Raw genomic sequence first — 57671 nt, forward strand, 5'->3', positions numbered from 1 at the left:
GTGAGCGGTACGCCCACCACCACGCACACCTACACGAACCCAGGAACCTATACCGTGACCCTGACCATTACGAACCAGGCCGGCCTGACAGCCAGCACCACCAGCACGGTCACCGTATCGGCTCCTCCCCCTCCACCCCCGACACAGGCAGCCCCAACGGCTGGGCTTCAGTTCGTCCCTGTGACCCCGTGCCGGGTGGCGGACACGCGCAATGCAACCGGGCCGTTTGGCGGTCCGGAGCTTAGCGCGGGAAGCACGCGCGAATTCGACATAGCGCAGAGCGCTTGCGGCATCCCTTCAACGGCTATGGCCTATTCACTGAATGTCACTGTTGTACCGAGCGGGCCACTCGGTTTTCTGACGCTGTGGCCTACCGGTGAGATGCAGCCCAATGTCACCACACTGAACTCGGATGGACGCATCAAGGCCAATGCCGCTATCGTTGGCGCCGGCACCAACGGCGGGGTCAACGTTTACGTCTCGAATGCAACGCAGGTGATCCTCGACATCAACGGGTACTTCGTGCCCGCAGGGACAGCGTCGGCCTTGGCCTTCTATCCGATCACACCCTGCCGTGTGGCCGATACCCGTAACACGACTGGGCCGCTGGGTGGGCCCTATATCAGCAGCGGGAGCAGCCGGTCCTTCCCGGTTCTGTCCAGCAGCTGCAATATTCCTGCGACGGCTCAGGCCTACTCGGTGAACGTGACCGCTGTGCCGCACAAAACGTTGGGCTACCTATCCCTGTGGCCTACGGGAGAGACGCGGCCCGTGGTTTCGACGCTGAACTCCTATACCGGAGTGGTGACAGCCAACGCGGCCATCGTGCCTGCCGGAACCAGCGGTGATGTTTCCGTCTTCGTATCCAACGACTCGGATGTGATCTTGGACGTCAACGGCTATTTCGCGCCTCCGGGAACAGGAGGACTGTCGCTCTATACCGGGCCATGCCGGACGCTGGATACGCGCAGCGGCGCGGGAGCCTTCAATGGAGCGTTAGTGGTAAATGTCGAAGGCAGCACGTGCGCACCGCCGTCGACGGCACAGGCATACGTGCTGAATGCGACGGTCATGCCTTCAGGCACCCTTGGCTTCCTGACCCTGTGGCCCAATGGAGGCACTCGACCGGTGGTTTCCACACTGAATGCATACGACGGAGCGGTTACCTCGAACATGGCCATCGTGCCGACGACAAACGGCAGCATCAATGCCTTTGCCACCAGCCCCACGAACCTTATCCTCGATATTGCAGGCTACTTCGCGCCGTGACCCATGGCGCAAAGGGCTCTCAAAAACTGCTCCTTCTAACTCCCCTGAATTCAACAGCCGGACCAATCCGTCCGGCTGCTCCATTAGGGTGTGGTTTTGGGAAACGCCAATAAGGAAGAAATTTGTCATTCAGATTGATTCCCCTATCCACAGGCTTTGCTGGGCACGGCAATTTCGGAGGCAGGACGAAGCCCATGAGGTCAATAAAGACCTGAAGCATCCCTAATACGAACTTCAATCGTCCAAGATGAGCAAGCCGTATGCCTCAGGGGGAGGAGCGCGGCTCGGGAGATGGCAGGATCACTCCTGGTTGCCTCTGGATTTGATTTCTGCCTTCTCCCTGAGCGTTTCACCGCGATGCTCTTCTCAGAAATCTTTCTTGAGGTTCTTTCTGCATCTCGAAGCATTGGGTAGAACCCGATAAAAATGCCTCCGTTTGCTATGTTCTCGAAGGATAACCAGAGCGAAATACAAGGTCAGCAAATACCCGCCACGTGTTCCGACATCTGATCTCCGGCGTGGTTATTCTTCCAATGAGACTTTGGCTAATGTCAAATCCTCGGAATATCCCGCAGGACGAATTGGATCACGGCGCAGGAACAAGCTGATGATGGCCGCTGCGAAGGCTACGCAGGCCAGACCAACGATAAAACTCGGAAGATAAGAGCCAGCACGATCATAAAGATGTCCTACCATCATCGGCCCGGTTGCGCCTCCTACTGCATAGGCGGTCCAGGTAAGACCGTACAGTACAGAGAAATGCTTCCGCCCAAAGTACTGCGCGAGCAGATACGGGGCAACGTCTGCCTCGCTGCCAAGACCAATTCCGAGCAGCGCGGAACCGAAAAGAGCTACTGATGCTCTTCCTGCAAAAGCAAGAATCAGGGTGCCTACAGCGGAGAGCAGAAGGATACATGTCTGAATGCGCTGCGGTGGGAAGCGATCGATTAAGAAGCCGGTGCAAAGCCTGCCGATGATGCCTGACCCACCGCGAACCGAAAGGGCCAATGCCGCAGCGGAAGCAGTGATACCGTGCTCCGTCAGTATGGCCGCCATGTTGGTTACCAAGCCATTTTCACTAAAAGCCGAAAGCATAATGATGATTGCGAGAATCCAGAAGGGCGCGCTTTTTAACGCTTTGCCTACGGTGGCGCCGGATATAAGACTCTCATCGAAATCCTGTATCTGGACTGGCCGATTCCGCACCAGAAGCGCCGTAAGTGGCAGACCGAGCAAAGCAATGCCGCCCAGTGTTAGGTATGCGTCACGCCATCCGTGATGTTCAATTACCCATTGCGTTATAGGAGGAATGACGATGGAACCGGTACCGCTGCCGGTCAGGATCAATGCCAGCGCGAATCCCCTATGTTTACGAAACCAGGTAAGAATAGTCCGCGTGTAGGCGAATTGCGCCGTTCCGTTGGCGACAAGCCCTAACACAAAGTAAGTCAGATAGAAGCGGTGGAGGTTGGAACTGAGCCTGCTCAGTGAAGCCAGCGCGATGGCGAATACGACGATGGAAGGCAGGATGATGCGGCGTGGGGCAAAACGATCAAGCAGGCCGCCGATTCCAGGAGAAACAAGCGCAACGGTTATCGCGGCCAATCCGAAGGTTCCTGACATGGCCTCTCTTTGCCAGCCAAAGGCAGCATGTAGCGGGTTCAAGAAAAGGCTGAAGGTATAGGGCACAATGGGCGCAAAGCTCGTCATGACGCCTACAAAAGCGGCAATCGCCACGGGCCAGCCGGCATAGTAAATGGAGCTTTCATTGTCGGGCACAGGCACGGCACGAGTGATCACTGATTGCCTCCGCCTATAGCGCGCGAGCAGCGATTCAATGCCGTTCTATGTGATAGAGAAGGAATCATGTCTGGTTTAACTGTTCTCCAGAGCGCCGGTATCGACCGTTGTGCCATCCCCTTCGCCGCCAGCAAACCTTGCGCCATCAGAAGCTGAATCTTGCAGCAACCTGGAAGGCCCGTGGACCTCCCGATCCAAAGACGCCTCCGCTGTAGAAACCGGTTGGCCAAAGCTTGATGAATACCCGTGATTGCTGTTGTCAGGCGATAAGGTGTTCGCGAACCCCGAATAATTGAGATTGCTGACGCCGAGAATGTTTGTAACGTTGAAGATATTGAAGGCCTCGCCGATCAGATCGAGATTCCATCGCTCTCCAAAATGGAAGGCACGGCTGAGCCGGAAATCGAGCGCGTTGAAGCTATCGTTGAAATGAGCGTGATCACTCACCTGCGGGAGGATCACATAGCTGTTCGTACTTGCCTCGTATACGCCACCAGCTGCGTTGGTTGTTGCAATGAAAGCATTGAGCTGCCGGGCGTTTTGGAATTCGCGTCCTCCAGCATTGCGCTGCATGGTTGGCACGCGCTCGCTCCCATCGGGAAGAAGAATGTCCATGGGAACGCCTGATGCGATGGTCCAGACCGGAGAGAACTGCAACTTATAAGGCAGGTTGGCAATGCCGCTCATTACTAACCGATGACGCTGATCGTTCGGCGGCGGTCCATATTCACGTTGAAGGTTGTTTGGGTCAATTGGAGAGTATTCAAACGGGATCTGGTCGTCGTTGGCATAGTTGAATGCCTTGGCAAGCGTGTATGCGGAGTCGAACTCGCCATATTTTCCGAGAAGCTGCCGCACGCTGATCCACAGCGCGTCGTACTTCGTTCCCACCCAGGATGCAAGATTGGTGATCTCATCCGGGCCGCCAGTCTGGGGGTTATAAACCGAACCGACCGGATCGCCGATGATGAAGCGCGTCCCGAAGTTATGAACACCATCCACCTTGACGGTCAAGCTTCGATGTATCTGTGTTTCCACGCCCAGGTTGAACTGCTGCACCATGGGATTGCGCAATCTATTGTCGATGATGTCGATACCTGTTGACCCTGCACCCGCAAAGAGAAATCCGCTGAATGGGCTCGACAGAACCTCCGGCGCTCCGGGTTTGAACGTCCCGTTTGGATTCAGGTATACGGGGGTGCCATCTGGATTTGTCACCGCGTTTCCTGCGGTCACATTGAGCGCAAGCGCGCGCCCGTCAAAGCCCTTTTCGAGCGACATGATCTCAAGCGTGATCCGGTCATAGTAGATGCCATAACCACCATGAATGCTGAGATTAGGGTTGACAGAGTAGTTGAAGCCGATGCGTGGGCCCCAATTGTTGTACTCGCGATGACGGCTTCCCTGGTAGAAGGACTGAACGATGGGGTTGCGTTGAGAATACCAGCTCAGATTATTGAGGTTCGTATCCATCTCCCAGCGCAGACCGAGATTCAACACTAAGTTGGGCAGCGCCTTCCAGTCGTCCTGGGCAAATCCTGCGACGTGATAGTTATCGTTGTCTGGCAGGTTTAACGGCTTAGTAGGCGTCGAACTTTGCAGGGCAACGGCGAAGAGCAAATCGTTATCGTCGACCTTGCCGTCGCCATTGCGGTCAAAATCGGGAAAATCCTCGACTGCCTGAATGTTGCCCTGTATGAAGACGGGCAGATAGAAGTCGGCATCGATCGACTGTACTTCGCCGCCAAAGCTCAAGGTGTGGTTCAGGTGAGACCAGGTGAGTGTGTCGTCTCCCTGCAGGCGGAATTGTCTTGTCTGTTGAGGAATGCGATAAGTTGCGCCATCGTCGAGGTTGGGATAAGTGATCTGGGGCCCAGTCACTATGGGGTTAGTAATGTTGAGGAAGTTATTGTCGGCGAAACTCATCCGGTTGATTAGCGTGGGTGTGAAGGTGTGCACCCAATCAGCGACCAGGCCCTGAAGATGATTCTCCGCAGTCTGGCGGTATGCTGCTGTGCCGAGCGCGCGATCAAGCTCGCTCTGGCTCAGATCGTCTTCCAACTGGAGTGAATAGCGGAAGCCGACACGATCACGCCTGCTTGCCTGCCAATCGAGCCGCGTTGTTGCCAGAAAATCGTGCAGTGGCGCAGTTGCGAAGGTTCGGCCGATAGTTTGAGTGGTCGTGTCACGCACGCCCACCAAGTCAGCGCCAAGCTGCTGGCGATCCTCCATTGCCACGAACCACCACGCCTTGTCTTGCTTAAAGGGGCCGCCAATGTCTCCTGCATACTGCTGGCGGTGGAACGGCGGCGTAGAGCCGATGCTCGGATCATAGGTAGCAGGTAGGCCTTGCAGGACTTTGTCGCGCTCATACATGGCGACCCCGCCGTGAAGGTCGTTGGTGCCCTGCTTTGTGACCACATTGGTTACAGCCGAGCCTGACCGTCCCAGTTCCGCCGAAAAGCGGTTCGTCGCGATCTGGAATTCCTGCACGGCATCTTCAGGAATGTTCACCAGAGATCCGCCGACCGCGTCGTCGTTATTGTCCGCGCCATCGATGGTTACATTGCCGCCGCGGCCGACCTGACCGGCGGTCGAGATGACGACAGTGTTCTCCTTCGTTGGATCAAAGTTGGGCGCCGGGGCATTTCCGGGCACCAGCAATGAAAGCTCCAGATAGTTTCGTCCATTAAGCGGAAGAGTTGAAATCTGTCGGGCATTGATAACTCCACCCAGCGCGGATGTCGCCGTATCCACTGCTGGGGGCGTGTCGGCTACGACTTCAACCTTCGTTTGGTTTGAAGCGATTGCGAGACGCACTGGAACGCTGAGATCCTGGCCGACATTCACCGTTACATATTGCTGGTATGGAGAGAATCCAGCCGGAGAAGACACTGTGAGCCGATACTTTGCGGCCTCGAGAGTCGTGAAGGAGAACGATCCATCTTCCTGCGTGTCGAGGCTCCGAACGGTGCCCTGAGCCAGATTCGTAAGCGTAACAGTTACATTTCGGATGGCCTTCCCCGAGGGATCGGTAACCACTCCGATGATTCTTGCGGACGCTAGTTGCTGCGCGCGTGATCCGGTGGCAAATAACAGCAAAAAGACCCAAAACAACGCGCAGGCTGTTCTAATGGGGATGGATCTAATCAAGACTTCCTCCGTCATGCTGGCCTAAAAAGGAATTGGGTTCAACGTGTAGCGCTCTTAGTGTTTGAGGGCTGGCAGAGCTTTATCCGGCACATTACGCAATGCAATAAGAAAAGTCTTGCGCTGAAAGAGGGGTAAATTTATCCACCTGAAGGCTTACTTCCCGCTCCGATCAAACTGTGGCTTCTCAACCGAATGGTGGATGACTTGGCAAGCCAACCCAGCATAGGATGCATCTGTGAAGCGCTCGCTTATTGCGCCGGTAAATTTAAGGCTTCGTATGTTTGGAAAGTTGAGAACCGTGAACCATGGCTGATAGCGACACGAAGATCAGGCTGATTGAAGATGCCGATGCCAGAGGTGAGATAGCGCAAGTCTACGATGAGTGGCGAGCCAAGTCGGGTCGCCAGCAAGTGCCGGGAATTCTGAAGTGCTTCAGCCACCGGCCCGACTTTCTACGGGACGTTATGCGTTTCAGCGACACGGTTCATTTCTCCGAAGGCCACCTGAACCGGAGAACGAAAGAGGCGATCGCGAGCTGGGTTTCCTGGCTTAACCGCTGTCCATATTGACTGGACTCTCATGCATACTTCCTGCGGGTTCAGGGAGCAGACGAGAAAACAGTGCAGGCCATTGCCAACGGCAAGCTGGACGAGGCAGGTTTAAGCGCAGCCGAGCGAGCGCTTCTTGAATATGTCACTAAGGTGACTGAGGCAGCATATCGTACAACGGCGGAAGATGTGCAGGCACTGCGTGAGCATGGCTGGACAGAGCCGCAGATCGCCGAGGCGGTGTATATCACAGCCATGTTTGCGTTCTTCAATCGCGTTGCGGATGCCTTTGGAATTGCCCCGCAGGGCTATCTCGAGATGAATTGCTTAACAAAATAGCGTAGGACGTCTTGTCCCGCGAGAGAAACATTCATCCAGACATCGAGCATAAGATAGAACCGGGCCGGGCAATGCGGTCCGAAGCCCAGACCAGGGCGATCTCGAAGCCACGTTGAGCGGCCATCTGACGAAGGTCGTAGAACTGGGTTTCGGGGTGCTGGTCCAGGGTGGAGACCCGCATGTAGAGGGCGGCGCGCTTCATGATTCTTCTTCTTCCTCCAGCCGAAGGCGGCTTTGAGCAGAGTCCTACCGGTGTGAATCCGGAAGAGATCATCTCCGGAAATGGGATTGGCTTGGTGGCTTCGTACCAATCGCACTGCATGCGATCGAGGGTGTAAGCAAGCAACAGCAATTTAGACAGGAGAGGCAGAAATCACAAAAACCCAGGCGGGAGTGATCCTGCCATCTCCCTGGCCGTAGACCTCCCCCAAAGGTGGTTATACGGCTGGACATTAGACGATTCCAAATTGTCTTTAGATGTCTGGGTTTTCTTCTGCGGCAAGAGTTTCAATGCGGTTGGCGGAGATGCACCCTTGGCGAGAGAGCAGTGCCGCAGTAATCCCCAATTTGGTGGCCTCTTCGGGAAGATCTGCCGCTAAGCCATCCGCCGCTCAATTATCTCTTCTACTACATCCGCCAATCTGGTGAGAGTGTTCGATTCTGGACAGCTAATTTTGATTGCGGACAGGCTGACCTGGGCCTTCTTGCCTAAGTCCTTTATTATGAGACAGGATTAGGGTTGGAAAACGGCAGGCGACGTGCTCGTTTTATCAAGAGAGATTAAAAAGCGACAAACAACATTACGGGGGAAGAAGAATGCTCGCGGACTTACGTGACGCGCTGCGGCAATTGCGGAAGGCACCGGGGTTTACAGCGACGGCTGTCATCACGCTGGCGCTCGGGATCGGAGCGACAACGGCTATCTTCACGCTCGTGCAGCAGGTGCTGCTCAAATCTCTGCCGGTGACGAAACCGGAAGAACTGTGGCGGATCGGAGATAAAATCCGCTGCTGCAACTGGGGTGGCTACACGCAGGGCGACGACAATAATTTCTCCCTGTTCTCATGGGAAGCATACAAGACCTTCCGCGAGCACACGCCGGAGTTCATAGACCTGGCCGCGTTGCAGGCCGGCAATGCGCCGCTCGGTGTTCGCAGAGCCGGATCGCAAGCGCAGGTAGACACACGCAATGGCGAATACGTATCCGGGAATTTTTTCAGGACCTTTGGCGTACAGCCGTGGATCGGACGGCTGATGACCGACGAGGACGATCAGGAAGGTGCGCCGCCGGTAGCGGTCATGAGCTACCACATCTGGCGGGAGAAGTACGGGTCGGACCCGTCTGTGGTCGGTGCCAGCTATCAAATCAACGGACATCCCTTTACCGTCATCGGCGTCGCCCCACCGGGATTCTACGGAGCGAAGCTTTCCGGATTCGGCATGCCCGATTTCTGGCTGCCGCTGACGGCGGAGTTGCTGATTGATGGCTCGACGGCCAGGTTGAAACGGCCGAACGGAAACTTCCTGGACCTGATCGGGAGAGTCCGCCCGGGCGTGAACCCAAGGACGCTGGAAGCAAAGCTCAGAGTGGAGCTGCATGACTGGCTGGCGAGCCACGTCTTGGACATGGAGCCGGGCGAAAAGCAGCTCTGGCAGCAGCAGACGCTGCACCTGGCTCCCGGCGGCGCCGGAGTCGCGGACCTGCGGGATTGGTATCAGGATGGGCTGACGCTACTGCTCATCGCGTCAGGCTGCGTGCTGCTGGTGGCTTGCGGGAATCTGGCGAACTTGATGCTTGCGCGTGGATTGAAGGATCGCGCGCAAACATCGGTTCGCGTAGCGCTGGGTGCTTCCCGTCAGCGCCTGGTGCGCAAAGCGCTGGTGGAATGTGTGCTCCTGGCCGTGGTCGGGGGGGCCATAGGCATCAGCATAGCGTATACCGGAACACGGCTGATTTTGCATTTGGCCTTTCAAATCGGCGGACCAAACAACTATGTGCCGATCAACGCATCGCCATCCTGGCCGGTGCTGCTCTTCACGCTGGGCGTATCGGTGTTGACGGGAGTCATTTTCGGGATCGCTCCGGCGTGGGTGACGTCGCATGCCGAACCGGTGGAAGCACTGCGTGGCGCAAACCGTTCCGTAGGCGGCGGGCGCTCGTGGACACAGAAGTCGCTCGTGATCGGCCAGGCCGCGATGTCGCTGGTGCTCTTGTCCGCAGCGGCCTTGCTCGGTCAGAGCCTGCGCAACCTTGAGAACCAGAATTTTGGATTCGAGATGCGGGGCCGGTATATTGCATGGATTAATCCAATGCTGAGCAACTACAAACCGGAACAAATGGAGCCGATGTTCAAGGAAATCAATGACCGCCTGCGTCAGATTCCCGGAGTGCGGATGACTGCGGCGGCACTCTATGCGCCTATGACAGGCGACAGCTGGAACGACGCCATTCGCATTGAAGGCAGACCCGAGCCTGGCGCAAAGGAAGACACCAGCGCCGGGTGGTCGCGAGTCATGCCGGGCTTCTTCGAGACCATAGGCGCGAAAATGGTGCTTGGCAGGCCCATTACGGACCAGGACACCGATGCGACGCGAAAGGTAGCGGTCATCAACGAGGCGTTTGCAAAGAAGTTTTTCAAAGATCAGAATCCGATCGGTCAGCATTTCGGACCCGACAAAATCAAGTACTCCTCCACATACGAAATCGTCGGAGTCGTAAAAGACATACGGTATATGACCTATGAGTACAAGAAACCTGTGTATCCCATGTTCTGGGTGCCAGAGGCGCAGACGGTGCAGTTTGACGACCCCGCCATACAGAGCGGCGAAATCTGGTCGCACTTCCTGTACAACATCGTGATCTGGGCGCCGGGCAACCCGCCGGGCATGGAAGAGCGCGTACGCAAGACCCTCGCGAGTGTCGATCCAAATCTCGTGCTCTACGGGGTTGACCCATACGACAGAGTCGTCAGCTCGGACTTTCAGCAGCAAAATATGATTGCGACGCTGACCACCCTCTTCGGTGTGCTCGGGCTGGTTCTGGCAGCGGTCGGCCTGTACGGCGTAATGGCTTATACGGTGGAACAGCGAACGAGCGAGATTGGCGTGCGGATGGCGCTCGGCGCAGACCGCGGACAAGTGGTAAAGATGGTGCTGCGCGGGGCGTTCTCCCAGATAGGCATTGGCCTGGCAATTGGCATTCCAGCAGCAGTTGCGGCTGGCAAGCTGATGACCGATCAGCTCTTCGGCGTAAAGCCATGGGATCCCGTTATGCTGACACTGGCTACACTGCTCCTTGCTCTGGCCGGGCTACTGGCAACGATCATCCCGGCGCAACGCGCGGCAGGAGTGGACCCGATAGTGGCGCTGCGGAACGAGTGATCGAGACCAGTTGTCTTTATCGTTTCAGCACTTGCTCCAGGTATGCCAGAGCGCGCGGGTCCTGCGATTGTCCGAGCCAGAAAAACGCCTCTCTACGAACAGCAAGGTTGGAATTAGTGTCTGCGACGTGAATTAACTCTGGCACGGCTTCGTCTTTCGGCAACTGGCTTAATGCAAAGACTGCCTTTTTCTTGACGTCTGTTTCAGGGTCGTTCTGGATGGCATCGGTGAGCGCCGCGGTCGCCTTTTTGCCTGCCTTCTGGGCCAGCCAAAACAACGACTGTTCACGAACTTTTGTGTCAGGGTCGAACTTGGCCATACGCAGCAATTCGTCTTCTGCTCCGGGATCTGAATTCTGGGAGAAATCAAATGGCAGTTTCTCGCGTAAAGCTGAGTCCGTAGTTTTCTTCTCCAGAGCTTGCAGCGCCAGGAAGCCCTCGTGTCCGCGTTGCACTCCTAGCCAGAATGCCGCCTGCTCGCGGAGATGAATCGGAGCGGTAGACGACGCGATTTGGCTGAGAGCGTGTGTAGCTTCAGGTGTCTCGTGGTAACTGATCGACAGAAGCGCTCCATCGACTACGCGAGAGTGATTCGGTTCAGACGATTGCGTTGCGAGTCCGGACAGAAAAGTAACGCTGTCTTCAGGCTTCACTCCTGTCAACCAGGTGAACGGAACACCACCTGCATCCAGATGGCAGCCAGCCATCACCGGCCTGACCTTGATGATCTGGCCGTGATCCAGGCGAAAGAGAACATAGATATTTTGCTCAGCCTGCGCCTGATTGCTATGGTTCATGCTGTAGTGGTCGCTATCTTCCAGTCGATATTCACCGCAACACCCATCGTCCATCTGTGATGTATCCGACCAGTTCGAACATGTAGATAAATGTGATTGTGGAAGAGCCGCCACTTCATATCCAAGCCAGAGCTGGTCACTTGAGTGACGAAACTTGTCCACCGTTGCGGTGAGTGTTCCTCCTATTGGCTGAACAGTGAAGTTCGTATTGCTGACTTTGGGTTGCTGCGCCAGAAGAGCAAGCGTGGACGCACAGATGACGATTGCAATGAGATGCTTCTTCATAACCTGGCTCCTTATTTGTTGAGAAGTTCCATCATGTAGTCGGCCGCTTCCTTGTTGTGCATCACAGCGAGCTTGCCGACGATATCCCGTTTGGCGGAAGGGTCTTTCTCTGAGCGTGCAAGCGCAACCAGATCATGCGCATCTCCGGCAACAAACAGCGCATCAAGAACAGCCTTCTTCGATTCTTCATCTGTGCTCTTCGAATAGATTGATAAGAGCGTTGGAATTGCGGAAGAGCCGCCCGCCACTCCCATATTGCGGATCGCTTTGCGGCGGAGGTCGGGGTCCTGCTCAGACGAGGCGATGGCGTTGAGCGCATTGGCGCCTTTGCCGCCCGCGGCAACAAAGGCATTGATGATCGCGGACTTCACGTCTTTGTTGCTGGTTGATTGATACATGGTCGAGAGCTGCGTGACTGCTCCCATTGCGCCGAGTTCGTAAACAGCATGACGCGCGAGTTCTGGATCGGGTTCATGCTGCGCCACCTGCACCAATTTGTCAGGCGCGCCCATGACGAGATAGGAGTTCAGGACGGCTTTCTTGACGGATTGATTGCTCGATTTGGCGTAGATGTCCGCTAGGGTATCGGCGCTATGGCTCCCCTTGGTGACGGCCAGCAATTGGACAGCCTTGAGCTGTAAATTGGGATCTTTTTCCCCGCGAACGATCTGCCCAAAGAGGTCCTGTGCTGGTTTGGACTGGTCCTGCGCCAGAACGAACAGCGCGCGCTCCTTCAACCGCTCGGACTGCTGCCCTTCCAGAATTTGCTGGAGAATGGGCAGAGCATTCACATCGCCGCTCTGCATGAGTGAGTTCAAGGCGAGCAGCTTGAGATCTTCGTCCTGTTCCGCCTGCGGTTGCACTGGGCTCCCGCCCTTACCCCTGACCTCGATTTCGAGAGCGCTGCATTCTTTGAGCCAGTTGCTGTTCGGATAAGCCTGGCGAAGATCGGAGCAAGTCTTTAAAGCCTCAGAAGAGCGCCCTTCCTTGTTCTCGACGTAGGCCTTCCAATACATGGCGCCATCGGCGCGACGGCCATGCTGATCGATCACCTGGTTCAGCAATGACTCAGCATCGGACCAGCGGCTCTCATTGATAGCGCGCGTAGCGTCTGCATAGAGCTGATCTTCGTGCGCATTCGTCTGCCCCGCATCATTATCCACAGGCTGAAAGATGAGTCCCGAAGCAGATGAAGCCGGGAGTGAGAGGATGCCGCAAATCGCGGCCAGCCAAAACCATTGTGCAGTTTTCATTAAATATTTGCTCCTTTCCGGACAGCTTGAGCATTTGTTTTTTGTTCAGAAACTTTTGTGCGCAGAACACGGATCTGGAAAAGCAGACCCTGCGTGTTCATTTCCTGCTGAATGCGCGCGATGTCCGCACTACTCAACCCATTGGGCGAATTGGCAACCTCAAGAAGGACGCGCTCAAGATGATCGAGCGCCGCGTTGAGAAGAGGATCGTTGGCCCGGGCCGCGCTTTGACGGTAAAGCTGATTGTCGGAAAGCAGTTGTTTAGCTTCTGCCTGAAGTGGAAGATCAGCGTTTTCTCCCTCGGCACCGGCATGATTCAGTTGAACGAGGAGGCGCTCTGACCGGTCGAGGTGATTGTCGAGAACGAAGAGCACCACGCGCTCTTTTGTTTGCTGCGGATTGTCGGCGACCAAGGACTTAGTGTGGGCATGTTCCCACATTCTTCCACCCCAAAATGCACCTGCGAGAAGCAACATGCACGCTGCCACATAAGCAAACTGAGGCCAGTGAAAGAAGCTGCGCTTCCGTTTTGGCTCGTAAGGCCGCAGTGCCCCTTGGATAGACTGCCAAACCTGAATTCCATATTCCGAGTTTCGGATTGGAATATCAGGGGTACGCAAACACCCAAGCAGCTTGCCCAGTTCTTCATATGACTGGGCGCACTGTTTGCAAGCCTGAAGATGTCTCTCGGCCTCAGCCCTGTAGAAATCTTCAGAGTAGTAGTGCTCGATCATTTCTGCTTCGGTTAAGTGCTTCATGACTTCACCCAGAGCGGCGCAAGCGATTGCCGCAATTTCTGTACTGCCCTAAAAACAGCCTGCTTGGCGGAATTCGGCGCGACTCCGAGTGCCCTGGCAATTTCCTCTGTCGAGCGGTCTTCCATGTGGCGCATCACAAAGGCAATGCGTTCGGTTGGCGTGAGCTTTTCCATGGCGGCTTGCCTTCGTACCTCGATCTCCTGACTCAACAAGAGCCGGTCGGGCCCGGCCGTGTGATCCACCACCTGGACGGCTGCCTGTTCGCTGTCATATTCCTCAGCAATCGGCGCTGCCGTCTGGGCTTTCTGCTTGTTCAATACATCGAGTGCGCAGTTCATAGCGATTCGGTAAATCCAGGTGCGAAAGTTGGACCGGGCATCGAAACCATCCAGCTTGCGATAACCTCGAAGGAATGTTTCCTGCACGACTTCATCCGCATCAGCCTCGTTTTCGGTAATGCGGAAGGCAACACGAAAGACACTCTGGCTGTGGCGTTCGACAAGCAGGCCATAAGCGTCCTTCTCTCCGGCCAGAACGCTCCGGATGAGCGCGTAGTCGTCATTCCCCATTCAGCGCATTAGACAGGATTGTGGGTTTGCGGTTAGGAAGAATTTTGGGTCGGGTGTTAATTGCGTAACCGCAATTCGACAGAGTCCACGGGTTTGAATGAGATGAGTCCTTAGGCCCGAACCTGGCCTGTGACTGGCTCGCCTCTCGACCGGCGGCAAGCCCGAGCGGCTAAGAAAATTCTCGTTAGGAGCAATCTAACGGCAGATATCGATACTCGATCCAGTCAGGGGACTCGGTGCAATCTCTCTAGGAATAGCAGCCTGATTGCTTGCTCTTGTTTACCTGGGATGGCAAAAGGGCTTTGTACAGGGCTTCTTCAACGTCGTCCGTCCATTGTGCCCCGGCAAGCATCTTGATTTTGGACCAATGTCTATTGAGCACTCTCGGATAAGCAATCCCTCTCTGAATGTTGAAAAGCTCAAAGCCTGCGGCAGTGACAAGAGCTGCCGTTGCCAGCAACATTGTGATGCACTGGAACCCGGTCATGAGAGAGAGTTGAGTTTCATGCTTAATCAAAAGGGATGAAACCACGTCGAAGATCGCTGCGGCAAAAATCAAGGCAGCGAACATGAGACTCGTGATAGCGAAACTCCAGGCCGATGCAAGGAATTTCGTGTCTAAATAAATGCGTCTGGCGCGTAAAAGTCCAAGCACAAGGCGTTCAATGTGAGGTCCACGACGCTCTCCCTTGAATTCTTCAAGGGCACTGCCGACGTCGTTTGACAACTCGGGCCTGTAGAGTTCGGTCCGCCACTTCACGAGGGCAAAATCGACAGCGCACGCTCCTATCAGTCCACAGATAACTCCACATAGGTTGAGCGAAGCAACAAGACTGGAACAGTTAGAAATCCAAAACCCGTAAAATCCCATGACAATGCCCTTACTGTGCAGAGTCAGACCATAATAGATCACCCGGTTAACTTTTAATGCCTGAATTGGGGAGGGGCGCCGGGCATGAACGTTACTAAAGTGTGCCTTGGGGAAATTATGAAGGGCTTTCTCTCCGCCATGCGATCCGCTGCGGTATCTTAGTTAAATCATTTTTGCACTATATATGGTGCAAATAGCGCCATGCCGAATGTCGTTATTACCTTTGCACTGCCGCCGCGCTGGCTGAACCCGCGCACTCTGCTCTGTCGAGCTATGCTCTGCCCGTAACTGTGACTGCCGCCGTCACTCATTTCCTTAATGCCTGATAACAAGGGCTGTTTCTCAGGTATGCCGCTGTGACCCGTCAAGAACTCTTTCTCAAATTTGACAAGAACTAGACGGCAGTTTGACGACAGGTCTTCGCTTAAATCCGTAGTGTGATTTGCGTATGGAGGAAACACGATGCGACCGATGACAAGAATGTTCGTTTTTGCGGCAGCCCTGGCAAGCACCAGCGCAGCTTTCGCACTCAGCAAGGTGACGGTCAACGTTCCCTTCAACTTTGAATCTCATGGCAAAACCTATCAGGCAGGCCAGTATGATGTACGGCTCGATGCGAGCCAGAACGTCATTACACTGACCAACCACCTCAAGCCGAGTCAGTCGGTCATGTGGTCGGCATCCCCTGCAGATTTTGGTCCGAACTCACCCGCAGTCTCGATTAAGTTCGACGACGCGGCCGATGGCACGCACGAACTGCGCACGATTCGTATCGCCACGCGGACCACACCGGTACTGGACGTACGTGAAAGACACGCCGCACAACGCGAAGTGTCCATCACGGGCGGACGGTAGTAGCAACCACCCCTTCCAGGAAGAGCCTGTATCTTCATGCTCCGATACAGGCTCTATTTTTTTGCCTTCTTAACGCGTCCGACATTTGCCCTCCTCCCTCTCCCGCCCACAAACGGATCACAAAATTATCTGGATCAAGTAGACCCGCTCTTAAGGGTAAAAACCCTTGTATGCTGGAAAACGTTGGAAAAAAGGGGTGATACACGTGAATCAAATCACGAGAAGGACATTTCTGAAGGCAGGCGCGACTGCCGCGGCGGCCTGGGGCCTCAATCACAGCCGCTTACTCGCCGACCCGCTCGGCCTGCCTGTAGGCTTGCAGCTTTACAGCGTGCGCAATCTTCTGCCGAACGATTACGAAGGGACCTTGAAAAAGCTGTCTGCGATCGGATATCGGGAAGTAGAGGCCGCCGGTTTCTTCGGGCACAGTGCAAGCGACGTAAAGGCTGCAATGGCAAACGCTGGGCTCCGCTGCGTGAGCGCGCACTATCCCATGCCCGAACTGCACAAGGACGTTGACGGGACTCTGAAGTACGCGAAAGAACTGGGCCTGTCCTATGTGATCTGCTCAACGCCTTCCGTGGCTGATCCGTCAAAGCTGGCGAGCTATCCCGGCGGAGCAGGCAAGTACTTTCAGAGCGGAATGACGGCTGACGACTGGCGCTGGAACGCCGACCAATTCAATCAGATTGGGAAGAAATTCAAAGCCGAAGGCATCCAGTTCGGCTACCACAACCACACTACCGAGTTCCACGATCTGGGCGGCGGACTCATGGGATTTGATGTGCTGCTGAAGGACACTGACCCCACCTACGTAACGCTGGAAATGGATTGCGGCTGGGTTTCGGCGGCAGGCCATAACCCGGTCACTTATCTCACGAAGTACCCGAAACGCTTCTCCATGTTGCACATCAAGGACCTGAAGCCGCCGGTTGCTGGAAAGCCAGCCGGTGACCGCACTTCGACCATCCTGGGAAAAGGAACAATCGACTACAAGCCGATCTTCGAAGCGGCGAAGAAAGCCTCTATTAAGCACTATTTTGTAGAGCAGGAACAATTCGACGGCGATCCGATGCAGGAACTGACCGCCGATTATCAATATCTGCACACGATGCAGGTTTGAAAATAGCTATCCCACCTCGATTTTCTCCAGGCGGGTACTCACAGCTGAGAAATTGTCACATTGCCGTCCGACGTGTGAATCGTCAGCGGAACGCTCCCGGCATTGACCTTACCGTGCATGTGATTACCTGAGCCTTCACGGCTGTCGTAGTGGTCCATCGTCAGAGGCAACGAGCAGTCGATGTGCCCGTCGCTCGCCGAGATGTCAAGGTCGGCGGCAAAGTCGTGTGGAACACGAATGTTTACCGTGCCGTCAGAGCTTTCGATGCGCGAGGCGGCCGTGAGTCTGGCTCCGTCGGCCAGAGCAAAGTCAAGTCCGCCATCGCTCGTGTGCAGTTGGACGGCTGAAAAGTTTCCATCCACTTTCATGTGACCGTCTGAGGAGCGCGCCTCCAGCGTCCCCGCTGCGTTCTGCAGCGTCATGTTTCCGTCGCTCGACTTGAGCCGAATCGTGCCGCGCAGGTTATCGAGATCGGCGCTGCCGTCGCCGGTGTGAATCTGAAGATCACCCTGTAGGTCGCTGGCGCTCAGGTTGCCGTCCGAAGTTTTGGCGTCAAGATCAAGCGTGCCGGGTGTTTCCACTTCAACATAGGTCTCGCCGCGATTATGCCAGCTGACATGGACGCCGATGTGCGGCTTTTCCTTAAACAAAAAGGAGACGTGGTCGCCCGACTGGCTCTCTTCCAGGCGATAATCGCTCAGCTTGCGGTCCGTGTGGACCTTGACGTTGATGGCCTTGCAGTCGCCGCAGGAGTGGATTTTCAGGTTGCTGTCTCCTGTCTCGATGGTCAGCGACGGCTTGGCGGCAATCGAATAGGTTTTCTCCCAATCGTGGTCCGTGCTCTGCGCCTGTCCCTGGGTTGCGGTTAGGACAATGGCGCATGCAGTCATGGCGGAAAGGGAATAAAGCAGGCGGGATGCGGAAGACATAGTTCTCTCCTCTCACACTGTACGCACGAGAAAACGGTTGGTTCCCGGAAAAATTCAAGGAAAGAGGCTTTCAAGCCAAAAGCTACGCAGAACATGGTTTGCTCTACTTATTATTGAGTTTTCGGGTTCATGATCCCGCTCCTCTTGCTCCGAACACGCGCGAATCCAGAGATTTGCAGCCCGATTGAGGCCACCACCAGCACCCCAAAAACAACAACCCAGGACCAGCGTCGCTTCTCAATCAGTTGATAGGCAATCCCGTGCGCCACCGTCAAAACGAAGGCCGCATAAATCCATCTCTGCAGCGATTTCCACTTCTGCCTCTGCAACCAGCGCAGGGATGCATCGTTGGAAAGCGCAAGCAGCATGCAGAACAGGAGAGCCGCTGCCAGCCCGGCATAATTCGCAAATCCAAACAGGGAATCCTGCAGTGCAGGAGGATGCAGCCGCTTGAAGAAATACATCCACATGCGTCCTCGCAGGTGCACCGTCAGTCCTACCGCCGTATGCACGATCGCCAGAATGCCTGCCCAGATCCCGGCATCTCTTCGCAAATCAAAACTAACGGGATTCGGTCTGCGCCTGATCACATTCCAGGGTCCAAGCCAAAGCGAGAGGCAAAGAAACGCCAATCCTGCATAGGCCGTTGCCATGCTCGCGCGATGCCGCACATCTGGCGGAGGAGTCGCTGTATACGTCAGCGAAACGATTGCAAATGCCAGCAAAGCAAGCCCGAGATGGCGCTTAATCCGCCGCGTCCAGTATTGGGTCATTAATTAAAGTTCTATAACACCATGACCTGAATCCAATGCTTAGAAAGCTCATTTCAAAAACGGAGAAATGATGGGCAACGAACTGGTACTCGTCACCGGTGGTTCGGGATTCATCGGCGCACACTGCATCCTGCAATTGCTCAACGCGGGTTATCGCGTGCGGACAACGGTGCGTTACCTCAAGCGCGAGCCCGACGTGCGCGCCATGCTCAAGGAAGGCGGCGCAGAACCGGACGACCGCTTGTCCTTCGTCGCCGCAGACCTCACCTCCGATGCAGGCTGGCCGGAAGCTGTCGCCGGATGCGACTTTGTGTTGCACGTCGCCTCGCCGCTGCCTCCCAGCGTCCCGAAAGACGAGAACGAGCTGATAGTCCCCGCGCGCGAAGGCGCGCTCCGGGTGCTGCGGGCCGCCCGCGACGCAGGAGTGAAGCGCGTTGTCCTCACTTCGTCATTCGCGGCAATCGGCTATGGCCACCAGCCACAAAGCGCAGCGTTCGACGAGACAGATTGGACCAATATCAATGGAGACGACCTGACCGCCTACACGAAATCCAAAACTCTGGCCGAGCGCGCAGCATGGGATTTCATCGCCCGGGAAGGCGGCAGCCTGGAGCTTGCCGCCGTCAACCCCGTAGGGGTCTTCGGCCCGGTTCTTGGGTCCGACTACTCCGCATCCATAATCCTCATCCAGCGCCTTATGGATGGCGCATTGCCCGGCTGCCCCAAACTCGACTTTGGTGTCGTCGACGTGCGTGATGTCGCCGGCCTGCACCTCCTCGCCATGACTCATCCCGCTGCCAAAGGTGAGCGCTTCCTTGCCGTCGCCGGCGACTTCATGTGGATTCGGGAAATGGCAAAGGTCCTGAAAGACCGGATGGGTGCGTCGGCGAAACGAGTGCCATCCCGCGAACTTCCCAACTGGCTGTTACATCTCGCTTCGCTCCGCGACCCGGCCATAAAGCTGATCCTTCCCGAACTCGGCAAGGTGAAGAACGGCACCGGCGAAAAGGCAATCCGCATGCTCGGCTGGGCGCCGCGTTCAAAAGAAGATGCGCTCGTCGCTACAGCAGAAAGCCTGTCACGGCTTGGGCTGCTGAAAGCATAAAGAAGGGACGTGGATGGCGCCGGGTGCCCCAGAGCCCGCCCTGAGCGCAGTCGAATGGTCTTCGAGAGACCTGGGTTTGGAAACGGTCCCTGAATGACGTTGGGTAGAAGCACCGGGCTTCAGCCCGGTGAATCGACGGCAAAATCAAAGGGGTTTAGCCCCGGTTAGCCCTGGATATGGAGTGCTGGGGTTTGAACAACTAGACCAGCTCGTAACCGGCAAAGAAATATCCGATTTCAAACTTTGCCGTGTCTTCTCCATCCGATCCGTGGATGGCGTTCTCTTCAATCGACCCGGCATACTTCTTGCGGATCGTGCCTTCCTCGGCGTTGGCGGGATTGGTCGCGCCCATCAGCTTGCGCAGATCGGCGATGGCGTTTTCCTTCTCCAGCACAAGCGGGAAAATCGGCCCTGATGACATGAAGTCGGTCAGCGAGCCGAAGAAAGGCCGCTCCTTGTGCACGTAATAAAATCCCTCGGCCTGCGCCTTGGAAATGGACGCCTTCTTGATGGCGACAATCTTGAAGCCCGCCTTCTCAATCTCGGCGAGAATGGCTCCGGTATGGCCCTTGCGGACCGCGTCTGGCTTGATGATGCTGAAGGTGCGTTCTGACACCTGGTTGGTTCTCCTTGCAAAATTTGCGTTAGTTTTAGTGTAAATGAGCACTTTGAGGCACGTCAGCGGTGGCTCTTGATGGGAACTTGAATCATATGAGTGGTTAATGGAAACCTTGCCCAGTTGTTTTCGGTTTGCCGGTAATCCGCCCGGAACCGCGAGCCGAACGGTTCGAGGCCGTTGCCACTGGCTAATTGGCTGACCAAGGTGGGACGACGTTGTTCATGCGGGCGTAGGCGATGAGCTGGCCCATGTGCTCGTTAGCGTGAACGATGATGCGAAGATACATGCCGTCAACGGTAGCGTGGTAGTAATCGTACTGGATCGGGACCTTGGTTGCGAGGTGCTCCGGTGTCTCCTTGAGATGCGCCTGCCGAACAGCTTCGAGGGAACGCTTGAGCCAGGCGATGACGTCAGCCTTGGAAGTTACGGTCTTTTCGGCGTCTTGCTTAAGGTCACGAGGCATTTTGATGCCCGTGATGGAGAGCAGGCCGAAGTTGGCAATGACGATGTGCATGATAACTTCGCTCGTCGAGCGGACGCCGGGAGCGGGACGCCACGCGTAGTCCTTCTCCGGGATGGCTTCGGCGAGGGCGAGGAGCTGATAGGTGGCGTGGTGCCATTCGCCATCGTAGCCCTGCCAGAGGCCTTGCATGTCGAGCTGCTGGGCGGTTTTCTGCGGGACGGTGTTGGCCTGGGCGTGGGCGGGGTGGATTGGGATGAGAATTAGGGCGAGGACGGCGAGGGAAGTACGGCGCATGTAGGCGATCCTTTCTGTTTTAGCGAGTTATGGGGCTGGCGGTGAATGCGCCTATGTTTTATCCCGGTCCCCAAAACTAAGAAAACCACACCTTTCGTCTTCGTGTTTCGGTGCAGGCTACAACAGAACCGCTGTGACGGGGCCTTATCACTGAGCATCTGCACATCCGTTGTTGTCGAGTAGCCGGCAATCTTGAAGTTACCCTGTGGGCTGGTGAAAGTCTCTGGTTTGCCGGTCATACGAGACGAACCAGGGTTTGCTTCCGCTTATGTTAATGGCACATGGCTTTCTCGCACGTGACAGAGTAGAGGAGGTTGCAGCGAAGGTCCGAACTCAGGCGAGAGTCATGAGCAAGGGGAGGCAAGGTATGAACTCAACCAAAACGACAGCAAGGATCGCGGGTCTGCTGTACCTAGTGAACGCGGTGACCGGCTTTTTCGGCATCATCTATGTTCCCGGCAGACTGATCGTTTCTGATAACGCGGCTGCGACGGCCAGCAACATTCTCGCTTCCGAGAGGCTTTTCCGCCTCGGCGTCGTCTCGGAGCTGATTTGCGCAGCCGAATTTGTCTTTCTGCTGTGGGTTCTTTACCGACTACTCAGCGCAGTGAACAAGACGCATGCGTCGCTGATGGTGATCTTTGGTCTGGTCTTCGTTCCCATTATGTTCGTGAATACGCTAAGCGAGATCGCTGCCCTGACGCTCTTGCGCGGCTCCGATTTCCTGTCGGTGTTCGACCAATCACAACGTCAATCCCTGGCCATGCTGTTCTTAGGTTTGCATCGCTACGGGTTCGTTGTCGGCTGGATGACTGGCCTCTACCTTTTCCACTTCGGGGTTCTTGTATTTAAGTCGGGTTTCCTTCCTCGCATCCTGGGTGTCCTGCTGATCGCTGCATGTTTCGGCTACTTGGCGGATAGTCTTACGCCATTGCTTCTGCCAAGTTACGAAGATGTTGTGGGCTGGATTGCGAACATCCCGTTGACCCTGGGGGAACCCGCGATAATCTTGTGGCTCTTGATTCGGGGAGCAAAGGATCAACCATTGAAAGCTGCAGCATAAAAGTGAGTCGAATTCTGGCGATGCGCTTCACGTTCGACGATTCTGAGCGAGTAGTCGACAATCCGGAAGTAACCTATCACCTTTTCGAAGTCAGGGACGTGAGGTCTTCGGACAGGTGGTCCATTCAAGCCTGGTTTTGGCTTGAGTGGGGCAGTTCCACTGTTGATGAGAGCCTTCCCACTGCGCGTTCCCGCTTTCTCGCGGTCCATTCAGATTCAATTTGAATGTGTCCCTATGTCCATGTTGCGTAATGAAGAAAACTGCCCCACTTTTTGGTCTCATTGGGGAATTGAGGAACGTTGCAGGCTGCCTTCGAGATGTATTCAGCCCAAAAAAGGAGAAGGACCGCCACGAACGGCGGCCCATTCTCCTTTCACGCAACGTCTGGGGGTATCAGTGACTATGCGGCTTCAATCTTGGTTACGTGAATCGTGTTGTTTGCAGCTTCCAGCGTTCCGGTTACCTTCACTTGTTTGCCGTCGTACTTCTTCGCTTCATCCTGGTTGTCAAGGAAGTGTCCGGATAAGTGGCCGTCCGTCGTTTGGCCGGTAACCAGAGCGTACTTTCCGTCCTGGAGCTTGAGGATCTTACCCGTGAATGTTTTGCTTTGCTGCTCCTGTTGCTGTTGGCTCTGATCTTGGTTGTTGCTACCTTGGGCAGGTAAGCCGGGGGTGAATGCACAGAGGACTGCCGCCATGAGAAGTGGGATAGTCCCTTGAAGCTGATTGCCTTTTTTCATTATTCCTCCTCCTTTCTGTCTATTCACTTGCATTCAGTTAAGACGATCGCCCTGTCAACGAATGTCAAGCGTCCTCGAGGAATCTTCTTCGCCCCTCCTGACAGAAGCGCAGGACCTGCTCAGGAACGCAGTACCTGCTCAGAGGCGAAGTACCGGATACAGGTTGCCCATCCGCGTTTTTTCGCACAGCTGGAAACACAACCGCAACTCGTTGATTCTACGGATCACGGATCGCCCAGGAAGCGCGCCTTTCATCAAACTTTCACCGGAGTGAAAAAGCAGAGGTCTTTGGAACTTGGGTTGTCACCGCTGGCCGGGTGGCCCATTCAAGCCTGGTTTTGGCTTGAGTGGGGCAGTTCCACTGCCGACGATGCGCCCTACTGTTGATTCCCGCTTTACAGGATTGCAGCTTCTCCACAAATCGCCGATGGTGGGATATTGAAATCGCAGTTCAGAGGATCCAGAAGCAGCAGGTTTTCCGGACGGCAAAAGGCGGCTCGCCTGTCCCGGGTTCAGGCGCAATTTCCTACCCGAAACTTCACATCCTTCTTCGCTGCTGGCGAGTGGCAGCTGCCGCGATTCTGGTAGATCGCAACTGAGCACATCCGGCAGCCAGAGCCTGCAAAAATTCTAGGGTGTCAAATACGAGCTCACGATGGTGATTCCGCAGCTGCGCAGTGGTCCGAACGCCATCGTCCACTGACGGATCTTGCGCGCTCACGGGCTTTACATCTCGTCGGCCCTGCCAGTTTCTCTTCGACCAGTCTGACTCCAGCCATGCCTTCAGATCAGCAACGCGAGCGATGACTGCGCTTTTTGCGGCTGCCCCCTTCGGTCTACGCACGGGGAGTCCGTATATCTGCTCCCAACGCTGCACAGTACGGACGCCTCTACCGAGATAATTCGCAATGTCCTTCCAGCACGTAAGCACTGCATCATTCGCAGTCGCACGAACCCCCGCGACCTCTATGCTGCCTTCCGGTACGTCCGGTAGATCGCCAAAATGGCGATTCAGTCGCTCACGCAGGACGGTTAGCCTTTTCATCAGAAACTCATACTGCCCCCGAGTCAAGGTCGTGCGCGGAAGAAGCTCCACGATGGTGTTGTAGGCATCGCTGGCGGCCTGAAACCTGCGCCCACGGTCCGCTTCCCTGGCTGAATCATCCTCCGCCCTGCTAAGGAAGGTTAGCGCCGCTTGTGAATCAATCAACAGAAAATCAATGACTACCGCATTTGCCTGTTCCTGGATTTCTTCGATTGGACTCATTGGGTTGCCCGATAGGTTTGGATGCTGAACTTTCACACATGGGGGGACCTTTCTTTTATGCCGCAGAGTTGCTGGGCTTTGCTCCTGGGAGCCGATGGCGAGCGTTGAGATTTTGGGCGCACTGAAATCTGGCGATCTGCAAGACGTTGGCCTCCGGCAGCAAATGCTGTTTCGACTGTGCTGGACGCCTTAAGCGATTCATCAAGATGACGCACTCTGCTATCCAGTTGAGCAAGCAGCCTCAGAAGTTTTTCTGTGGCATCCGGCGAAATGTGGTCAGGCTCGTGGATATGGCGTCTGACTACCTCGACGTGTCGCCAAAGCGTGGACATGCTATGACGAACGGACTCAATCGAACCCCACTTCGATTTCATTTCCAAAAGGTCGCAAATGTTAAGTGCAGAGATAATTTGCGCGCGAATGGAATCGGTGCGGACCTTCTGCGATTGCTGCCGCAATTGATATGCGAGGCGAATCGGAGCTATCGCATCATTCATTTGCTTACCTCCCTCCTAGGGAGGGAAGGCAGGACTTGATCGAGAGTTGTCTCTACCACCTCTAAACTTCATTCTGGTCGCGGAATGACGAAAAACGCAACCTCCCAGTGAGTTCCACTTCCCTTATTCAGGCCCAATTTCTACGCGACCCTCTCTCGTCCTGTTGGCTTCCTTCAGTTCTCCCGTGCGGCGGCTTCCAGCGCGGGCAGGTCCATCTTGATCATCCCCATCATGGCTTCCATGGCTTTGGGGTGGCTGATCAACTCGCCGATATTGCGCGGCACAACCTGCCAGCACAGGCCGAAGCGGTCTGTGAGCCAGCCGCAGGCCATGGGTTTGCCGCCTTCGACCAGCTTGTCCCAGTAGCTGTCGATCTCTTCCTGCGAGTCGCAGCAGACGAAGAACGAGAAGGCGGGATTGAGTTGATACGCGGGGCCGCCGTTGAGAAAGACCATCTCCTGACCTTCAAGCTCAATCGTGATGGTTGCAATCTTGCCCGCGGGCCAGGGGCCGACGCCTTTGGAGCGCAGCTCGTCGAGCTTGCGTGCGTGCGGGAAGACGCTCAGATAAAACTCGGCGGCCTCTTCGGCGTTGTCATTGAACCAGAGGAATGGGGCAACTTTATTCATGACTGGCATGGTATCAGTCCTGTGATTGCCGATTTGCTTTACAGAGTAGAAGGCGCAGCTACAATGGTGCTTCGTAAATGTAGAGACCCTCTTCCGATGGGAGGAAGACATGCTTCGTTTGACTCCGTTCCTGCTTTTTGACGGAAACTGCGCCGAGGCCATGAAGTTCTATTCCGCCTGTTTCGGCGCCGATCTGACCCTGACGCGACTCGGGGACACTCCGATGAAGGAGCAGTTTCCCGCGACGCAGCACCATAAGATCGTGAATGCATATCTGAAAAGCGCCGCGATTGAGTTTTCTGCCACGGATTGGCTGCACCCCACACGAAAACCGCAACAGGGGAACACAACGGCGATGTATGTCACCTGCACAGAATTTCATGATCTCCGGGGCATCTTCGACAAGCTGTCAGACGGCGCAGACAGAGAGTTTCTGGTCGACCTCCGGGACATGCCATTCGGAGCGTATGGCCGGCTGACCGACCGGTATGGTGTGGAGTGGTTCTTCAGGGGAGAGAAGCCTGTCTCGTGATTTGGGCCGTGATCCGTTCAAGGCCTGACGATCATCTTTCCTACGGCATCGCGATATCCACTTGCTATGGCGAAGGCCTCATCGATCTTCCCGATCTCCCGTCTGTGTGTAAGCAGAGGCGCAAACCAATCAGCATGTGCATCGAGTAACTCCAGAGCCTCGGGTGTCTCATGGTTCGATCTGCGCACGTTGAAAATGGTGAGTTCCTTACGCCTCATCGCTGACCCATCCAGCGATACAAAGGGCGTGGAATGGATGCCTGTCAGTACGACACGACCAGCGTTGCGAGTCATCTGAATCGCCTGGCTGGTGGTATGTTCTCCGGCTGCGCAGTCAATCGCGCAATCAACACCGCGCCTACCTGTATTTCTGAGGATTTCCTCAACGGCTTCTCCGGGTTCGAGTACAACATCTGCGCCGATTCCTCTGGCCAATTCGCGGCGATGCGCCAGCGGTTCCACAGCCCAGATTCGTGCTGCCCTCGCAGTCCGGAGCGCGGCAATCGTCAGAAGTCCGATGGGTCCAGCCCCGATAACGGTTACCGTTTCGCCCGGCTGGATTGATGCGAGGCGCAGAGAATGCAGAGCAACCGCGAGAGGCTCGGCCAGAGTGGCTTCATCGAACGACATCCTGTCAGAAATGGGAAGGAAGTTGGCAGCCGGCAAGTTGATCAACTCACGAAAAAAACCAGGATGGTGAGGGTTGCTCAGGAAGCGGATGTTCGCGCACACGTTGTGGTGACCGCTCAAACAGAATTCACAGTGATAGCAGTAAAGCGCGGGCTCAAGCGCGCCGCGGTCGCCTGCCGCGAGTCCTGTAACACCGGCACCCGTCTTCACGATCCTTCCCGCGGGCTCGTGCCCGAGCACCATGGGATAAACATTGGGAGTGCTGCCCACAGCGCCTTCGGAGTAGGCGTGTAGATCGGAGCCACAGATGCCTACGGCCTCGATCCGGACCTGCACTTCGCCTGGCGCGGGATCTTCAAACGGCATCTCGACAAGCCGGAATGTCTGAGGACCAATGAGTTCCGCAGCTCGCATCGAATACTCTTCTCCGACGATACCTCATCCGCCGGTGTGAACCCAATCGAGATTCGCGAGGTCTTCCTGTGTGTCAATATCGATGCCGCCGCCGGGAAATTCGATGGTGGAAATTTGACCGGAGAAGCGCTGGATTACCAGGCGCGCGCCTTGATCGCCCGCGACTTTTAATAAATCAGGGTAGAGCTGCTTGTCGAAGATGGCAGGTACGCCGAATCGGCCAGCGTAGCTCGATGCAGTGATCAGGGAGTTCTTTTCTGCTCCGACGCGCAGCAGGCGGGAGAGAATGTCTACCGAGAGAGATGGCTGATCGCAGAGCAGGATCAATGTTTTTTGCGGCTCGGGCGTCTCGTTCATCATCGTGCGGATTCCGCTGCGCAGCGATGAAGCCATGCCGGATTGCCAATCCGGATTGAGCACCGGTTTTGCTTCCAGATCGTGAAGCTCCTTGGACATGCGCTCGGATTCAAATCCAAGAACGACAAAGATCGGGCTGCAGCCGCCCTTCGCTGCAAGCCTTACCGTGCGACGCAACAGGCTCTCGCCATCGATCTCCAATAGTTGTTTTGGTTGGCCCAGCCGGGTAGAAGCCCCCGCTGCGAGTACGATGGCCCCGCAGCTAGACGGCGCCGCGGCATTAGACATGGTTAAGAGCGGTATGGATGTGCTCGCGCAACTGCTTCTTCAGCGACATGCCCTGCCGCCCATTCCGCACCGCAACGATTTCCGTCACGATAGAAAGCGCAATGCTTTCCGGCGTGTGTGCGCCAATGTCGAATCCCACCGGAGCATACAAACAAGCCAGGCATTCTTCAGGAGTCATGTCCAACTGCGCGGCAATCTCTCCTACCAGCCGTTCCGTGCGCTGACGCGGCCCGAGAACGCCCAGATACTTCGGTTTGTGCGGGAGCAACTGCCGCAGGATCGCCCGGTCCTGCTCATAGCTGTGCGTCAGCAAAACGAAAGCGTCCTCAGCGTCGATAGATAATTCCCACAACGGCTCAGCTTGGTCATAGTCAAGCACAACGGTGCGGTCCGCCTGCCGGAAGCGTTCGCCGCGAGCCAGTTGCGAGCGCCCGTCGGCGACAGTCACATGCCATCCCAGCGTGTGTGCGAAGTCCGCGAGCGGTTTCGCGTCATCGCCCGCTCCGAAAATCGTCAACGCCGCACATGTGGGGACATATTCAACAAAGACTTCGGTTGCGCCAAGCGTCGCGTAGAAAGAATGCCGCGCATCAAACGCGCGTATTGTCAGATCACTAATATCCGATAAAGCCGCAGACGCGGGCGACCGGAATACCGTATCTCCATCCTGAGGCTGCACCAGCAGCGTCAATGCATGATCTGTATCCGTAACAATTACAAATGGAGTCCGCGCGCTCAGGTTCGTGTCCAGCGCATTCAGCACCGCGTGAGCAGCCTCGCCGCGTTCCAGCAGAACATATACAGTACCGCCGCAGCCCAGCCCATACGGCGCAGGAGAATCATCATCGAAAAAGCTGCTGTAACGCTGGATCATCGGCCCGTTTTCAGTAAGCCACCAGGCCTTCTTCATGACCTCGGCTTCCAGACAGCCGCCACTGACCGTTCCCGCGCGCCGACCGCCGCGCGTGAGCAGCATGCGCGCTCCCGGCTTGCGATACGACGAGCCTTCGACGCGCACAACAGTAGCCAGGCAGACCTCTTCGTTCCCGGCCTGCGCCGCGCGCCACAGCTCTACGATTTGTCGCAGCTCCGGCATGGCTATGCGTCCAGTTTATTCTTGGACGACGGCTTTCACCAGATTGCGCGGGTTGTCCACGTCGATGCCGCGCAGCACGGCGGTAAAGTACGCCATCATCTGCAGAGGAACAACTTCGAGGATCGCAAGCAGGTATTCGCTGGCATGCGGCACCGGGACCGCGAAGTGCGCAAGCTTCGGCACTTCGTCATCGCCTTCTGACGCCAGCGCCACAATCTCAGCGCCCTGCGCCTGCATGTCTTTCATCAGTTGCAGCGTCTTTTCATAACGCAGAATGGAATCCGGATCGCCGCGGTCCTGCGTGGCAATCATCACCAGCGGCGCGTCTTTGCTGACCAGCGCGTTCGGACCGTGCTTCAACTCGCCCGCCGGGTAGCCCTCGGCCTGCACATACGCCGATTCCTTCAGCTTAAGCGCTCCTTCGCGAGCAATGGCGTAATGAATTCCGCGTCCCAGGTAGAGAAAGCCGCGCGCGTTGCGCGTATGCTCGGCGACCGCGTGCAGGTGCTTTTCCCAGCCCTCCAGCGACGACTCCAGCAGCCGCGGCAGTTCTTCCAGTTGCGCAATCAGATTTGAAACAGCGTGGCCCGTCATCCTGCCGCGCAGCCGCGACATGGAAAGCGTCAGCAGATAGAGCACCACAAGCTGCGTGGTAAAGCTCTTGGTCGCCGGAATCGCCTTTTCCCGCCCGGCCACCGTCGGCAGCGAAGCCGCGGCCTCGCGCGACATCGTTGATTCGGCATTGTTGGTAATAGCAACTGTCGAAAGTCCGCGCGACTTGCCTTCGCGCAGCGCGGCCAATGTGTCGGCGGTCTCGCCCGATTGCGAAATGACGATAACGCCGGGGTCCTGCAGCGTGTGGGTCGAGCGGTAGCAGTATTCGCTGGCGTACTCCACGTCGACCGTCAGCCCGGCCAGGTCTTCGAGCATAATCTCGCCCGCAAGGCCGGCGTGGCGGCTCGATCCGCTGGCGGCAATCACCACGCGCTGGTGCCCGCGCAACGCTTCGGCGACGGCGGCAAATGCCTCCGGGTTGAGCGCGCCATCGGCGACGTAATTGCGGATAGTGGCGGCAAGAGCTTCGGGCTGCTCGTAAATCTCACGCAGCATGGCGTGCGGAAAGTTGCGCGGCATGGCCGTCCTTTTAGTTCCCTCAGGGAATGTGTGCAGCCCTATTCTCTCGCATCCCAACCTGTATGTACAACTAGAGAGGTTGGACCAATCCGCACCTTCGCGGGTTGCTCATGGTGAGAGGCCCACACTACGCCATCAAATGGAGACGTACAGTCTGCTTTAAGCATGATTCGTCTGCGCCAGAGATACAGTCTCGGAGATACTGTTTTCGAGGAAGGCGTTGACGGCTGAATCGACTCCCGGGAAGATTCGATCCTTGCCTAATCGATCCGTAAATCCGCTGCGATCCAGAAGATCGTGGACTCTGTCCGTGACACGCGCAAGATAGAGCACGATATTTGACTCTCTCAATTCGGTGCGAAGTTGCTCCAGCATTTCCAGGCTGGTGACATCTATTTCCGGAGTGGTTTCAAGGTTGATCAGAACAGCATGCAGTGGCACTCCCGCTGGTTTGGTCAATTCACGCAAGCGGTTGTGGATACGATTCGCGTTTGCGAAGAAGAGCATGCCATTGGGTCTGACGATCAAGAGATGCGGAATCTGCTCGGCCTCGGGATGACGCTCGACATCTATGAAATTTCCAGGCGAACCAGGCAATCTTCCGAGTACGGAATCCTGCGGAATACTTAGCTTCCACATCACTATGACCAGTGTTATGCCAACCGCGAAAATCAGCCCTTTGAGAATCCCCATCTGCAGGACGCCAACCAATGCAATCAGCGAAATCCAGATACTGCCGGTGCGTAGCCTGGCGTAGTACTTGAGCGTGCCAATATCTGCAAGGTGAGCTACGGCATGAACGACAATTGCGCCCAGAACCGCCTCGGGCAAATTGCTGATCAGAGGCAGCAGGAATGCGAGCGTGACGCCCACAAACACTGAGGATGTAATGGTCGAGAACTGCGTGCGCGCACCCCCGCTATCATTGGCCGCTGTGCCGGACATGCCTCCGCCTACTACAATCCCTCCGACCAGGCCCGACGCAATGTTGGCCGCACCCATGGCGCAAAGTTCCTGATTCGGATTAATTTCATACTTGTGTTTTGAGGCAAAGGTGCGAGCCGCCGCAAGCGCTTCAGCCGTTAGCACGAGCACAATCCCGATGGACCCCACAAAGATTGCCGCCAGATTGTCTTCGCCTATCCTTGGCAGTCGCAGCGAAGGCATGCCTGCTTGAATTGTGCCGACAACCTCGACATGATGCTGTTTCAGACCAAGCCACGAAGCAGACAGAACACCGAGTACCAGCACCACCAGCGCCGACGGTATTCGAGGAGCGAATACTTCGAGAAGAAACATTACCGCTATCGCCGCCGCACCGACTGCGCATGTCCAGGGATTCATTTGTTGAATGGAAGCCAGAGCATGATAGGTCTGATGAAAGAAATTTCCCTGACCTCCCGAAATACCCGTGAGTTTATGCGCCTGCTTCACCATGATGGTAAGGGCCAGACCAAAGACAAAGCCTTTGAGGACTGGCCTCGAAATAAACTCGGATACAGACCCCAGCTTCAGCAATCCTCCAGCTAGGAAAATGAGGCCAACCGCAACGGTTGTAGCAGAAGCAAGCAGGACATATTGCGCGGGGTCACCCACTGCGAGAGGCGATACCAAAGCTGCGAGCATCGCTGCGGAAGATGAAGTTGAAGTAACTGCAAGCTGACGGGATGTGCCAAAAACGGCATAAACAAACATGCCTGCTGCCGCAGCATACAATCCCATCTGTGGGGGAACCCCCGCTATGCCTGCATAAGCCATTCCCTCAGGCACAAGAAGACCGGCCAGTGCAATTCCGGCGAGGATATCCAGCCGTGTCGACGCAGCCGAGCAATTCGGCAACCAGCCGCTGATAGGAAAGAGTCGGGATATGCTCCATTGAGACATTCGCCTCTCCCGAAAACAATACCCTCACTCAGCCATTGATTCGATTCAATCCTACACTCCATCCGCGGTGAAACAACTCCCAAATTATCCGACGGCAATAGGCTTGAGAAATGGACTCCCGCCTCTTGCTGTCGATTAATGTGCCGGAATTGTGACCACAGGTAGATTTTGCCGAGGACCTGTATCGATCATGGTGAATAACTGCAACAAATGTGCAAAAGACATCTTCGAAACAAGATCGTCGTCGTCGATCCAGAACCAATTGTTACGATAACGAACAGTCACAAAGGGGTCGTTTGGTTTCTGTTTTGAGCTTCGTACACGAATGATCGGGGTGATCCCTGGCACGTCGTGTCCGGTCTCAAAGCCTGGGAATGCCTTGTGTTGGGCTTGATCCTCCGGGGGAACCTCCACTTGCGCCGCCATATCCTTGATCAATTCAATGATTGAGCGTGTCTGGACTGCGACTTCTGTATCGCTGGAGGGCAACGGAGCGGATGTTAGCCGAAATTCCGTGACCGCTGGGTTCAAATGCAACAACCGCCGCAATTCAGCAATATCAGCCTGAATCTCGGCTGGGATGTCTTTGGTACGAAGCGTAAGGATCTCGGTCGTCTCCTTGCTCGCGTTCTCTTTGACATAGAGCCTGACGGCCCCTGAGAGCTGAATGTCTCGCATCAGTGCCCTCACTCGATGAAAGTCGGGGTCAGCGGGCCTAATGCCGTTCAGGCTGACGCTTTGATTTCTCAGGCCGTTGATGGATGTGAATGTCTCAAGCAGAATTGAATCGGCGGGCAAGCCATTCTGCATGGCTGTGAATAGCTCCTCGGGCGCCAGGGGGGTGATCAGCCCCTTGATGTAGGCGTTACCGGTCAACGGAGTGTAGGTAATTGTCGGGCTGTTGGACAACCCTACCGTACCACCCAGCGTCGCATTGCTGCCTCCACTCGGCGTGATTGTTCCGCCAACCATTCCGGTCTGTGCCAGCGTGTAACTGGCCACAATGTTTCCCACATCAACAAAGATAGGCGGGTCGATGTAGCGTTTTTTAACGATGTTCAACAGTGTCTCCTCTTTCCAGGAATCGGAGAGGGAGGCGCTGTATGCGGCACGATCGTGGGGTAGCGACTGCGGCCCCATCTTGGAATGGAGACATCCTGTCAAGCAGCAGACAAGAACGAATGAGGCCATCACCAATGGTGTGGTCATCATCCGTATCGCGCAAGGTCTTGAAGACATCATTAAGCTCCATCGATTACAGCGACGAGGAACGTCGATGGTTGCGGTTTGTCGTCTTCCGGCGCTAGCAAATGATTTTAGACCTATTTCAAGGTGAATCGCATCTCCTTTTTGCTGAACTATCTCCCTGCTATCACAACCACCCGTTTCGTCTAGGTACAACTCGTGCATCCTCGGAGAGCAAATCTAGGCTTATACTTGTGCCGGGCCATCTTCAACGATTCGCTGTCATTGTTCGCGATAACGCATCGCGAATAATTGCAGTCCCCATCCACGGAATTGGAAGGAGATTGCTATGATCCAACAAAAGACTTGCTATCGACTCACGAGGGCGGTATTCACCCTTATCACTGCGGCTCTGTGCTTCGTCTCATTGGTAGCGCGAGCGGATAGTGAAAGCGAAAGAATCACCGACGCCGGTCGGGTATTTCAGGAGCTTATCACCGGGAACCCTGGCATACCCCAAAACCTGCTGAACAAGGCCGATTGCATCATCATACTGCCATCGGTGAAAAAGGCCGGGCTCATCGTCGGAGGCCAATACGGCAAAGGAGTCATGAGCTGCCGAAGCGGTGCGAACTTTAATGGCAAATGGAGCTCACCGATCATGATGCAGTCCAGCGGTGGAAGCTTCGGTCTCCAGATTGGCGGAGAAGCAACGGACTTCGTCGTCCTCGTGATGAATTCCGACGGTGCGCGCTCGGTGATGAAAGGCAGGGCCAAGCTCGGTGGGGATGCCAGCGTTGCGGCTGGTCCTGTCGGGCGCGATGCGGAAGCTTCAACGACTGCTACGATGCAAGCCCAGATGCTTTCCTACTCCCGTGCGAAAGGCGTTTTTGGTGGCGTTTCGCTCAGCGGAACCTCTTTAGGCCCTGATGATGGCGATAACGAGAAGGTATACGGGAAGAAAGTCTCAGGACCGGAGATCTTTTCGGGAAGCGTACAGGCACCTGCATCCGCTCAGGTTCTACTATCCGAGTTGCATAAAGCCTCGCCGCAGAAACTTGCTAAGTGAAAGTCCTGATTCGCCTTGCAACGAAGAGTCCCCTCTAGGGTGGAAGTCAGCAAGCACCGACTTTCCTACCCCAAGGGTCGGCTTGGTGAAACTGGGGCGCTGAATGAGGCCACCACCAAATGGTGTGGTCATCATCCGTATCGCGCAGGGTCTTGAAGACGTCATTAACCTCCATCGATTACAGCGACGAGGAACATCGATGGTTGCGGTTTGTCGTCTTCCGGCGCTGGCAAACACGTTACTTTGAGGTGTTGCGGTTGTCTGCTGTCAATTTTGCTAGTTGCTCTGCCACTCCCTGCCCCCCGATACTTATCGGATTCAATGGACTTCTCGCGACTAAAGCGGCTGGCTGTCTTTTCGGGCTCAGAGCAGGAGCAGCGTGCCAAGCGTCGCTACTTGCGTATCGGTGGAATCGCGCTCGCGGTTCTGGTACTGATCCTGATCCTGCTTCCGCTCTTCATTAATGTGAACAGTTTCCGGCCAAAGGTGGAGTCGGAGGCAAGCGCGGCCTTGGGACGCCAGGTCACCGTCGGGAATCTGAGCCTGTCGATCTTCTCGGGAAGCGTTGGCGCGGAGAACATCGCTATCGCCGACGATCCCGCATTCAGCAAGTCGCCATTTGTGACGGCAAAATCGTTGAAGATCGGGGTTGAACTGATACCCCTGATCTTTTCGAAGCAACTCAACGTAACTGACATCACGCTCGACGAACCGCAGATCATGTTGCTAAAAGCTGCAAACGGAAAATGGAATTTCTCGAGCCTCGGTGGAGCTTCCACGAAAAGTGAGCCCGCGAAAAGCGAAGGAGCGAAACCGGCGAATTTCTCGATAGCGAAACTGAAAGTGAGCAACGGAAGGTTGTCTGTAGGCAAGGCAAACTCTGCCGCCAAGCCGGCAATCTACAATAATGTAAACATCACGGTTACGAATTTCTCTTTCACCTCGCAGTTCCCCTTCGAGTTAACAGCGCAGCTGCCCGGAAGCGGTGATGCCAGCATCTCGGGGAAAGCAGGTCCCATCAATGCTGCGGACGCCTCCAAGACTCCGTTGGAGACGACGGTAAAGGTGAGCAACATGAACATCGCTGGCTTGGGCATGATTGACCCTGCCAGCGGCATTGCAGGAATTGCGGACTTTGATGGGACGCTGAATTCCAATGGTAGCCAGGCTAAACTCGTGGGTCTATTCACCGGCAACAAGATGAAATTCTCGCCTAAAGGCACCCCGGCTCCGAAAACGGTAACCATCCGGCAAAGCGTCGATCTCGATCTCGACAGGCAGAGTGGAACCATCAGCCAGGGCGATATTGCTATCGGCAAAGCGCAAGCGCATCTGACGGGAACTTTTCAAACCCAGGGCGAGGCAGAAGTAGTCAACCTGAAACTTAATGCGCCCAACATGCCGGTAGATGAACTGCAGGCCATGTTGCCGGCGATGGGGGTGGTCCTTCCGTCAGGATCACAACTGAAAGGTGGGACGCTATCGGCGGAACTCGGAATCACAGGAACGCTGGACAAACTGGTGATCACAGGACCAGTCCGGCTCGCCAACAGCCAGTTGGCCAACTTTGACCTGGGGGCGAAGTTGGGAGCACTGTCGGCATTTAGTGGCAAAGCTGCATCGAGCCGCGACACATCGATACAAAACGCCAGCCTCGATGCACGCGTAGGGCCGGAGGGCACACAGGCAAATAACATCAATCTCACGGTGCCAGCGATCGGTGTCGTCACGGGGGCGGGAACCATCAGTCCAGCTGATGCACTGGCTTTCAAGATGGTGGCCAACCTGAGTGGGGGAATGGCGGGTGGGCTAACGAAAGTTGCCGGAATAAGCGGCGGCCAGAACGGAATTCCCTTCGCGATCGAAGGAACCACCTCAAGCCCGAAATTCGTTCCGGACGTGGGTGGAATAGCCGTAGGCTTGGCAAAGGGTGAACTCGGTAATGTTGCCAAGGGACAACCGGCAGGAGGTGCACTCGCCAAAGGTGTAGGTGGATTGCTGGGACATAAGAAGCCGTAGGGAGGGCGCTGATGCAACTCAGAAGAGTGACTCCAGTTCTTGTGGCGGCCTTTTTGCTCTCTTGTTTGACGAGTGCAGCGGATTCACCCGATCAGAAGAGGGACAAGAGTCGTAAGATGGCAGCCCAAACCCTGCAGGATTTGTACAAGCTGCAACCGACGTCTCAGGCGGCCATCCAGAAAGCGTCCGGATACGCCGTTTTCAACAACATGGGAACGAACCTGTTGCTACTGAGTACGGCGCGCGGCGCAGGAATCGCCGTCAACAACAAGACCAGGCAGGAAACGTTCATGAAGATGATTTCGGCCGGCGCTGGTCTGGGCATCGGCGTAAAAGATTATCGGGTGATCTTCCTATTCGAGACCGGTAAGGCATTGGCAGATTTTCTCAACTCAGGCTGGTCGGGTTCGGCACAAACAGACGCTGCTGCCAAGGCGGGTTCGAAGGGTGAGGCTTATTCCGGAGCGGTGGAAGTTGCTCCAAATGTATGGGTCTACCAGATTACCAAGAATGGTCTCGCACTCCAGGTAACCCTGCAGGGCACGAAGTATTACAAGGACGACGACCTCAACAAACCATAGGTCGATCCCTCTCCAGAGCTACAGCGTAAATCAGTCGCACTTTTTGAAATAAGGAGGCTAATGGCACTGAAATCGCGCCATTACAGTGTCGCTGCCTGGCTGATTCCATTGTTGTATGCCACTGCGGCCCTGGTCGTAGGTTTTACTGTTCCCCGACTCGCATACAACGTCTTGCCCGGCTTGGTTTCTACCGTCAGCGTAAATGCGGCGATCGGCATTTACTCGGCAGTTGCTTCCGGCATGATCGCGCTGACAGGCATCGTTTTTTCTCTCACTTTCGTGATGGTGCAATTCAGCGCGACCGCCTATTCCCCTAGACTAGTTCTCTGGATTGCACGAGATCCGGTCGTGTCCCATTCCCTGGGCGTATTTACGGCGACTTTTCTCTATGCCATTGCAGCCTTGGCTTGGGTCGACCGGAGCGGTTCTGGCGGGGTTCCGCTTTCGGGCACAGTTTTCGTGACGGCGTTACTTATTGTCAGCGTGGTTATGTTCATTTTCCTGATTCAGCGAGTGGGCATGCTTCAGGTAAACCGCATGCTCATTTTCACGGCGGATCAGGGACGCGAAATTATAGAGAATCTCTACCCGCCACTTGAGACGCTTCCATCTCAGACTTCAACAGAGATCACCCAGGCACCATGTTTTCAGACTCTTCTCCACTGCGGAAAGCCACGCATTATCCAGGCGGTGGACATTCCTGCTCTGGTCGGTATCGCCACCAGGAACGGGTGCATCATTGAATTAGTCGCGTCAGTGGGTGACGCCGCTCTGGAAGGCATACCCGTTCTCAGAGTTTTGGGTGTGGGCAAGCCGATTCCCGAAGACAGGTTGAGACTCGCGATCAGACTCGGCGCCGAGCGCACCTTCGAGCAAGACCCCAAGTATGCCATCCGTCTACTTGTGGACATTGCAATCAAAGCCCTGTCGCCGGCAATCAATGATCCCACCACTGCGGTACAAGCACTCGACCAGATTGAAGATCTTCTCAACCGCCTCGGTCGCCGTCGCCTGGAAATCGGATCGTTCTGCGATGCGGCTGGCAATCTCCGGCTCTTAATCAACTTCCCGGCATGGGATGATTTTCTTCGTCTCGCCTTGGATGAAATTTGCCTTTATGGTGCAAGCAGCGTCCAGGTCATGCGACGCATGAAGGCACTCGTTGCCGAGCTCATTTCCATCTTGCCTGAAGAGCGTCATTCCGCGCTTCGCGAATGGCAGAGGAGGCTGCAATCCACGATCGATCATTCCTTTGCCAACCAGCAGGACAAATTGGATGCATCCGCTGAAGACCGCCAGGGCCTTGGCAGCACGCGTCGCAAATGGAGCAATGAGTCACCCGATGTGCACGGAGTATAGTCACGCTCACGACTAGAAGATGTGCTTGATCCCCTTGCCGATGCCTTTGGCGATCTTCGCGGTCCCTTTCGTCGTGCCGACGGCTACTTCCTTGCCGGCGGATGCGCCGCCTTTTCCAACCGACGTCACCGCATCCACCGGATGCAGGGTAACCAGGTCTACGGCGCCTTTTCCCGTACCAGTCGCTAAACTGCCGGCGCCTTTAGCGGCGCCCTTGCCGATATCCCCGCTGTCGCTGGCAACCTCACCACCGGCGCTACGGGCTTTTTTCTCGTAGTGGTCAGAACCCGGTTGACTCTGACCTGGCAGAGCAACCGCCAGCGCGAACAGCAGGCATGTGATGAGTCCAATTTTGGTCTTCACAGATGCGCCTCGCTACTTGTCTATGATGCTTGAACCCAACTAAGGAAAAATACTCTCGAACAATCGACCGGCAAAACACGAGGGCGTCACCGTTCTCGGGTTAAACGGCTGAATTTTGCAATGGACTTGGCGTTAGATTTGCCTATACTGTATAGACAACTGTACTGGTTGGCTTATAAAGCGAAGTAGCTAGTCACCTCCAATGCCCGCTACGAACCTCGTGGTAATCGCCCCCGGCTGGGTGATGGCGGCGCCTACAACCACTGCGAAGGCGCCCAGGTCGAAGGCGCGGCGGACTTCCTCTGGATGGTGGATGTGGCCTTCGACAATGACGGGGAGGTGAACGAACTTGACCAGTTCTTCTACTAGCGTCCAGTTAATCGACCGCTGTCCAGCGGTTTCCGGGGTGTATCCGAACATAGTTGTTGCCACACCATCTGCCCCGGTCTGCTCGGCGGCGCGGGCGTCGTCGAGAGTGGCAATGTCGGCCAGGACTGGCAAGCGGAGTTCCTGCCGGATTCGGGAAAGCAATTGCGGCCAGGGTTCGGCCGTCGGAAAACGTCCGGCGCTGCAGTCTACGCCGATAACGTCGGCCCCGGCATCTGCGACGATCTTGGCCGAGGCAAAGTCGGGAGTGATGTTTGGTGTGCCTTTTTCAAATTGTTTGAGGATGCCGATGATGGGCAGGCTCGTTTCCCGGCGGAAAGCGGCGATGCAGTCGTGCCCATTCGCGCGCAGGCCGCCGGCCCCGCCGCGCAGAACGGAAATCGCAATGCGGCGCAGCGTGTCCGTATCGTCAAGCGGGTCGCCAGGGAGAGCCTGGCAGGAAACGATCAGCTTGTTTTTTAAGCTGGCCGGAAATGTCCCGGATGTAGTCATATTTTGGCAGCATATTAAACGATTGAGCGCAATGCACAGGACAATCGTTCGTATTACAAATACTTATGCCCTGCTAATCTGCGAACCGAGGAGCAAAGGTGCCTAAGAGCCGTACGACCAGCGAATCAACATTTCATCCATTGGACAAGAATGGATTTATTCCCCTTTACTTCCAGATCCAGCGCGCCCTCATGGAGAAGATCCAGACGGGAGAATTGTCCGAGGGTGACCCTCTCGCCTCAGAAGAGGAGTTGTCGCGTGTCTACCAGGTAAGCCGCATGACCGCGCGCCAGGCGCTGCATGGGTTGAAGACCAGCGGTTACGCATTCAGCGAAAAGGGCCGCGGCACATTTGTGACTCGCCCCAAGCTCGAAAAAAATATCATGCACCTGCAGGGTTTTACCGAGGAGATGCGGCAGCGCGGCATGAAGCCAAGCTCGAAGCTGCTCGACCAGGCTGTCCGCGCGCCTAACGAAGATCTTCGCCAGCGGTTAAAGCTCGATACTAACGACAAGGTGCTGCACCTGCGCCGTCTTCGACTGGCCGACAGCATCCCGATGGCGATTGAAGACTCACACATTCCGCTAAAGCAGTTTCCCGGCCTCGACCGCATCGATTTTGGCCGGCACTCGCTCTACCAGACGCTGCGCGAACGCTATGGCGTGCGCGTCGGCTATGCGGACGAGATCATCGAAGCGCAGTTGGCGACGAAAGAAGAGTCGGAGCTTCTGACCATCCCGCGCAAATCCGGCATTCTCTCGATCACCCGCGTCATCATGACCACGCAGGAGACGCCGGTAGAAGCGGCGTGCTCGCGCTACCGCTCTGACCGCTACCGCGCTTCGATTCGCGTGCCAATGACCGCTATCGAATAATCTGGAACTAATGAAAGTCTGGGACGCGATCATAATCGGAGCTGGTCCGGCAGGCTGCGCCTGCGCGTATGACCTGGCCTCGGCCGGCAAGTCCGTTCTATTGCTCGACAAGGCCGAGTTCCCGCGTATAAAAGCCTGCGCCGGCGGCCTGACCATGAAGACCGTCCGCGCGCTGTGCTACTCCATCGAGCCGGTCGTGCGGCAGAGCATTGACCGCATGGTGTTGGAAGAGCGGGATTCTTCGCGCATTCCCGTGAAGAGCCGCAAGACAATCTGCGTCATGACCGAGCGGTCCGAGCTGGACGCTTTCTGCCTGGCGAAGACCATTGAGGCAGGCGCAGTCTTTCAGCGCATTCAAGGCATTACCGGAATCGATGAGCGCGCCGACGAAGTCGTCGTGACAACGCAGGACACAGTGTCGCGCGGACGCTTTCTCGTGGGGGCTGACGGCGTGAACAGCCAGGTGCGGCGCATGACCAGCGACAGCCCCTGGTTCCGAAAGGCTTTCGCGATTGAAGCCAATATTCCGCGCCATGCTCTGGATGAAGACCTGGTATTCGACTTCGCTCCAGTAGCGTCGGGTTATGGATGGGTTTTTCCCAAGCGCGACCATGTGAACGTCGGGCTCTACAGCCTTGACGCTGATGAGAAGCTCAACCGCACTCGCTTATCTACATATATTGCGAACAGGTTTGGGAATAGCGCGCGACCTGCAAACTTCATCGGCCAACATGCCGGATTCGGAGCGGCACAACATCATATAGATCGCGACCGCGTCTTTCTGGCCGGAGATGCGGGCGGCTTCGTCGACATGCTGACTGGCGAGGGAATTTACGGCGCTGTAATCAGCGGTCAGTCCGCTGCCGCCGCGATTCTCTCCGACCTCAACCAAAAAGCGCTCGCGAAAGAATCCTTTGTCCGTCTCACGGAAAATCTTCGGCAGAACCTCGGGATTGCCGAGCGCATTGCGACATCGTTTTATGCAAATCCGCAACGTGGATTTCGCGCGATGAAAATGCCTCTACTGCGCAGCGCGATTCTGAAAGGCTACGCCGACGGGCTCAATCTATCAGTGCTGGTCAAGACTGCGCGCCGCCTTCTTCCTGATCGCGCTTGATGAATCGAATGCCCAATTCAGAATAGTTTTTTCTCATCTCAGCGCAACAACGTCGATTCGGACGTATTCTCCTGCTAACATAAACACATCGCATTCATTCGCTAATTGCTAACCACAAGCAGCGGCCCTGTTTCATGAAATAACAGTTGCGCCGTCTTTTGAAGAAAACGCTGCATCCTGTGCTAGAATCTCGCTTCTGGCGCATCCTGAAAACTTCGGCTTTGTCTTTTCGCTCTGTTAGCCTAACTCCCCGCCTTCGGCGTGGTGAAGGAAGTCTGGAACGATGCTTACAAAGTGCCTTAGGTGCGTTTTTCTGTCTGCCAAAAGCTGGCTCCTGCTGGCAACGGTCTTTATTTGGCAGACGGCCTTCGCAGAGGGCCCGAGCGCGACACCCAGCATTTTTGCCCCGGCATCCACTCCCGCCAATTCCATTTATGGACTGTCCTTATTTGTGCTGTCCATCACCGGCGCCATCTTCGTTACGGTCGCCGGACTGCTCGCCTTCGTCATCTTCCGCTTCCGACAGCATGGACAGGATGACACCAGCGAGCCCGCGCAGATTTACGGCTCCACTCAGGTAGAGCTGGCCTGGACGGTCATACCTATATTGATCGTCGTCGTGCTCTTCCTCACCACCGCGCGCATGATCTTCGCCATTCAGGACGCGCCCAAGCCCAAAGCCGCACTTGACGTAACCGCCATCGGCCATCAGTTCTGGTGGGAATTCAATTACCCGAAACTCGGCATTCATGCAGTCAATGAACTGCATGTGCCTCTAAGCAATCCCGAATCACCGACACCAACCTACATCAAGCTGCTCTCTGCTGACGTGATTCACAGCTTCTGGGTGCCGCAGTTGGCCGGCAAGACCGACATGATCCCCAACAATGTCAACAGCACATGGATCGATCCGCATCATCCCGGCGTCTATGTCGGGCAGTGCGCGCAGTTCTGCGGCGTGGAGCACGCGAAGATGCTGCTGCGCGTCTACGTTGACACTCCAGACCAGTTCGCGGCATGGGTGAAGAACCAGCAGCAGCCCGCCGTAAATGATGCAAGCGTGGCGGAGGGGCGGCATGTTTTTGAAACCCAGGCCTGCATGAACTGCCACACCATTGCCGGGACCGCGGCAACAGGGCGCTTCGGGCCTGACCTGACGCACCTGATGAGCCGCGACACGCTGGCCTCCGGCGCGATGGCCAATACCAAAGAAAATCTGCGCGAGTGGATCAGGAATCCCGACACTTTCAAGGAAGGTTCCCTGATGCCCGCTATGCAATTAAACGACCAGCAGCTCGACCAGGTAACCGCGTACCTGGAGACCTTGAAGTAGGAGCGCAACAGACCAATGGCAGATTCAACCTATCCGATTCCCGGCCCGCTTGAGACCACCCCTCGGCGCTGGTCACAGGCTGCCGTGCTGGAGTGGCTGAACAGTTGGGTGGTCACCGTGGACCACAAGAAGCTGGGCATCCTCTACATGGTCTATGCCATCTTCTTCCTGCTCGTCGGCGGAGCGGAGGCCATTGCCATCCGCATTCAACTCATTCAGCCGAATATGCACTTCATCTCGCCGCAGGTCTTCAACCGCCTCTTCACCATGCACGGCACCACGATGGTGTTTCTGGTGGGCATGACCTACATCTTCGGCTTTGCGAATTACCTTATCCCACTGATGATCGGCGCGCGCGATATGGCGTTCCCGCGCCTCAACGCACTCAGTTTCTGGCTGACATTTTTCGGCGGCATCCTGCTTTATTACAGCTTTATCGGCGGCGGCGGACTCTACGGCCAGGGTAATGCTCCTGACGTGACCTGGTGGGCCTATGCGCCGCTTACTTCGCGCGCCTTTTCGCCCGGCCACAGCACGGACTACTGGGCGCTCTCGCTCATCGTCACCGGTTTCGGCACCATCGGCGCGGCGGTCAATGTCATCGCCACCGCGCTCTGCATGCGCTGCAAGGGCATGACGCTGATGCGCCTGCCGCTGCTCGTATGGCTGAACATGGTCACCGCGTTTCTTGCGCTCCTCGCCATCACGCCATTGACCGCCGCGCAGATCATGCTGCTGATCGACCGTTACCTCGGCGGACATTTCTTTGACACGCAGGCAGGTGGGTCGGCGGTCATCTGGGCGCATTTCTTCTGGATCTTCGGCCATCCTGAAGTTTATGTGCTGGTGCTGCCTGCCTTCGCCATTGCCAACGAGGTCATTCCCGTCTTCTCGCGCAAGGCGATTTTCGGCTACCCGGCAATGGTGGCCGCTTCCGTAGGAATTGCGTTTGTGAGCCTCGGCGTATGGGCGCATCACATGTTCACCATCGGCATGACTTCGGTTGGCAATGCGTTCTTCGTGCTCTCGACCATGCTGGTGGGCATCCCCACAGGAATCAAAATTTTCAACTGGCTGGCGACCATGTGGGGCGGAAAGATTCGATTTGCCACGCCCATGCTGTTCTGCACCGCATTTGTTCTTCAGTTCCTGCTTGCTGGTCTCACCGGCATCATGCTGGCGGTGGCCCCTTGGGACTGGCAGTTGCACAACTCCTATTTTGTGATCGCGCATTTCCACTATGTGCTGGTGGGAGCCATCGTCTTCTGCATCTTTGCCGGAATCTACTACTGGTATCCCAAGGTCACTGGACGCATGTTGAGCGAGAAGCTGGGTAAGTGGCATTTCTGGCTCTTCATCATCGGCTTCCACGTTACGTTCGACGTGATGCACATCCCCGGCCTGCTTGGGATGCCTCGCTCCATCTATACCTATGGCGCCGACCGCGGATGGGGAACGCTGAACATGATCGTCTCCATCGGTGGGATCATCCAGGCCATCGCGGTGCTGGTTTTTGCCTGGAATCTTATCTGGTCGTACTTCAAGGGCAAGGAGGCCGGAAACGATCCCTGGGACGCCTGGACGCTCGAATGGGCGACGCCGTCTCCGCCGCCTGCCTATAACTTTGCGACCGACCCGGTGGTCACGAGCCGCCGTCCGCTGTGGGACTTGAAGCATCCGGATGATCCGGACTGGAAATACGAGTGATGAGCACAGTAGCGACAGTAGCGCAGGCAGAACATGAGCAGTGGGTGCAGCCCTCAAAAGGGCGCGTTGCCATGCTCTGCCTCATCATTGCCGAGTCGGCCATTTTCACTATTTTTGTAGTGGCCTACATCTACAACATCGGCCGCAGCCTCTATGGCCCCACGCCCAGCCAGGTCCTCGATGTCCCGCTCTTCAACACCATCGCCCTGCTCTCGAGTAGCCTCACCATTTGGCTCTCAGAGCGCGCGATTGAGCAAAACAAGGTCCGGACTTTCGGACTATGGTGGGGGCTGACTTTTGTGCTCGGCGCGATCTTTCTTGTCGGCACCGGGTTTGAGTGGAACAAGCTGATTTACCACGACGGACTGACGATCAGCACCAACCTTTTCGGCACCACGTTCTATTCGCTGGTCGGACTGCACGCCTCGCACGTCACTATCGGCCTGTGCGCACTCTTGATCGTGCTGCTGTTCACCATTACTGGCCACGTGAAGGAAGAGCACGCCGAGCGCATTCAGGTCCTGGCACTGTACTGGCACTTTGTCGACGCCGTCTGGATCGTAGTCTTCACCGTGGTTTACATCATTGGCCGATAGAGAGAGAAGCATGGACGCACACGAGCATTCCAATCCTTCAGGCGAGCACGGCGGCACGATCCATCTGCCTGCGCCGACCGCGTGGCCCATCGTGCTCGCCTTAGGCTTTGCGTTAATCATGGCTGGCCTGGTCACCAACGCCGTCATCAGCATTCTTGGTGCAGTATTGCTCGTTTCCGGATGCGCCGGCTGGTTCCGTCAGGTGCTGCCGCACGAAGCGCATGAAGACATTCCGGTCGAAGCGCACGAAGTCACAATCGCCTCCACGCGTACGCACGTGACCCGCATTGAAGTTAGCGAAGAACACCGCGCGCACCTTCCGGTCGAAACTTACCCCATCCTCTCCGGCATCAAGGGCGGCATCGCGGGGGGTATCGCCATGATCTTCCCCGCGCTGCTTTATGGCCTTATTAGCCAACACAGCATCTGGTATCCGGTGAACCTGCTCGGCGGCGCGGGCGTCGCCCATTGGACCAACCCAACAACGGCGGAAATCGCTTCATTTCACCTGTCGGCGCTCATCATCGCCACCATCATTCATGCCGCGGGAAGCATTCTGATCGGCCTTTTGTACGGGGCCATGCTGCCCATGCTGCCGCGCCATCCGATTATTCTCGGGGGCGTCGTCGCTCCGCTGCTCTGGACAGGGCTGCTGCATTCATCCCTCGGCGTGATCAACCCCGCGCTCGATGCGCGCATCAGTTGGGGCTGGTTCGTTGTCTCGCAGGTCACCTTCGGTCTCGTCGCCGGACTTGTAGTCATACGCCAGGGAAAAATACGCACCGGACAATCAATGCCGTTTGTGCTGCGCATGGGCATCGAAGCATCCGGCATTCACCCGGAAGGGGAGGACCGCCACTGATGATCGCGCGCGGATTCTGCGGCGGTATTCTCATTCTCTGCGGCCTGGCCATGCCCATGGTTCTGTCCGGCTGCAATCACACCGGCAAACCTGCCGTTGGCTCGGAAGCCCAGCGCCCCGACCAGGTCATGGACTTTTCCCGCCTCTACGCGGAGAACTGCGCAGGATGCCACGGGGCAGACGGCACGCATGGCGCGTCCCTTGCGCTGGCCAACCCTGAGTATCAGGCGATTGTGGACGAGGGCACGCTGACTGCTGCGATTTCTACTGGCGTAGACGGAACGCTAATGCCAGCCTTCGCAAAGAGCGCCGGCGGCATGCTAACTGACGACCAGATCTTCGCCCTCGTGGACGGCATGAGATCACATTGGTACAAGGCGGACACCCTGAAGGGACTCGACGCTCCGCCCTACAATACGGACAAAAAGGGCGACGTTGCGCACGGCCAGCAGGTGTTCACCGCGCATTGTGCCAGCTGCCATACGACAGGCGTACAGCAGAAGGATGCGAAACAGGGATCCATTACTGACGGCTCTTACTTAGCGCTGATCGGCGACCAGTCGCTGCGCGCCATCGTTATTGCTGGGCGTCCCGACATCGGCCATCCGGACTGGCGTGGCGTTCCCGGCGGCCCCATGAGCGACCAGGATGTGACCGACGTTGTGGCGTGGATCTCAAGTCAGCGGCAGAAGACGCCCGGCCAGCCGTATCCATCGCAGCCGTGAGCGCGAAGAAGGATGAGAGTTTATGAGTGAGAAGAAACAAGTGACACGGCGGACGGTGCTGATGGCCATTGGGTTTGCGTTCAACGCAGTCGTTGGCGCAGCCATCGCCATACCGGTCATCGGATACGTGCTGTCGCCCATCAAGAAAAAGAGCGCTTACCTGAAATGGATTTCCCTTGGCGCGCTGGACCAGTTTCCTGAAGGCCAGACGCGGCTGGCGACCTTCGTGAATCCATTCGAGCAACCGCAGGACGGCGAGACGGCCAAGACCCCCTGCTGGGTGCGGCATGTGAGCGGCGACACCTTTCAGGTCTTCGCCATTAATTGTGCGCACCTTGGTTGCCCGGTGCGCTGGTTTCCGCAGTCGGAGCTGTTCATGTGCCCGTGTCACGGCGGCGTGTATTACGCCGACGGTGAGCGGGCCTCGGGGCCTCCCGAGCGCGGCTTGTTTACCTATAACTACAAGATCGTAAAAGGCGAGCTGCACATCAACGCGGGCCAGATGCCCACCCTGGCGGACCAGGCCATGCTCGGGAAAGGGAAGTCTCCATGCCTCGGTTAAAGCGGCTCTACAACTGGTTTGAGATGCGCCTCCAGTTGGAGGGGCCGGTTAAGGAAGCAGTCCTGCATCCGGTGCCGAAGAAGACGGCGAGCTGGTTCTACGTTTTTGGCAGCGCCGCCACAACACTGCTGGCACTGCAGATTATTACCGGCATCTTCCTGGCTCTGATCTATGTGCCTTCCGGCAGCGATGCATGGAGGAGCCTCGACCAGCTCAATCATCAGCTTTATCTCGGCTGGTTCCTGCGCGCCATGCACGGATGGGGATCGAACTTCATGGTCGCCGTCGTGCTCGTCCACATGGTCCAGGTCTTTACCTTCGGCGCATATAAATTCCCGCGTGAGCTGACCTGGATCCTCGGCGTCTTCATGCTGCTCATGACATTGGGCATGGCCTTTACTGGTCAGGTCCTGCGCTTCGACCAGGACGCCTACTGGGGTCTCGGCATCGGCGCATCCATCATGAGCCGCGTGCCGCTCATAGGCGGCCCGCTGGTCGACTTATTGCTGGGCGGGCCTATCATTGCCGGAGCCACGCTGTCGCGGTTCTTTGCTCTGCATGTCTTCGTCATCCCCGGCATCCTGCTGCTTTTCACCGCCACGCATATCTGGATGGTGGTTAAGCTCGGCGTCAACGAGTGGCCGATGCCCGGCCGCATCGTGCGCCGCTCCACCTACCTGCAGGAGTATCACGAGCTCACCAAAAAAGATGGCCTGCCGTTTCTGCCTGACGCCCTCTGGAAAGATCTCTTCTTTTCTGCCGCGATTCTTGCTGCCGTTGCGGTCTGCGCCGTTGTCTTCGGGCCGTTTGGGCCGGGCGGGCAGCCTGACCCGACCATCATCCAGACCAACCCAAGGCCAGACTTCTTTTTCCTCTGGATATTCTCGATCCTCTCGTATCTGCCCCCGAGCCTCGAAACGCCGTTCGTGCTGATTGTTCCCATTATCGGCATCTGCATCCTGTTGGCGCTTCCGCTGGTGGCTGGGGAAGGCGAGAAGAGCTGGCATCGCCGTCCGGTGGCCATCCTGGTGCTGGTGACAGTCGCTGTTTCTTTTGGCGTCTTCACCCATCTCGGCACCCGCACCCCGTGGAGCCCGCACATGGACGCTTGGAGCAGCAATCCCGTTCCACCCAGGCTCATCCACGACGCATCGCCGCTGGTGCGTCAGGGCGCGGTTGTCTTTCAGGCCAAGCAATGCCGCAACTGCCATTCCATCGGCGGAACAGGCGGTGAGCGCGGCCCGGCGCTCGATGATGTGGCCACCCGCATGACCGAAGATCAGCTCATCCGGCAGGTGCTTCAGGGCGGCGGCAATATGCCCGCCTACGGCAAAAACCTGAGCCCGCCGGAAGTGACAGCGCTGGTGCGCTTCCTCGAAACCCTGAAGCCCGCAGGCCAGCAACCGGCCGTCGATGCCTCACAGCAGGAGCAGAAAGCGCTGGCATCGCAGCCGCAGCCATAAACATGTGTAGATGTCACTGAATACAGGGTGCCCCAGGTCTCGTAGAGACCTGGGATAAGCCCCCGACCCACCGATGTCCCCTGATCTCCAATCCGTCCTGCTTAACTGGAACATCCCGCCGCTGACCACGATCGCGCTGCTCGTAACAGCGCTGATCTACGTTCGCGGATGGCTCCTGATTGGGCGAACGCGCCCCAAACAGTTCCCTGAATGGCGGCTCTTCTGTTTTCTCGGTGGATTGTTCTCGCTCTTCCTCGCCATCGCTTCTCCGCTCGACACCCTCGACGACCGCCTGCTCTCCGCCCACATGGCGCAGCATTTCGTCTTCATGTCGGTTGCGCCGCCGCTCCTGCTGCTCGGTGCGCCCCAGGTTCCGCTGCTGCGCGGACTACCGCGGCCCTTTGTCAGAAACATCCTCGGCCCGCTCTTCCGCCTCCATTGGCTGCGGAAAGTAGGCCAGTTCCTCACCAGCCTGAAACCGGCGTGGCTCCTGATGAACATTGCCTATCTCGGCTGGCATGTTCCCAGGGCGTATGAGCTGGCCCTGCGCTCAGAGGGCTGGCACAACCTGGAGCACGCCTGCTTCTTCTTCACCAGCGTGCTTTTCTGGTGGCCGATTCTCCGGCCCTGGCCCACGCGACGCCAGGCATTGCGCTGGATGCTGATCCCATACATCCTCACCGCAGACATAGTGAATACCGGCCTCTCCGCCTTCCTCTGCTTTGCCGGAAGGCCCATCTATCCAAGCTACGCCTTGCAGACAAACCCTCTGGGCTGGAATCCTATCTACGATCAGGCTGCTGCCGGCGGCTTTATGTGGGTCTTCGGATCTACGGTCTTCCTCATTCCCGCCTTCTGGATCACCCTGCGGCTCCTCAGCCCAAATCGCGGACGCAGACACATGTCCGCCGCGCCCTACCCTCGTGGTGTCTAAGTCCTCATTTGCAGTTTGGTAGAAGCACAGGGCTTCAGCCCTGTGAAACAAAAATGCGGGAAATAGAGGGGCTTCAGCCCCGGGCAGTTCTCCATCTCCTAAGTCTTTAGAAATCAATATCGAAACAAGCCCTCACTTTCCATTCATGGTTCGCAATAAGAACGAAACTCTGCACATCCGCTCCGTGTCTATACAAAGGCGACTAGAATAGAAGCAGGTCTTCTGATCGTGGGTGGCTGGACGGATGTCCTTCCGTCCGGGAATCATTTTGTGAGCGCTTGACCCACATCCAGAAATAACGAAAACTTTCATTGCTTTTAAAAGAATTATGTTCAAGCCATTCCGCCTGATAGCTGCCGTATTGTTTTCCGTAACATTGCTTGCCTTTGCCGACCCCGCCCCGTTTGATCTGACAGGACCGACGGTGGAAGTGCGCGTTACGCGCAAGGGCAAGACGCTGCCCATCGCGAAGGTCCCGAACCTTGCGGCTGGCGACAGGCTGTGGATTCATCCCGTGCTGCCACCCGGGCAGTCGGTGAAGTACCTGATGGTGGTGGCGTTTCTGCGCGGCTCGACCAATCCTCCACCTGAGGATTGGCTCATCAAGGCCGAGACGTGGAACAAGAAGGTCGAATCCGAAGGCATTTTCGTAACTGTTCCTGCAGACGCGCAGCAGGCATTGGTCTTCCTCGCTCCATCTACAGGCGGAGATATCGGCGCGATACGCGACGCAGTCCACTCGCGGCCGGGTTCATTTGTGCGCGCTTCGCAGGACCTGAACCAGCTGAGTCTCGACAAAGCCCGCCTCGACGCTTATCTCGATGCCGTGCGCACCATCAACGAAACTAATCCGGATAGGCTGAAAGATGTTTCGCCGCTGCTCGCGCGCAGTTTGAGCATCAAGCTCGACCAGGAATGCCTGCAGAAGGTCGTCGAAGAACAGGCGTCATGCCTGGTGCAGAAACAGAACCAATTGGTGATGGATGACGGGCACACCCTGTCCGTCACCGATGCGTTCACGACAGGCGCAGGCAGCGATCTGGCCATGCAATTGAGCTATACGCAGCGCGCCGGCGCCGGATACTTCAGCCCTTACGTTGCTTCAGTCATTGACATCGCGCACATTCTGGAGACGGTGCATACGGCGCAATACCAGTACATTCCGGCGCTGAATACATTTCACGACAATGAAGTGAACCTGAAGCTGAATACGCCCCCGTCCTTCCGCAATCCGAAATCAGTGATTGTGATGGCGCTGCCTGCAATCGATGGCGGACACCAGCCGCCGCTGCGCGCAGTCGATGAAAAGCAGGAGTTCTGCATCGCGAAGGACAAGCTGGTGCTACCGGCTGAAGGCGCGCCGCTGGCCTTCGCCACCAGTTACGCGCACGATATGGTGCTGCGCGTAAAAAACAAGTCGGGTAAGGACATCGACATTCCCGTAAAGGCCGATCCGGTTGAAGGCGGTTTTGTGATCGATGCAAAATCCTTGAAGACCGGCGATCTGAACGACAGCCTCACCGGAACGCTGCGCGGTATGTGGGGATTCGAACCTTACTCAGGACCGAACTTTCACTTACAGAACGCGCAAACCACAAAGTGGGAGCTGGCCCCGACCGACACTCATGCCCTTATAGTAGGCCGCGAGGACACACTGCACTTCACCTCAGGCAACGCGACATGCGTCGAGTCCATCACGGCTAAGACCGAATCAGGACGTGAGCTCAAGGCAGATTGGAAGGCGAATCAGCCGGACCAGCTCGAAGTAAAAGTCCCGCTGAAAGATGAAAGCCCGGGCGCTCTGATTCTTCTGGTCCATCAGGCAGGAGCAAAAGAGCCGCAGAAAATTGACCTGCACAGTCTCGCCGAAGCAGGCAAATACGACAGCTTCAACATCAATGCAGGCGACTCGCAGGGAGTGCTTACCGGCAATCGTCTGGATGAAGTGGCCAGCCTCGACATGAAGGGCATCGAGTTCAAGCCGGGCAAGCTGGCCAACACCGCCAGCGGTGACGATCTCACCATGACGGCCGTCAAGCCCGATGCCGCAGCCAAACTTCAAGCGGGCGAAAAAGCCACGGCGCATGTTCAGCTCAAAGATGGCCGAGCAGTAGAAGTGCAGGCCAGCGTCATGAATTCACGCCCGCAGGTGCAGTTGTTGAGCAAGAGCGTGCAACCGCTCGACCCGGCAAAAGATCCCACGAAAGACACCCGCATTGCCTTGAGCGACACGAATGAAGTTCCGCTGAATAGCAGGCTCGTGTTTTCCATCAAGGCCGTTACGCCGGAGACATTTTCACCCGAAGAAAAAATCGAAGTGGCGACCGCCGACGGCGGTTTTCATACAACATTGAGCATGGCTGACGGCAGCCTCACGCTGCAGGATGCGAAGACAGCTCTCGCGACCGTCGATCCGGCGAAAAACTTCGGATCATCAGCATTTGGCCCGCTGCGTTTTCGCCCGATAGCTCCAAATGGCACGGCCGGCGATTGGCAGTCACTGGCGAACCTGGTGCGCGTGCCTGCGCTGGATGGAGTGCAGTGCTCTCATGGCACGACACACGTCTGCACGCTGACAGGGACGAGCCTGTTCCTGATTGATTCAGTCTCTGCCGATCCAACGTTCGCGCAGGTGATGCAGGTGCCCGACGGCTTTGCCGGGAACATGCTGCAGGTGCCGCATCCTGTGGGCGGGTCGCTCTATGTCAAGCTGCGTGACGATCCCGCGGCGGTGAATACGGTAGTCATTCCGCGCAAGCCCGTGCCGCCACCGCAACAGGCTTCTACCGCGCAACCGACAGCCACGCCGGTATCAGCGACCGTGCCCGCTCCGGCAACCGCACAGCCCGAAGCCGCTCCGACAGCGCCAGCAGAGCCGCCAAAATCCGTCGAAACGCAGACTGCGCCATTGGCGCCGACAGATACAACGGCACCATCGCAGACCCAACAGCCGCACTAAGATTGGCTTTCTATTGTGAAAAGGCCAGGCCCCGGAGCCTGCCCTGGCGCTTGCTGCCAGGTGCCGGATGCCGGGTGCCCCAGGTCTCGTAGAGACCTGGGATTTCGTCCATCGAGCCTGCGCAGCAGGCTAGGTAGAAGCACCGGGCTTCAGCCCGGTGAAATTGACGGCAAATCAAATGGGCTTTAGCCCTGGTCTAGACCTGCGGAGTTGTGAGCCCCTTACCCGCACTTCGCCACAATCAACGTAATATCGTCATGCTGTCTCTCGCCGCTGAATCCACGTACCTCGCGGACCAGCGCGCCAAGCAGCGCTTGCGAATCGAGCTCGCGGTTGCGGAGCAGCGCGTTCACCAGCCGCTCTTCCCCAAACTGTTCTCCCTCAGCATCGAACGATTCGGTAACGCCATCTGTATAAAGCACCACTGTATCGCCCGCCGAAAGCTGGCACTCCCCAACGGAGCACTCCCAATTCTTAAAAAGGCCGACAACCGTCCCCGTCGAATCGAGCCATTCAAGATCGTTGTTTGAGCGTAACAGCAGCGCAGGCAGGTGTCCGCAATTGGCATAGCGCAACCGCCGTGCCGCATCGTCGTACTCGGAAAAGAAGAGCGTAGCGAAGGCGTGGTCGGCCGTGTTTTCGCAGAACAGCCGATTGACGGCATGCAATAGCCGCTGCGGCTGTTCCAGCGCAAAAGGCACAAACGGACGGCTTGAATAGGTCGTGCACAAATTCCGGAAGTGCGCCTGCAAATTCGCCATCAAAAGTGCAGCCGCAGTGCCTTTTCCCGAAACATCGCCAATCACAAGTCCCATACGGTCGCCGCCAAGCTCCAGGAAATCGTAGTAGTCGCCGCCGATGGAACGCGCCTGTATACAGAGACCCTCATATTGCAACGTAGCCAATGATGGCAGCACCCTCGGAAAGAGCTGCGCCTGCACTTCGCGGGCATGTTCCAGTTCCTGTGCCGTTCGGCGTTCCGCTTCGAATCTCTCGATATGTTCACGGCGATGCTCTTCAACCTCGCGGACAACGGAATCATCTGTTGTCAGCGTGAATGAATTGCCGTCTATATCCTGAAAGGTTGTCGAGATGCTTCCGAATGGATCTGTCTGCGGCTCCTGAAGGAACGGAACGCCCCGATTGCGCCATTCCTTGTATTTGCCGAAGACATCTTCCGTCAGGAACGCGATCTGCATGGGCCTGCCGATGAGTTTGTATTCCTCCGAGCCGGGCCGGGGCGAGGTGAGCGCAAGCATGGCGGTTCCATCCGGCGGCGCGACAGTCACTAAACGTTCGCCGGAGGGTGATTCCGTATCCAGCGCCAGCTCGAATCCAAGCTGCTCCACATAAAACCTCAGACTCCGCTCCTGATCGCGAACGAACACGTTCACAGTACCGAGGCGAAGATACAGGTCCTGCCGGTCAGGATGAAAGCTGCATCGGTGCGCATGATGACGATGGCCCAGGGCCACGCCGGAAGCAGGCGAGCTCATACGCGGCATTATATTCGTGGATGCCCAGGCTCGTAGAGACCTGGGCTTTCTATCAAACCTTGCGTAGCAAGGCTGGTAGAAGCACCGGGCTTTAGCCCGTGAATAGAGCGCAAAACAGAAAAGGCCTTCAGGCCCGGGTTAATAAGGAACGAGGGATCATCACACCCATGCCGTAACCAGCCGCGCGACATTACCGCGCAATTGCAAACCGTCCCTGCGGCCCTTGAAATACCGCGCGTTAATGTCGCCTGACGTCAGCTCCTCAATCCTGCCGAAGCCCGCGCGTCGCAATTCCTGCTGCATCTCCTGCGGCGGGAAGAAAAGCTGGAACGGTTCGCCCGCTATGGCCACACGTTCAGCAAGCATGTCGAGCGCAATCTTTTCCTTGAAGCTAAGCAGCTCCCGCGGAAGCGCGTATTCAAACGTCACTCCGCTTCCTTCCGGCAGCGATCCGATCATGCCGATCGTCGCACGGAAAGCTTCGAGCGTGAGGTAAGGCGTGACCCCAAGCCACGAGAAGAAAGCTGGCTTTTCAAAATCGAATGCGGTTTGCGCCAGCCCTTCGGTCAGGGTCTGCTCCTCAAAATCAACCGGAACAAAGCTCAGCGAAGCCGGGACTGCGATGTCCGCCTCTGTAAGCAAATACCACTTCCACTGCTGGGTTGCCGGATGGTCCACCTCGAAAACCCTTAGCTGCTCAAACGGATTGCGATAGGCAAACGTATCAAGCCCCGCGCCCAGAACAACATACTGCTTTACGCCCGCCGCAACTGCGCTGCGGAGATGGTCTTCCGCGCAGCGACTTCGCGCCACCATGAAAGAGCGCATCGCCCGCGAAAACTGATTGTTGTGCTTTTCCCGCTCCGCCGTGATGCCGTCTGCCGCTTGTGGCCCAAGGATGCGGACCGCAACAGGGTCGTCGAGCACAAGCGGCGGGTGATCGAGGACCTGATGAACAGCGCGCCGCCGGGCCACTCCGAATGCGGTTTTGCTGGGGCTGCCCTCCTGCATGTACCGAGTGTATCCGAGGGCTGCGCCAAACTCACTCCGTGGACACCTGCCAGGCATCCTTCGTCTGCACCAGTGTCGTCGTCGCACTCTTCGCTGTGGAAAGATCGGCCTGCACATTCGGAAAAGCGGCTTGCGTTTCCTGCGACTTCGCCCAGTCCGGAACACCTGTCAGATCATAGTGGTAGTTCACCACCGCCGTATTACCGCCGTTCGCATTCTTGCTTTAGGCTGTAGTTATCAATCGAGGTCGCATCGCGATGCCCATAGCAGAAGTTGCCGTACCCCGGTTGGGCCGGATCAGCTGTCCATGCCGAGCGCCCTTTGTCCGAAAGGTCGTAGTCATTCACCTGCTTCGAACCAACGAGGAAGCGCTTCTTCTCCTGCGGCGTGCGCGTCAGCAGCCCCGCGTCAGTCAGCGCATCGAATCCCTTCGTCTGCGTATCGTTGCTGGTGTCAGCCTGCACGGGAAATTTGACTGGACTCTGCCACACGCAGCTCGGATGCACGGCATAGTAATTGTCAATCGCAGTCTTGAAATTTCCTGTGTCCGGCCTGGTTCTGCAGCCGACGACCGCGAAAATCATAATGCCGCACAACACGCTCGTTGAAGCGAAACTCATCCTCGGAATACACATAGCAATTCCTCTAATCAGTTTGGATGCAGAGCTATTCCGGGATGCGTTTCGTCAAAGGTTTGTTGCCTACTTGTTATTCAGCGGCTTCCTCGCAAAGTAATACAACGAGAACGCCAGCAGCAGAAACGCCACAATCGAAATCGACTGATGCTGCAGCAGGCCATAAATCGGGCTTCCTTCTGCGAACCACAGATGCAGCTCGTGCCCGGTTGCAGCTTCATACAGCTTGATGGCCACGCCTGTCAGGCCCATCACTCCGCCCGCGGCAATCAGCCCGCTGGCATAAAGCGATCCGGGCGAGATTTCGCTGCTCGTCTCTTCAGCGTCGCCTCCGGCCTTGGCAACGGCGCGGTCCACCATCCAGCGCACAATGCCTCCGCAAAACATCGCCAGCGTCGTCCCAATCGACAAATACGCTCCCACCGCGAACGACAGCGACCGCACGCCCAGCACTTCCACTGCAAGCACCAGAAAGACTCCAAGAAACACCAGCCCCCACGGCAGCTTGCGCGACAGAATTCCGTTGATGACCGTCGCCATCAGCCGCCCCTGCGGCGCAGCGGCCTTTTCGCTGCCGATACCCTGTATCCACTGCACCTCAATCTTGCCCGTCTGCGGGTTGTAGAGATACTTCCCATCCGGCAGCGTCGTCGATCCAAGCGCGTTCAGCAGTTCGTACTGCCCGCCCTCCACAAACTCCGTTGAGTTGTCAGCCTTGGTCAGCAAAAAACGCTGCCGCGCAAAGTGCTGCTGCTGCACCTGCACTCCATCTGGCGGAGCGCTCACGTTGAAAGCAATCGGCTGCTTCATCGGCGTAAATGTTTCCAGGCCCTTGTTCATCGCATTGAGCGTGACGCCGATCGAAAATACTGACACCACCACGCCCACCATCACCGCAAGCTGCTGCTTCCACGGAGTAGCGCCGATAATGAATCCCGTCTTCAGGTCCTGCGACGTATCGCCCGCGTTGGCCGCCGCAATGCACACCACGCCGCCAATCATGATGGCCAGCGCGCCGAACGCCGGAGCCGTCCAGCCCTTCACCAGAAAAATCGCCGCCGTCGCCATGATCGTCGCAATCGTCATGCCGCTGATCGGATTCGCCGAGCTGCCAATCAGCCCCACAATGCGGCTGCTGACCGTCACAAACAGAAAACCGAACACCAGAATCAGCAGCGCTGCCGCCAGATTGGCAAGCCATCCCGTGTAAGCGCCTGGAACGGGCTTGAACGTCAGAAACAGAAAAATCGACAGCACCAGCAGCGCGCTCCCCAGCAGCACAATGTTCATCGGAATATCGCGCTCCGTGCGCAGCGACCTGTCCGTCGCCGCATTCCTGCCGATGGTCTTCACGCCCGCGCGCAGCGCTCCAACAATCGTCGGCATCGTCCGCAGCAGCGTAATCAGGCCTGACGCGGCAACCGCGCCCGCTCCCATGGGTCGGATATACACGCGCCACAGGTCGCTCGGCGACATCTGCGAGATGGGGACCGTGCCCGGATAAATCGCTCCGGGATAATGCGCGCCAAAGAAATGAATCGCCGGCATCACGACCAGCCAGCTGATAATACCGCCCGCAAACAGCGTCCCCGCAATGCGCGGCCCGATAATGTAGCCCACGCCTAGGTATTCCGGCGTTGCCTCAGCGCGAATCGCCGCGCCCGGCAGCCACTTCGGCTCGTAGTTCGGAGTGCTCGGCCATGCGCTCAACAGGTTTTCATTCTGGAAGAGCGTGTAGAGCGCGCCCAGCCCCAGGCCGAAAAAAACCCTGCTGGCAAACGATCCGCCGCGCTCCCCGGCAATCAGCACATCGGCGCAGGCCGTGCCTTCCGGATAAGTCAGGTTCCCATGCTCTTCGACAATCAGTTGCCGCCGCAGCGGAATCATGAACAGCACACCCAGCCATCCGCCCAGCAGCGCCAGCATGAAGATGCGGATGTACTCAAGATCGAAGCCAAGAAAGATGAGCGCCGGCAGCGTGAAGATCACGCCCGCCGCAATCGACTGCCCCGCATTGCCCGTGGTCTGGACAATGTTGTTCTCAAGAATCGACGCCCGCCCCAGCGCCCGCAGCACGCTGATCGAGAGCACGGCAATCGGAATCGACGCCGCCACGGTAAGTCCGGCCCGCAGCCCGACATAAACCGTAACCGCCCCAAAAAGCAGCCCAAAAATGCCGCCCAGCAGAATCGCGCGAACAGAAAACTCAGGCCTCGACTCACTCGCGGG

At 56.7% G+C, this 57671-nt stretch carries 52 protein-coding genes (1 of these 52 running past the window's edge); 24 read left to right on the top strand and 28 right to left on the bottom strand.

The features are described 5' to 3' along the window. The coding region (locus VEV40_RS07855; protein ID WP_324831380.1) for a PKD domain-containing protein at positions 1-1269 on the top strand (1269 nt) is incomplete at its 5' end. Positions 1270-1791: 522 nt separating this feature from the next. Here the strand turns inward: VEV40_RS07855 and VEV40_RS07860 are convergent. Both VEV40_RS07860 and VEV40_RS07865 read right to left on the bottom strand, forming a co-directional pair. Continuing rightward, positions 1792-3069 carry an MFS transporter gene (locus VEV40_RS07860; RefSeq protein WP_324831381.1) on the bottom strand — a complete coding sequence of 426 codons (1278 nt, stop codon included), beginning with the start codon at positions 3067-3069 and terminating at the stop codon, positions 1792-1794. 75 nt (positions 3070-3144) lie between these two features. Next, positions 3145-6222, bottom strand: a complete 3078-nt coding sequence (locus VEV40_RS07865) for a TonB-dependent receptor (RefSeq protein ID WP_324831382.1) — start codon at positions 6220-6222, stop codon at positions 3145-3147. Positions 6223-6527: 305 nt separating this feature from the next. Between VEV40_RS07865 and VEV40_RS07870 the strand changes: the two genes are divergently transcribed. Beyond that, complete coding sequence (locus VEV40_RS07870; protein ID WP_324831383.1) at positions 6528-6791, top strand: carboxymuconolactone decarboxylase family protein; 264 nt, start codon at positions 6528-6530, stop codon at positions 6789-6791. A 51-nt stretch (positions 6792-6842) separates the two neighbouring features. Then, positions 6843-7109 carry a hypothetical protein gene (locus VEV40_RS07875; protein WP_324831385.1) on the top strand — a complete coding sequence of 89 codons (267 nt, stop codon included), beginning with the start codon at positions 6843-6845 and terminating at the stop codon, positions 7107-7109. A gap of 31 nt (positions 7110-7140) precedes the next feature. On the opposite strand, the gene VEV40_RS07880 is transcribed toward VEV40_RS07875, so the two are convergent. Next, positions 7141-7311, bottom strand: coding sequence for a recombinase family protein (locus VEV40_RS07880; protein ID WP_324831386.1), 171 nt, complete (start codon positions 7309-7311; stop codon positions 7141-7143). A gap of 614 nt (positions 7312-7925) precedes the next feature. Here VEV40_RS07880 and VEV40_RS07885 point away from each other — a divergent pair. After that, positions 7926-10490 (top strand): ABC transporter permease, encoded by a 2565-nt coding sequence (locus VEV40_RS07885; protein WP_324831387.1) that lies wholly within the window; start codon positions 7926-7928, stop codon positions 10488-10490. A gap of 16 nt (positions 10491-10506) precedes the next feature. On the opposite strand, the gene VEV40_RS07890 is transcribed toward VEV40_RS07885, so the two are convergent. The 5 genes from VEV40_RS07890 to VEV40_RS07910 form a co-directional block, all read right to left on the bottom strand. Next, positions 10507-11571, bottom strand: a complete 1065-nt coding sequence (locus VEV40_RS07890; RefSeq protein ID WP_324831388.1) for a HEAT repeat domain-containing protein — start codon at positions 11569-11571, stop codon at positions 10507-10509. 11 nt (positions 11572-11582) lie between these two features. After that, positions 11583-12824 (bottom strand): HEAT repeat domain-containing protein, encoded by a 1242-nt coding sequence (locus tag VEV40_RS07895; RefSeq protein WP_324831390.1) that lies wholly within the window; start codon positions 12822-12824, stop codon positions 11583-11585. Further along, on the bottom strand, positions 12824-13264 hold the full coding sequence (locus VEV40_RS07900; protein WP_324831391.1) for a hypothetical protein: 441 nt from the start codon (positions 13262-13264) through the stop codon (positions 12824-12826). The genes VEV40_RS07895 and VEV40_RS07900 overlap by 1 nt, the downstream gene beginning before the upstream one ends. 314 nt (positions 13265-13578) lie before the next feature. Beyond that, positions 13579-14151 carry an RNA polymerase sigma factor gene (locus VEV40_RS07905; RefSeq protein ID WP_324831393.1) on the bottom strand — a complete coding sequence of 191 codons (573 nt, stop codon included), beginning with the start codon at positions 14149-14151 and terminating at the stop codon, positions 13579-13581. Between the two features lie 247 nt (positions 14152-14398). Then, positions 14399-14878 (bottom strand): hypothetical protein, encoded by a 480-nt coding sequence (locus VEV40_RS07910; protein WP_324831395.1) that lies wholly within the window; start codon positions 14876-14878, stop codon positions 14399-14401. Positions 14879-15484: 606 nt separating this feature from the next. Between VEV40_RS07910 and VEV40_RS07915 the strand changes: the two genes are divergently transcribed. Further along, positions 15485-15877, top strand: a complete 393-nt coding sequence (locus VEV40_RS07915; RefSeq protein ID WP_324831396.1) for a hypothetical protein — start codon at positions 15485-15487, stop codon at positions 15875-15877. A gap of 205 nt (positions 15878-16082) precedes the next feature. After that, the gene (locus VEV40_RS07920; RefSeq protein ID WP_324831398.1) at positions 16083-17000 is read left to right on the top strand and encodes a sugar phosphate isomerase/epimerase; all 918 of its coding nucleotides are present in this window, start codon (positions 16083-16085) and stop codon (positions 16998-17000) included. Positions 17001-17038: 38 nt separating this feature from the next. Here the strand turns inward: VEV40_RS07920 and VEV40_RS07925 are convergent, their stop codons facing one another. Both VEV40_RS07925 and VEV40_RS07930 read right to left on the bottom strand, forming a co-directional pair. Beyond that, entirely contained in the window at positions 17039-17929 is an 891-nt protein-coding gene (locus VEV40_RS07925; RefSeq protein WP_324831400.1) for a DUF4097 family beta strand repeat-containing protein, read from the bottom strand. A 110-nt stretch (positions 17930-18039) separates the two neighbouring features. Continuing rightward, positions 18040-18702: a hypothetical protein gene (locus tag VEV40_RS07930; protein WP_324831402.1), complete on the bottom strand. Its 663-nt coding sequence runs from the start codon at positions 18700-18702 to the stop codon at positions 18040-18042. Between the two features lie 67 nt (positions 18703-18769). Between VEV40_RS07930 and VEV40_RS07935 the strand changes: the two genes are divergently transcribed. Next, on the top strand, positions 18770-19807 hold the full coding sequence (locus VEV40_RS07935; protein WP_324831403.1) for an aldehyde reductase: 1038 nt from the start codon (positions 18770-18772) through the stop codon (positions 19805-19807). 199 nt (positions 19808-20006) lie between these two features. On the opposite strand, the gene ndk is transcribed toward VEV40_RS07935, so the two are convergent. Both ndk and VEV40_RS07945 read right to left on the bottom strand, forming a co-directional pair. Next, on the bottom strand, positions 20007-20423 hold the full coding sequence (gene ndk, locus VEV40_RS07940) for a nucleoside-diphosphate kinase (RefSeq protein ID WP_324831404.1): 417 nt from the start codon (positions 20421-20423) through the stop codon (positions 20007-20009). 190 nt (positions 20424-20613) lie between these two features. Beyond that, entirely contained in the window at positions 20614-21183 is a 570-nt protein-coding gene (locus VEV40_RS07945; protein ID WP_324831406.1) for a DinB family protein, read from the bottom strand. Positions 21184-21550: 367 nt separating this feature from the next. Between VEV40_RS07945 and VEV40_RS07950 the strand changes: the two genes are divergently transcribed. Beyond that, positions 21551-22246: a DUF4386 domain-containing protein gene (locus VEV40_RS07950; RefSeq protein ID WP_324831407.1), complete on the top strand. Its 696-nt coding sequence runs from the start codon at positions 21551-21553 to the stop codon at positions 22244-22246. Positions 22247-22646: 400 nt separating this feature from the next. Here VEV40_RS07950 and VEV40_RS07955 read toward each other — a convergent pair whose 3' ends face one another. The 3 genes from VEV40_RS07955 to VEV40_RS07965 all read right to left on the bottom strand — a co-directional run bounded on the left by VEV40_RS07955 (position 22647) and on the right by VEV40_RS07965 (position 25378). After that, the gene (locus VEV40_RS07955; RefSeq protein ID WP_324831410.1) at positions 22647-22985 is read right to left on the bottom strand and encodes a DUF5818 domain-containing protein; all 339 of its coding nucleotides are present in this window, start codon (positions 22983-22985) and stop codon (positions 22647-22649) included. A gap of 538 nt (positions 22986-23523) precedes the next feature. Continuing rightward, positions 23524-24252 carry a hypothetical protein gene (locus VEV40_RS07960; RefSeq protein ID WP_324831412.1) on the bottom strand — a complete coding sequence of 243 codons (729 nt, stop codon included), beginning with the start codon at positions 24250-24252 and terminating at the stop codon, positions 23524-23526. A 670-nt stretch (positions 24253-24922) separates the two neighbouring features. Then, positions 24923-25378 (bottom strand): VOC family protein, encoded by a 456-nt coding sequence (locus VEV40_RS07965; RefSeq protein WP_324831414.1) that lies wholly within the window; start codon positions 25376-25378, stop codon positions 24923-24925. A gap of 109 nt (positions 25379-25487) precedes the next feature. On the opposite strand from VEV40_RS07965, the gene VEV40_RS07970 reads away from it, so the two are divergent. Then, a complete protein-coding gene (locus VEV40_RS07970) occupies positions 25488-25910 on the top strand; it encodes a VOC family protein (RefSeq protein WP_324831415.1) in 423 nt (140 codons plus the stop codon). 17 nt (positions 25911-25927) lie between these two features. Here VEV40_RS07970 and VEV40_RS07975 read toward each other — a convergent pair whose 3' ends face one another. The 6 genes from VEV40_RS07975 to VEV40_RS08000 form a co-directional block, all read right to left on the bottom strand. Continuing rightward, positions 25928-26953 (bottom strand): zinc-dependent alcohol dehydrogenase, encoded by a 1026-nt coding sequence (locus tag VEV40_RS07975; protein WP_324831417.1) that lies wholly within the window; start codon positions 26951-26953, stop codon positions 25928-25930. A 24-nt stretch (positions 26954-26977) separates the two neighbouring features. Beyond that, positions 26978-27598 carry a nucleotidyltransferase family protein gene (locus VEV40_RS07980; RefSeq protein WP_324831419.1) on the bottom strand — a complete coding sequence of 207 codons (621 nt, stop codon included), beginning with the start codon at positions 27596-27598 and terminating at the stop codon, positions 26978-26980. Further along, positions 27591-28694, bottom strand: a complete 1104-nt coding sequence (locus VEV40_RS07985; protein ID WP_324831421.1) for an XdhC family protein — start codon at positions 28692-28694, stop codon at positions 27591-27593. The genes VEV40_RS07980 and VEV40_RS07985 overlap by 8 nt, the downstream gene beginning before the upstream one ends. 15 nt (positions 28695-28709) lie before the next feature. Beyond that, the gene (locus tag VEV40_RS07990) at positions 28710-29828 is read right to left on the bottom strand and encodes an SIS domain-containing protein (RefSeq protein ID WP_324831424.1); all 1119 of its coding nucleotides are present in this window, start codon (positions 29826-29828) and stop codon (positions 28710-28712) included. A gap of 159 nt (positions 29829-29987) precedes the next feature. Beyond that, positions 29988-31712, bottom strand: a complete 1725-nt coding sequence (locus tag VEV40_RS07995; protein WP_324831426.1) for a SulP family inorganic anion transporter — start codon at positions 31710-31712, stop codon at positions 29988-29990. A 135-nt stretch (positions 31713-31847) separates the two neighbouring features. After that, positions 31848-32774, bottom strand: a complete 927-nt coding sequence (locus VEV40_RS08000; protein WP_324831427.1) for a hypothetical protein — start codon at positions 32772-32774, stop codon at positions 31848-31850. 472 nt (positions 32775-33246) lie between these two features. On the opposite strand from VEV40_RS08000, the gene VEV40_RS08005 reads away from it, so the two are divergent. From VEV40_RS08005 to VEV40_RS08020, 4 genes are all read left to right on the top strand, one after another. Further along, positions 33247-33966 carry a lipid-binding SYLF domain-containing protein gene (locus VEV40_RS08005; RefSeq protein WP_324831429.1) on the top strand — a complete coding sequence of 240 codons (720 nt, stop codon included), beginning with the start codon at positions 33247-33249 and terminating at the stop codon, positions 33964-33966. A gap of 321 nt (positions 33967-34287) precedes the next feature. After that, on the top strand, positions 34288-35985 hold the full coding sequence (locus VEV40_RS08010; RefSeq protein ID WP_324831430.1) for an AsmA family protein: 1698 nt from the start codon (positions 34288-34290) through the stop codon (positions 35983-35985). A 116-nt stretch (positions 35986-36101) separates the two neighbouring features. Next, positions 36102-36566 carry a YSC84-related protein gene (locus VEV40_RS08015; RefSeq protein WP_324831431.1) on the top strand — a complete coding sequence of 155 codons (465 nt, stop codon included), beginning with the start codon at positions 36102-36104 and terminating at the stop codon, positions 36564-36566. Positions 36567-36626: 60 nt separating this feature from the next. After that, positions 36627-37925 carry a DUF2254 domain-containing protein gene (locus VEV40_RS08020; protein ID WP_324831433.1) on the top strand — a complete coding sequence of 433 codons (1299 nt, stop codon included), beginning with the start codon at positions 36627-36629 and terminating at the stop codon, positions 37923-37925. A 12-nt stretch (positions 37926-37937) separates the two neighbouring features. Here VEV40_RS08020 and VEV40_RS08025 read toward each other — a convergent pair whose 3' ends face one another. Together VEV40_RS08025 and VEV40_RS08030 are read right to left on the bottom strand one after the other, a co-directional pair. Continuing rightward, positions 37938-38288 (bottom strand): hypothetical protein, encoded by a 351-nt coding sequence (locus tag VEV40_RS08025; protein WP_324831435.1) that lies wholly within the window; start codon positions 38286-38288, stop codon positions 37938-37940. A gap of 189 nt (positions 38289-38477) precedes the next feature. Continuing rightward, positions 38478-39167 carry a putative N-acetylmannosamine-6-phosphate 2-epimerase gene (locus VEV40_RS08030; protein ID WP_324831436.1) on the bottom strand — a complete coding sequence of 230 codons (690 nt, stop codon included), beginning with the start codon at positions 39165-39167 and terminating at the stop codon, positions 38478-38480. 98 nt (positions 39168-39265) lie between these two features. On the opposite strand from VEV40_RS08030, the gene VEV40_RS08035 reads away from it, so the two are divergent. From VEV40_RS08035 to VEV40_RS08085, 11 genes are all read left to right on the top strand, one after another. Then, positions 39266-40042 carry a GntR family transcriptional regulator gene (locus tag VEV40_RS08035; RefSeq protein ID WP_324831437.1) on the top strand — a complete coding sequence of 259 codons (777 nt, stop codon included), beginning with the start codon at positions 39266-39268 and terminating at the stop codon, positions 40040-40042. A gap of 10 nt (positions 40043-40052) precedes the next feature. Beyond that, the gene (locus VEV40_RS08040) at positions 40053-41159 is read left to right on the top strand and encodes a geranylgeranyl reductase family protein (protein WP_324831439.1); all 1107 of its coding nucleotides are present in this window, start codon (positions 40053-40055) and stop codon (positions 41157-41159) included. A 283-nt stretch (positions 41160-41442) separates the two neighbouring features. Next, entirely contained in the window at positions 41443-42492 is a 1050-nt protein-coding gene (coxB, locus tag VEV40_RS08045; RefSeq protein WP_324831441.1) for a cytochrome c oxidase subunit II, read from the top strand. A 15-nt stretch (positions 42493-42507) separates the two neighbouring features. Then, the gene (ctaD, locus tag VEV40_RS08050; RefSeq protein ID WP_324831442.1) at positions 42508-44199 is read left to right on the top strand and encodes a cytochrome c oxidase subunit I; all 1692 of its coding nucleotides are present in this window, start codon (positions 42508-42510) and stop codon (positions 44197-44199) included. Next, positions 44199-44795, top strand: coding sequence for a heme-copper oxidase subunit III (locus tag VEV40_RS08055; protein ID WP_324831444.1), 597 nt, complete (start codon positions 44199-44201; stop codon positions 44793-44795). Before ctaD ends, VEV40_RS08055 begins: the two co-directional genes overlap by 1 nt. A gap of 10 nt (positions 44796-44805) precedes the next feature. Then, positions 44806-45657 carry a hypothetical protein gene (locus VEV40_RS08060; protein WP_324831445.1) on the top strand — a complete coding sequence of 284 codons (852 nt, stop codon included), beginning with the start codon at positions 44806-44808 and terminating at the stop codon, positions 45655-45657. Continuing rightward, complete coding sequence (locus VEV40_RS08065; protein ID WP_324831447.1) at positions 45657-46382, top strand: c-type cytochrome; 726 nt, start codon at positions 45657-45659, stop codon at positions 46380-46382. Before VEV40_RS08060 ends, VEV40_RS08065 begins: the two co-directional genes overlap by 1 nt. Before the next feature lie 22 nt (positions 46383-46404). Further along, a complete protein-coding gene (locus VEV40_RS08070; protein WP_324831449.1) occupies positions 46405-46944 on the top strand; it encodes a ubiquinol-cytochrome c reductase iron-sulfur subunit in 540 nt (179 codons plus the stop codon). Then, entirely contained in the window at positions 46932-48407 is a 1476-nt protein-coding gene (locus VEV40_RS08075) for a cytochrome b N-terminal domain-containing protein (protein WP_324831451.1), read from the top strand. Before VEV40_RS08070 ends, VEV40_RS08075 begins: the two co-directional genes overlap by 13 nt. 73 nt (positions 48408-48480) lie before the next feature. After that, a complete protein-coding gene (locus VEV40_RS08080) occupies positions 48481-49341 on the top strand; it encodes a cytochrome c oxidase assembly protein (RefSeq protein WP_324831452.1) in 861 nt (286 codons plus the stop codon). A gap of 328 nt (positions 49342-49669) precedes the next feature. Then, positions 49670-52300 (top strand): hypothetical protein, encoded by a 2631-nt coding sequence (locus VEV40_RS08085; RefSeq protein ID WP_324831454.1) that lies wholly within the window; start codon positions 49670-49672, stop codon positions 52298-52300. Between the two features lie 221 nt (positions 52301-52521). Here VEV40_RS08085 and VEV40_RS08090 read toward each other — a convergent pair whose 3' ends face one another. The 5 genes from VEV40_RS08090 to VEV40_RS08110 all read right to left on the bottom strand — a co-directional run. Further along, positions 52522-53796, bottom strand: a complete 1275-nt coding sequence (locus VEV40_RS08090) for a PP2C family protein-serine/threonine phosphatase (RefSeq protein WP_324831455.1) — start codon at positions 53794-53796, stop codon at positions 52522-52524. Positions 53797-53955: 159 nt separating this feature from the next. Further along, on the bottom strand, positions 53956-54807 hold the full coding sequence (locus VEV40_RS08095; RefSeq protein ID WP_324831456.1) for a class I SAM-dependent methyltransferase: 852 nt from the start codon (positions 54805-54807) through the stop codon (positions 53956-53958). 31 nt (positions 54808-54838) lie between these two features. Beyond that, positions 54839-54997 carry a hypothetical protein gene (locus tag VEV40_RS08100; RefSeq protein ID WP_324831457.1) on the bottom strand — a complete coding sequence of 53 codons (159 nt, stop codon included), beginning with the start codon at positions 54995-54997 and terminating at the stop codon, positions 54839-54841. Between the two features lie 10 nt (positions 54998-55007). Further along, positions 55008-55427, bottom strand: a complete 420-nt coding sequence (locus VEV40_RS08105) for a hypothetical protein (protein WP_324831459.1) — start codon at positions 55425-55427, stop codon at positions 55008-55010. 81 nt (positions 55428-55508) lie between these two features. Continuing rightward, a protein-coding gene (locus VEV40_RS08110; protein ID WP_324831461.1) for an OPT family oligopeptide transporter crosses the window boundary here: on the bottom strand, positions 55509-57671 show its 3' portion. 33 nt of this gene lie beyond the right edge of the window; 2163 of the gene's 2196 nt are visible here — the last part of the coding sequence; its start codon lies off the right edge, out of view — the gene reads right to left on this strand; the stop codon is at positions 55509-55511.

Source organism: Alloacidobacterium sp., assembly GCF_035631355.1.
Taxonomy (GTDB): Bacteria; Acidobacteriota; Terriglobia; order Terriglobales; family Acidobacteriaceae; genus Alloacidobacterium.

Coding starts and splice junctions, on each gene's coding strand:
- VEV40_RS07895 (WP_324831390.1), bottom strand. CDS start 12,824: ATGAAAACTGCACAATGGTTTTGGCTGGCCGCGATTTGCGGCATCCTC.
- VEV40_RS07945 (WP_324831406.1), bottom strand. CDS start 21,183: ATGCGCCGTACTTCCCTCGCCGTCCTCGCCCTAATTCTCATCCCAATC.
- VEV40_RS08040 (WP_324831439.1), top strand. CDS start 40,053: ATGAAAGTCTGGGACGCGATCATAATCGGAGCTGGTCCGGCAGGCTGC.
- VEV40_RS07980 (WP_324831419.1), bottom strand. CDS start 27,598: ATGTCTAATGCCGCGGCGCCGTCTAGCTGCGGGGCCATCGTACTCGCA.
- VEV40_RS08065 (WP_324831447.1), top strand. CDS start 45,657: ATGATCGCGCGCGGATTCTGCGGCGGTATTCTCATTCTCTGCGGCCTG.
- VEV40_RS07975 (WP_324831417.1), bottom strand. CDS start 26,953: ATGCGAGCTGCGGAACTCATTGGTCCTCAGACATTCCGGCTTGTCGAG.
- VEV40_RS07930 (WP_324831402.1), bottom strand. CDS start 18,702: ATGACCCAATACTGGACGCGGCGGATTAAGCGCCATCTCGGGCTTGCT.
- VEV40_RS07880 (WP_324831386.1), bottom strand. CDS start 7,311: ATGAAGCGCGCCGCCCTCTACATGCGGGTCTCCACCCTGGACCAGCAC.
- VEV40_RS08080 (WP_324831452.1), top strand. CDS start 48,481: ATGTCCCCTGATCTCCAATCCGTCCTGCTTAACTGGAACATCCCGCCG.
- VEV40_RS08060 (WP_324831445.1), top strand. CDS start 44,806: ATGGACGCACACGAGCATTCCAATCCTTCAGGCGAGCACGGCGGCACG.
- VEV40_RS07915 (WP_324831396.1), top strand. CDS start 15,485: ATGCGACCGATGACAAGAATGTTCGTTTTTGCGGCAGCCCTGGCAAGC.
- VEV40_RS07905 (WP_324831393.1), bottom strand. CDS start 14,151: ATGGGGAATGACGACTACGCGCTCATCCGGAGCGTTCTGGCCGGAGAG.
- VEV40_RS08075 (WP_324831451.1), top strand. CDS start 46,932: ATGCCTCGGTTAAAGCGGCTCTACAACTGGTTTGAGATGCGCCTCCAG.
- VEV40_RS08055 (WP_324831444.1), top strand. CDS start 44,199: ATGAGCACAGTAGCGACAGTAGCGCAGGCAGAACATGAGCAGTGGGTG.
- ctaD (WP_324831442.1), top strand. CDS start 42,508: ATGGCAGATTCAACCTATCCGATTCCCGGCCCGCTTGAGACCACCCCT.
- VEV40_RS08095 (WP_324831456.1), bottom strand. CDS start 54,807: ATGCAGGAGGGCAGCCCCAGCAAAACCGCATTCGGAGTGGCCCGGCGG.
- VEV40_RS07995 (WP_324831426.1), bottom strand. CDS start 31,712: ATGTCTCAATGGAGCATATCCCGACTCTTTCCTATCAGCGGCTGGTTG.
- VEV40_RS07885 (WP_324831387.1), top strand. CDS start 7,926: ATGCTCGCGGACTTACGTGACGCGCTGCGGCAATTGCGGAAGGCACCG.
- VEV40_RS08010 (WP_324831430.1), top strand. CDS start 34,288: ATGGACTTCTCGCGACTAAAGCGGCTGGCTGTCTTTTCGGGCTCAGAG.
- VEV40_RS08015 (WP_324831431.1), top strand. CDS start 36,102: ATGGCAGCCCAAACCCTGCAGGATTTGTACAAGCTGCAACCGACGTCT.
- VEV40_RS07970 (WP_324831415.1), top strand. CDS start 25,488: ATGCTTCGTTTGACTCCGTTCCTGCTTTTTGACGGAAACTGCGCCGAG.
- VEV40_RS07960 (WP_324831412.1), bottom strand. CDS start 24,252: ATGAGTCCAATCGAAGAAATCCAGGAACAGGCAAATGCGGTAGTCATT.
- VEV40_RS07870 (WP_324831383.1), top strand. CDS start 6,528: ATGGCTGATAGCGACACGAAGATCAGGCTGATTGAAGATGCCGATGCC.
- VEV40_RS08030 (WP_324831436.1), bottom strand. CDS start 39,167: ATGACTACATCCGGGACATTTCCGGCCAGCTTAAAAAACAAGCTGATC.
- VEV40_RS08070 (WP_324831449.1), top strand. CDS start 46,405: ATGAGTGAGAAGAAACAAGTGACACGGCGGACGGTGCTGATGGCCATT.
- VEV40_RS07955 (WP_324831410.1), bottom strand. CDS start 22,985: ATGAAAAAAGGCAATCAGCTTCAAGGGACTATCCCACTTCTCATGGCG.
- coxB (WP_324831441.1), top strand. CDS start 41,443: ATGCTTACAAAGTGCCTTAGGTGCGTTTTTCTGTCTGCCAAAAGCTGG.
- VEV40_RS07990 (WP_324831424.1), bottom strand. CDS start 29,828: ATGCCGCGCAACTTTCCGCACGCCATGCTGCGTGAGATTTACGAGCAG.
- VEV40_RS08105 (WP_324831459.1), bottom strand. CDS start 55,427: ATGAGTTTCGCTTCAACGAGCGTGTTGTGCGGCATTATGATTTTCGCG.
- VEV40_RS08020 (WP_324831433.1), top strand. CDS start 36,627: ATGGCACTGAAATCGCGCCATTACAGTGTCGCTGCCTGGCTGATTCCA.
- VEV40_RS07925 (WP_324831400.1), bottom strand. CDS start 17,929: ATGTCTTCCGCATCCCGCCTGCTTTATTCCCTTTCCGCCATGACTGCA.
- VEV40_RS07965 (WP_324831414.1), bottom strand. CDS start 25,378: ATGAATAAAGTTGCCCCATTCCTCTGGTTCAATGACAACGCCGAAGAG.
- VEV40_RS08005 (WP_324831429.1), top strand. CDS start 33,247: ATGATCCAACAAAAGACTTGCTATCGACTCACGAGGGCGGTATTCACC.
- VEV40_RS07985 (WP_324831421.1), bottom strand. CDS start 28,694: ATGCCGGAGCTGCGACAAATCGTAGAGCTGTGGCGCGCGGCGCAGGCC.
- VEV40_RS07935 (WP_324831403.1), top strand. CDS start 18,770: ATGATGGGCAACGAACTGGTACTCGTCACCGGTGGTTCGGGATTCATC.
- VEV40_RS07950 (WP_324831407.1), top strand. CDS start 21,551: ATGAACTCAACCAAAACGACAGCAAGGATCGCGGGTCTGCTGTACCTA.
- VEV40_RS07890 (WP_324831388.1), bottom strand. CDS start 11,571: ATGAAGAAGCATCTCATTGCAATCGTCATCTGTGCGTCCACGCTTGCT.
- VEV40_RS08090 (WP_324831455.1), bottom strand. CDS start 53,796: ATGAGCTCGCCTGCTTCCGGCGTGGCCCTGGGCCATCGTCATCATGCG.
- VEV40_RS07900 (WP_324831391.1), bottom strand. CDS start 13,264: ATGTGGGAACATGCCCACACTAAGTCCTTGGTCGCCGACAATCCGCAG.
- VEV40_RS08085 (WP_324831454.1), top strand. CDS start 49,670: ATGTTCAAGCCATTCCGCCTGATAGCTGCCGTATTGTTTTCCGTAACA.